Annotated in this window: 47 protein-coding genes (2 of these 47 cut by a window edge); 36 read left to right on the top strand and 11 right to left on the bottom strand. The window is 38.3% G+C overall.

What is annotated here, in order from left to right:
• The 4 genes from N0B48_RS10575 to N0B48_RS10560 form a co-directional block, all read left to right on the top strand.
• Window positions 1-574, top strand: the final stretch of a protein-coding gene (locus N0B48_RS10575; RefSeq protein WP_259838772.1) for a T9SS type A sorting domain-containing protein. It extends 977 nt beyond the left edge of the window; only the last 574 of its 1,551 coding nucleotides appear in the window; its start codon lies off the left edge, out of view; the stop codon is at window positions 572-574.
• A gap of 196 nt (window positions 575-770) precedes the next feature.
• Window positions 771-1,289 (top strand): biopolymer transporter ExbD, encoded by a 519-nt coding sequence (locus tag N0B48_RS10570; protein WP_259838771.1) that lies wholly within the window; start codon window positions 771-773, stop codon window positions 1,287-1,289.
• A gap of 112 nt (window positions 1,290-1,401) precedes the next feature.
• Complete coding sequence (locus N0B48_RS10565; RefSeq protein ID WP_259838770.1) at window positions 1,402-2,184, top strand: alpha/beta fold hydrolase; 783 nt, start codon at window positions 1,402-1,404, stop codon at window positions 2,182-2,184.
• A gap of 74 nt (window positions 2,185-2,258) precedes the next feature.
• Complete coding sequence (locus N0B48_RS10560; RefSeq protein WP_259838769.1) at window positions 2,259-3,071, top strand: patatin-like phospholipase family protein; 813 nt, start codon at window positions 2,259-2,261, stop codon at window positions 3,069-3,071.
• A 20-nt stretch (window positions 3,072-3,091) separates the two neighbouring features.
• Here the strand turns inward: N0B48_RS10560 and N0B48_RS10555 are convergent, their stop codons facing one another.
• Both N0B48_RS10555 and N0B48_RS10550 read right to left on the bottom strand, forming a co-directional pair.
• Entirely contained in the window at window positions 3,092-4,639 is a 1,548-nt protein-coding gene (locus N0B48_RS10555; protein WP_371830618.1) for a choice-of-anchor J domain-containing protein, read from the bottom strand.
• A gap of 132 nt (window positions 4,640-4,771) precedes the next feature.
• On the bottom strand, window positions 4,772-5,770 hold the full coding sequence (locus tag N0B48_RS10550; RefSeq protein ID WP_259838767.1) for a DHH family phosphoesterase: 999 nt from the start codon (window positions 5,768-5,770) through the stop codon (window positions 4,772-4,774).
• Between the two features lie 235 nt (window positions 5,771-6,005).
• Between N0B48_RS10550 and rpmH the strand changes: the two genes are divergently transcribed.
• Complete coding sequence (gene rpmH, locus N0B48_RS10545; RefSeq protein ID WP_034701860.1) at window positions 6,006-6,164, top strand: 50S ribosomal protein L34; 159 nt, start codon at window positions 6,006-6,008, stop codon at window positions 6,162-6,164.
• A 154-nt stretch (window positions 6,165-6,318) separates the two neighbouring features.
• The gene (locus N0B48_RS10540) at window positions 6,319-7,029 is read left to right on the top strand and encodes a cell division ATP-binding protein FtsE (protein ID WP_259838766.1); all 711 of its coding nucleotides are present in this window, start codon (window positions 6,319-6,321) and stop codon (window positions 7,027-7,029) included.
• 88 nt (window positions 7,030-7,117) lie between these two features.
• On the opposite strand, the gene N0B48_RS10535 is transcribed toward N0B48_RS10540, so the two are convergent.
• The 3 genes from N0B48_RS10535 to N0B48_RS10525 are packed head-to-tail and all read right to left on the bottom strand — an operon-like array spanning window position 7,118 to window position 9,853.
• Window positions 7,118-7,813 (bottom strand): tRNA1(Val) (adenine(37)-N6)-methyltransferase, encoded by a 696-nt coding sequence (locus tag N0B48_RS10535; protein ID WP_259838765.1) that lies wholly within the window; start codon window positions 7,811-7,813, stop codon window positions 7,118-7,120.
• Complete coding sequence (locus N0B48_RS10530; RefSeq protein ID WP_259838764.1) at window positions 7,813-9,267, bottom strand: sensor histidine kinase; 1,455 nt, start codon at window positions 9,265-9,267, stop codon at window positions 7,813-7,815. Before N0B48_RS10530 ends, N0B48_RS10535 begins: the two co-directional genes overlap by 1 nt.
• Before the next feature lies 1 nt (window position 9,268).
• Window positions 9,269-9,853 carry a riboflavin synthase gene (locus N0B48_RS10525; protein ID WP_034723238.1) on the bottom strand — a complete coding sequence of 195 codons (585 nt, stop codon included), beginning with the start codon at window positions 9,851-9,853 and terminating at the stop codon, window positions 9,269-9,271.
• Window positions 9,854-9,901: 48 nt separating this feature from the next.
• On the opposite strand from N0B48_RS10525, the gene pdxA reads away from it, so the two are divergent.
• From pdxA to N0B48_RS10470, 11 genes are all read left to right on the top strand, one after another.
• Window positions 9,902-10,993 carry a 4-hydroxythreonine-4-phosphate dehydrogenase PdxA gene (gene pdxA / locus N0B48_RS10520; protein WP_259838763.1) on the top strand — a complete coding sequence of 364 codons (1,092 nt, stop codon included), beginning with the start codon at window positions 9,902-9,904 and terminating at the stop codon, window positions 10,991-10,993.
• 84 nt (window positions 10,994-11,077) lie between these two features.
• Window positions 11,078-11,608, top strand: coding sequence for a YceD family protein (locus N0B48_RS10515; protein ID WP_259838762.1), 531 nt, complete (start codon window positions 11,078-11,080; stop codon window positions 11,606-11,608).
• A 68-nt stretch (window positions 11,609-11,676) separates the two neighbouring features.
• Window positions 11,677-11,880 (top strand): 50S ribosomal protein L32, encoded by a 204-nt coding sequence (gene rpmF / locus N0B48_RS10510; protein ID WP_007843326.1) that lies wholly within the window; start codon window positions 11,677-11,679, stop codon window positions 11,878-11,880.
• Window positions 11,881-12,007: 127 nt separating this feature from the next.
• Window positions 12,008-12,487: an acetyl-CoA carboxylase biotin carboxyl carrier protein gene (gene accB, locus N0B48_RS10505; protein WP_259838761.1), complete on the top strand. Its 480-nt coding sequence runs from the start codon at window positions 12,008-12,010 to the stop codon at window positions 12,485-12,487.
• Between the two features lie 99 nt (window positions 12,488-12,586).
• Window positions 12,587-13,942, top strand: a complete 1,356-nt coding sequence (gene accC / locus N0B48_RS10500; RefSeq protein ID WP_259838760.1) for an acetyl-CoA carboxylase biotin carboxylase subunit — start codon at window positions 12,587-12,589, stop codon at window positions 13,940-13,942.
• A gap of 333 nt (window positions 13,943-14,275) precedes the next feature.
• The gene (gene tssD, locus N0B48_RS10495) at window positions 14,276-14,683 is read left to right on the top strand and encodes a type VI secretion system tube protein TssD (RefSeq protein WP_259838759.1); all 408 of its coding nucleotides are present in this window, start codon (window positions 14,276-14,278) and stop codon (window positions 14,681-14,683) included.
• Window positions 14,684-14,953: 270 nt separating this feature from the next.
• Window positions 14,954-15,520 carry a YdcF family protein gene (locus tag N0B48_RS10490; RefSeq protein WP_259838758.1) on the top strand — a complete coding sequence of 189 codons (567 nt, stop codon included), beginning with the start codon at window positions 14,954-14,956 and terminating at the stop codon, window positions 15,518-15,520.
• A gap of 183 nt (window positions 15,521-15,703) precedes the next feature.
• Window positions 15,704-16,495, top strand: coding sequence for a hypothetical protein (locus N0B48_RS10485; RefSeq protein ID WP_259838757.1), 792 nt, complete (start codon window positions 15,704-15,706; stop codon window positions 16,493-16,495).
• Between the two features lie 268 nt (window positions 16,496-16,763).
• Window positions 16,764-18,011 (top strand): ornithine--oxo-acid transaminase, encoded by a 1,248-nt coding sequence (gene rocD / locus N0B48_RS10480; RefSeq protein ID WP_259838756.1) that lies wholly within the window; start codon window positions 16,764-16,766, stop codon window positions 18,009-18,011.
• Window positions 18,011-18,766, top strand: coding sequence for a glycosyltransferase family 2 protein (locus N0B48_RS10475; RefSeq protein ID WP_259838755.1), 756 nt, complete (start codon window positions 18,011-18,013; stop codon window positions 18,764-18,766). Before rocD ends, N0B48_RS10475 begins: the two co-directional genes overlap by 1 nt.
• 402 nt (window positions 18,767-19,168) lie before the next feature.
• Complete coding sequence (locus N0B48_RS10470) at window positions 19,169-19,912, top strand: polysaccharide deacetylase family protein (protein WP_259838754.1); 744 nt, start codon at window positions 19,169-19,171, stop codon at window positions 19,910-19,912.
• Here N0B48_RS10470 and N0B48_RS10465 read toward each other — a convergent pair.
• On the bottom strand, window positions 19,909-20,988 hold the full coding sequence (locus N0B48_RS10465; protein WP_259838753.1) for a glycosyltransferase family 4 protein: 1,080 nt from the start codon (window positions 20,986-20,988) through the stop codon (window positions 19,909-19,911). The two genes, N0B48_RS10470 and N0B48_RS10465, sit on opposite strands and share 4 nt — an antisense overlap.
• Before the next feature lie 59 nt (window positions 20,989-21,047).
• On the opposite strand from N0B48_RS10465, the gene N0B48_RS10460 reads away from it, so the two are divergent.
• The 6 genes from N0B48_RS10460 to N0B48_RS10435 all read left to right on the top strand — a co-directional run bounded on the left by N0B48_RS10460 (window position 21,048) and on the right by N0B48_RS10435 (window position 29,660).
• On the top strand, window positions 21,048-22,025 hold the full coding sequence (locus N0B48_RS10460; RefSeq protein WP_259838752.1) for a WaaS/CpsH family glycosyltransferase: 978 nt from the start codon (window positions 21,048-21,050) through the stop codon (window positions 22,023-22,025).
• On the top strand, window positions 22,022-23,209 hold the full coding sequence (locus tag N0B48_RS10455) for a glycosyltransferase family 4 protein (protein WP_259838751.1): 1,188 nt from the start codon (window positions 22,022-22,024) through the stop codon (window positions 23,207-23,209). Before N0B48_RS10460 ends, N0B48_RS10455 begins: the two co-directional genes overlap by 4 nt.
• Window positions 23,210-23,275: 66 nt before the next feature.
• A complete protein-coding gene (locus tag N0B48_RS10450; protein ID WP_259838750.1) occupies window positions 23,276-24,496 on the top strand; it encodes a glycosyltransferase family 61 protein in 1,221 nt (406 codons plus the stop codon).
• A gap of 1,514 nt (window positions 24,497-26,010) precedes the next feature.
• Window positions 26,011-26,919 carry a glycosyltransferase family 2 protein gene (locus N0B48_RS10445; protein ID WP_259838749.1) on the top strand — a complete coding sequence of 303 codons (909 nt, stop codon included), beginning with the start codon at window positions 26,011-26,013 and terminating at the stop codon, window positions 26,917-26,919.
• A 227-nt stretch (window positions 26,920-27,146) separates the two neighbouring features.
• Window positions 27,147-28,655, top strand: a complete 1,509-nt coding sequence (gene gltX / locus N0B48_RS10440; RefSeq protein ID WP_259838748.1) for a glutamate--tRNA ligase — start codon at window positions 27,147-27,149, stop codon at window positions 28,653-28,655.
• A gap of 48 nt (window positions 28,656-28,703) precedes the next feature.
• Window positions 28,704-29,660 carry an acetyl-CoA carboxylase carboxyltransferase subunit alpha gene (locus tag N0B48_RS10435; RefSeq protein WP_259838747.1) on the top strand — a complete coding sequence of 319 codons (957 nt, stop codon included), beginning with the start codon at window positions 28,704-28,706 and terminating at the stop codon, window positions 29,658-29,660.
• A 64-nt stretch (window positions 29,661-29,724) separates the two neighbouring features.
• On the opposite strand, the gene N0B48_RS10430 is transcribed toward N0B48_RS10435, so the two are convergent.
• Window positions 29,725-30,456 (bottom strand): DUF6759 domain-containing protein, encoded by a 732-nt coding sequence (locus N0B48_RS10430; RefSeq protein WP_259838746.1) that lies wholly within the window; start codon window positions 30,454-30,456, stop codon window positions 29,725-29,727.
• 144 nt (window positions 30,457-30,600) lie between these two features.
• On the opposite strand from N0B48_RS10430, the gene tsf reads away from it, so the two are divergent.
• The 11 genes from tsf to N0B48_RS10375 all read left to right on the top strand — a co-directional run bounded on the left by tsf (window position 30,601) and on the right by N0B48_RS10375 (window position 51,075).
• The gene (gene tsf, locus N0B48_RS10425; protein WP_259838745.1) at window positions 30,601-31,428 is read left to right on the top strand and encodes a translation elongation factor Ts; all 828 of its coding nucleotides are present in this window, start codon (window positions 30,601-30,603) and stop codon (window positions 31,426-31,428) included.
• A gap of 193 nt (window positions 31,429-31,621) precedes the next feature.
• Window positions 31,622-34,972: an FIDD domain-containing protein gene (locus N0B48_RS10420; RefSeq protein ID WP_259838744.1), complete on the top strand. Its 3,351-nt coding sequence runs from the start codon at window positions 31,622-31,624 to the stop codon at window positions 34,970-34,972.
• A gap of 77 nt (window positions 34,973-35,049) precedes the next feature.
• On the top strand, window positions 35,050-37,911 hold the full coding sequence (locus N0B48_RS10415) for a T9SS type B sorting domain-containing protein (RefSeq protein ID WP_259838743.1): 2,862 nt from the start codon (window positions 35,050-35,052) through the stop codon (window positions 37,909-37,911).
• Window positions 37,912-38,049: 138 nt separating this feature from the next.
• Entirely contained in the window at window positions 38,050-40,890 is a 2,841-nt protein-coding gene (locus N0B48_RS10410) for a T9SS type B sorting domain-containing protein (protein WP_259838742.1), read from the top strand.
• 113 nt (window positions 40,891-41,003) lie between these two features.
• Window positions 41,004-44,402: an FIDD domain-containing protein gene (locus N0B48_RS10405; protein WP_259838741.1), complete on the top strand. Its 3,399-nt coding sequence runs from the start codon at window positions 41,004-41,006 to the stop codon at window positions 44,400-44,402.
• A 333-nt stretch (window positions 44,403-44,735) separates the two neighbouring features.
• Window positions 44,736-45,524 carry a hypothetical protein gene (locus tag N0B48_RS10400; protein ID WP_259838740.1) on the top strand — a complete coding sequence of 263 codons (789 nt, stop codon included), beginning with the start codon at window positions 44,736-44,738 and terminating at the stop codon, window positions 45,522-45,524.
• Between the two features lie 202 nt (window positions 45,525-45,726).
• Window positions 45,727-46,500: a DUF6759 domain-containing protein gene (locus N0B48_RS10395; protein ID WP_259838739.1), complete on the top strand. Its 774-nt coding sequence runs from the start codon at window positions 45,727-45,729 to the stop codon at window positions 46,498-46,500.
• A gap of 98 nt (window positions 46,501-46,598) precedes the next feature.
• Window positions 46,599-47,276: a tRNA (guanosine(46)-N7)-methyltransferase TrmB gene (gene trmB, locus N0B48_RS10390; protein WP_259838738.1), complete on the top strand. Its 678-nt coding sequence runs from the start codon at window positions 46,599-46,601 to the stop codon at window positions 47,274-47,276.
• Between the two features lie 35 nt (window positions 47,277-47,311).
• Complete coding sequence (locus tag N0B48_RS10385) at window positions 47,312-47,989, top strand: DUF6759 domain-containing protein (protein ID WP_259838737.1); 678 nt, start codon at window positions 47,312-47,314, stop codon at window positions 47,987-47,989.
• Between the two features lie 4 nt (window positions 47,990-47,993).
• Window positions 47,994-48,428 carry a DUF6759 domain-containing protein gene (locus N0B48_RS10380; protein WP_259838736.1) on the top strand — a complete coding sequence of 145 codons (435 nt, stop codon included), beginning with the start codon at window positions 47,994-47,996 and terminating at the stop codon, window positions 48,426-48,428.
• 385 nt (window positions 48,429-48,813) lie between these two features.
• Window positions 48,814-51,075 carry a C39 family peptidase gene (locus N0B48_RS10375; protein ID WP_259838735.1) on the top strand — a complete coding sequence of 754 codons (2,262 nt, stop codon included), beginning with the start codon at window positions 48,814-48,816 and terminating at the stop codon, window positions 51,073-51,075.
• Between the two features lie 78 nt (window positions 51,076-51,153).
• Here the strand turns inward: N0B48_RS10375 and rpsB are convergent, their stop codons facing one another.
• The 3 genes from rpsB to rplM all read right to left on the bottom strand — a co-directional run bounded on the left by rpsB (window position 51,154) and on the right by rplM (window position 52,971).
• Window positions 51,154-51,915, bottom strand: coding sequence for a 30S ribosomal protein S2 (rpsB, locus tag N0B48_RS10370; RefSeq protein WP_034723189.1), 762 nt, complete (start codon window positions 51,913-51,915; stop codon window positions 51,154-51,156).
• A gap of 207 nt (window positions 51,916-52,122) precedes the next feature.
• Entirely contained in the window at window positions 52,123-52,509 is a 387-nt protein-coding gene (rpsI, locus tag N0B48_RS10365; protein WP_034706090.1) for a 30S ribosomal protein S9, read from the bottom strand.
• Between the two features lie 6 nt (window positions 52,510-52,515).
• Window positions 52,516-52,971 carry a 50S ribosomal protein L13 gene (gene rplM, locus N0B48_RS10360; protein WP_034706094.1) on the bottom strand — a complete coding sequence of 152 codons (456 nt, stop codon included), beginning with the start codon at window positions 52,969-52,971 and terminating at the stop codon, window positions 52,516-52,518.
• A 355-nt stretch (window positions 52,972-53,326) separates the two neighbouring features.
• On the opposite strand from rplM, the gene N0B48_RS10355 reads away from it, so the two are divergent.
• A complete protein-coding gene (locus N0B48_RS10355; protein ID WP_259838734.1) occupies window positions 53,327-54,433 on the top strand; it encodes a DUF3667 domain-containing protein in 1,107 nt (368 codons plus the stop codon).
• Window positions 54,434-54,474: 41 nt separating this feature from the next.
• On the opposite strand, the gene N0B48_RS10350 is transcribed toward N0B48_RS10355, so the two are convergent.
• Window positions 54,475-54,807 (bottom strand): hypothetical protein, encoded by a 333-nt coding sequence (locus tag N0B48_RS10350; RefSeq protein ID WP_259838733.1) that lies wholly within the window; start codon window positions 54,805-54,807, stop codon window positions 54,475-54,477.
• Between the two features lie 185 nt (window positions 54,808-54,992).
• On the opposite strand from N0B48_RS10350, the gene N0B48_RS10345 reads away from it, so the two are divergent.
• Window positions 54,993-57,671, top strand: partial view of a methylmalonyl-CoA mutase family protein gene (locus N0B48_RS10345; protein ID WP_259838732.1) — the 5' portion only. Its footprint extends 669 nt past the window's final position; the window shows 2,679 of its 3,348 coding nt (coding positions 1-2,679); its start codon is at window positions 54,993-54,995; its stop codon lies beyond the right edge, outside the window.

The following is a 57,671-nucleotide window of genomic DNA, read 5'->3' as shown; positions in this document are numbered from 1 at the left end:
TGAAGATCACCCCCTTTCTACCCAACAAACTTCTGACGGAGGATATATCGTCGCCGGGAGAACTGGTTCTGTAGACGGAGATGTTACAGGAAATCATGGAAATTTCGATTGCTGGATCGTAAAATTAGATACCTCAGGATTCATACAATGGCAGAAACCATTGGGAGGGAGTTCTTTTGATGAAACAAATTCTATTCAGCAGACAGCTGATGGGGGATATATCCTCGCAGGTATGGTTTTTTCTTCAGACGGAAACATTACAGGGTACCATGGAGAAAGTGACGCCTGGATCGTCAAGTTAAGCGCCAACCAATTAAACACGGCAGAAATTCAACTTATTAATAAGCCTCTTATGTATCCTAATCCGGCAAAAGATATGATTTATCTGGATCATCTTCCCGGAGAAACAGTTGTACATATTACCGATATGTCCGGAAGAAATTTATTGAGTCAAAAATACAATGAGAAAAAGGTCAGCATCCCTGCTTCCCAACTCACCAATGGCGTGTATCTTATTCAGGTTCAGTCTCAAGGAAAAATTATTTTATCAGACAAACTGATGATAAAGAAATAATACACAAACCCTTAAACTATCACAAAACATTATGAATTTAAACAACCATTAATAATTTTAATGTTAAATTATAATTGATTTTTAATTTTTTATATCATTTAATTAATTTAGGTACAAACTTTGCATCGATTCCTCCGAATCACGATGAATTCTAGACGCTTCATCAAGTACCGTTTAACATTTAAAATTATGAATTATGGCTGAAGTAATTGCACAAGAAAAGCAGGGCGGCAAGCAAAAGAAAAAATTAATCCGGGTGGATATGACCCCAATGGTAGATCTGGGATTCCTGCTGATCACCTTCTTTATGTTCACTACCAATTTTACAAAACCCAATGTAATGGATTTGGGACTTCCTGCAAAAGGAACCCCTCCAAGTGGACCTGTTGTTATGAATCAAAAAAACCAGGTTACTTTTATTTTAGGAAAAGACAACAGGGTATTTTATCACCAGAGTAATGCGACCGATTTAAATTCCAATAACTTAAAAGAGACGGATTTCAGCGGCGTAAAAATCTCTAAAATCATTTCCGAAGCTTACAAAAATGCTCCCACACCGGAAAATTTCACAGTGATTGTAAAGCCAACGGATGAAGCCAACTATAAAAATTTCGTAGATATTCTCGACAATATTGCGATCTCTAAAAAAGAAAGATATGGCATCACCGACATAAAACCTTGGGAAAAGAAAGTTTATACTGAATTAACGCAATAAGACAGAAGAGCATTTTTTAAATGCTCTTTTTTTATTTACATTTGAAGAAACAACTAATTTCAGACTGATATTATCTGCTGAAATCTTTTTAACTGTTATAAAATTGAAGATCATGCTGAATTTTGAAAGAAAAGGAAACGGGAAAGAAACTCTGGTGCTGCTTCACGGCTTTATGGAAAACCTTTCTATCTGGAGTGATATGGAACCTCATCTTTCCGATCAATTTTCACTGTTGAAAATAGACCTTCCCGGCCACGGCCAATCTGATATTCTGGCCGAAGTTCACACCATGGAACTGATGGCTGATGAAGTGAAAAAAGTTTTGGATTATGAAAAGCTAAGCAAAGTACATTTGTTGGGACATTCCATGGGCGGCTATACCTCACTGGCTTTTGCAGAGAAATATCCTCAGATTCTTAAAAGCCTTACCCTATTCTTCTCGACGTATTTCGCCGATGATGAGGAGAAAAAACAGCAGCGGATCAAAAGCTACAGAATCATCAAAGACGCTTTTACCCATTATGCCAAGGCCGGCATTCCCAACCTTTTCAATCCCAATGAAAAAGATATTCTGGAAGGGAAAATTGAAATTGCTCTGGCTATGGCCCTTTCTACAAACAACATGGGCGCTCTTGCCTGTGTCAAAGGTATGGTGGAAAGAACAGACAAAAAGCAGGTCATGGAAAATCTTGAAGCGAAAATTCTGGTTTTGGCCGGAAAACACGACAATGCTGTAAAAACAGATATGATGATCAAACATCTTCCTGACAGAACCAATGTAAAGTCCTACATTCTGGACTGCGGACACAACGGACATTGGGAAAAACCGGGCATCTGCGCAGAAATTATTAACACGGAACTTCTTCACAATCTTCCCAAAAAGCTGGTGCTGTAGAAAACCCTTCAAATACAGGTCTTAAGCCCTGCATATCAAATTTTCTTGTATCTTAGTAAGGATTAATTATTTCAATGGGTTTATTCTCGTTCAAAAAAAAGAAACCGCCGGTCATCGGCCTTACGCTTTCCGGAGGAGGAATGCGAGGAATTGCTCATATTGCGGTACTGAAAGCACTGGAAGAATACAATCTGAAACCTCAAATCATTTCAGGAACCAGCGCCGGCTCTATTGTCGGAGCTTTTTACTCCTTTGGAAAATCACCGGACGAGATGATGGAGATCGTAAGAAATACCACTTTCTTCTCGAGATCCTATCTGAAGCTTTCTAAAAACGGTATTTTCAGCTCAAATTTCATTTTAAAACTGTTCAATGATCATTTTCCCGAGAATGACTTTAAGATTTTAAAAATCCCTGTTTACGTTACGGCTACCGAGATGACTCATGGTATTGTAGACTTTTTTTCTGAAGGAGAACTTTTTGGCCCTTTGCTGGCTTCGTCCAGTGTTCCATTTATTTTGCCACCCGTAAGAATAGGTGAAAAAATATATGTGGATGGCGGTGTTCTAGACAACCTTCCTATCGAACCGATTATTGACAAATGTGATTTTTTAATTGCTTCCCATGTCAATTCCATAAGCTATGACGAACTGAAAAAGATGAGCCTGATGAAGGAGTTTGACAGAATTCTCCATTTAGCCATCGCCAAATCGGTGTACTCCAAAGTCAAGTCCTGTGATATTTTTTTAGATCCTCCCAAAATGACAAAATTCAGCCTGTTCAGCAAGAAAAATCTGGACATTATGTTTCAGGAAGTTTATGAATATACCTGCAAGGAGCTGGAAGAAAAAGGATATAAAAAAGGCTCCCAAATTGAGAGCCTCTAATTATCTGATTATTAAAAAAGTTATTCTTTGATTACTTTAAAGGTCTGCTCAGAATCTGCTGTTTTCACTTTTACAACATACACCCCTGAATTCAGATCATTCGTCTGAATGACAGAAACATTGTCCTTCACAGATTTTACCAGTCTTCCTTCAGCAGAATAGAAATTCACTTCCGTTACTTTTCTGTCCACCGCTGAAATATTTAAGACATCTTTCATTGGATTAGGATATACTGATAATTTTGCTTTAGCATTCGTTTCGTTTACTTCTAACGATCCGGCAGGAACGATCGTGATACTGTAATCTTCAGCCTGTCCGTAAGCCGCTGTTCCCGTAGTGGCAGCAAGCGTTGTACCGGAAGAATAACATGGGCTTAAATAAGCTGTGGCACCATAGGTCTTTTTCACTCTCATTCTTGTTTTCCCTAAGGTAGCTGTTGCCGGAACCACAATATTTCCGGTTGCCGTTTTCGTATCAATACCTGTAGAATTTACTAGTGATACTATCGTTGCCGCTGTTCCGAAAAATGCTTCTCCCGTATCTACGAAATCACCATCCTGATTCCAGTCTATATAGACAATAAATCTGTTAGAATTATTTCCATCCGTATTCCCTTTGAAAGTTATAGGATAGGTTCCACCCTGTTCCACTGATACATTTTTATTGATAAAATTTTCATGGGTTGGGCTGGTTAATATTTCTGAAGAAGTATTCGTCATATTTCTTAACTGAACAGACGTAATAGGCTCTACGCCATCGGTAAACAGAAGGTTTCCGAAGCAATAAGGCGCAAATGAATCTCCGGTTGTGAAACTGGAAGTCTGGCATCCTACCGCCACACCTGCTGCGTTTTTAGCAACCACTTTCCAATAATAGGTAGCATTTCCTTGCAATGTTGTAAAATCAGCAAATAAATAATTGCTTGCCACCAGCGTTGTAGGATTCGGATTGGTATCCAGATACAAATCATAACTATCAACTTTGGCTCCTGCAGCTGGTGCAGTCCATGTTAATGTTACAGCATTTGGATTTACTCCTGTTGCACCATTACTTGGCGCCGTTAAAGCAGTAACACAACTAGGAGCTACTGTAGGTGCAGTATCATTACCTATACTATCAAACAACAATCTAAACATATCCGGAGAAGTAGCCTGAAAACCTACATACACGGTTTGTCCCACATAAGCGGAAAGGTCTACAGAAAAGAAGGTCCATTTATTAGGAGCCGGTGCTACAGGGGTAAGTACCGTTGTAAAGGCAGCGGCAGTAGCTGTTGTTGTAGATAATTTAACCGCATAACTTTCTACGTAATTAGGATCCTGATTCTTCACAAAATAGGTAATCCTGTCATTAACACCAGCTACTACGGTTATAGCAGGTGTTACTAAATAATCATCATGTGCTGCAGTACTGTAGTTAATCTGCGCTGCATTCGGTAGTGAGTACACACTTCGCGGAGCACCGGGGCCAAAAATAAACCCATTGGCGTCTCCTCCGTTAATTACACTCCATCCCGCAGGAGTGGTAGTACCTGCATCAAAGTTTTGAGAAAATTGCGCACTGGCCAGAACAGGCAATGCAAACAAAAACGTAAGTAATTTTGTTTTCATAAAATAATTTGGTTTTTCATTAATTCACTGCCTAAAGTACAATAAATACATAAATAAAACAAACTATTCTACAGAACTTTATGAAATTAATTACGGTTTTTCAATAAAACGTTTAAAATCTTCAATCGTACTTACCAAAGATCCGGAAGATTTTCCACCTGCTGCATTGATATGTCCACCTCCGTTAAAGTACTTTCTGGAAAACTGATTTACGTCTACATCATCTTTACTTCTGAAAGAAATTTTGATAAAATCATCATAAAGATCTTCCATAAAGAAAGCGGCCATTTTCACGCCGGCAATGCTCAGTCCGTAATTCACGAAACCTTCTGTATCTCCTTTCTGGAAACCGTATTCCTTAAGTTCGTTTCTGGTTAGAGACAATACAGCAACCTTACCGTCATTCACCACTTCTATTCTTCCCAGTACGAGAGCAAGAAGATGAAGACGGGAAACGGTATTCGTATCCCAGGTATTTGAAGTGATCACAGAAGGATCAGCTCCTTTTTCAATTAAATTAGCAATAATCCTGTGGGTAGTCGCACTTGTAGAACGGAAACGGAAACCGCCGGTATCGGTCATAATCCCAGTATAAAGACATTCTGCCATATCCTGATCAACCAATGTTTCATCTCCCATGGCTTCAATAAAATGATAAATCATCTGGGAAGTCGCAGGAATTACGGTGTCAGAATAAACAAAATCAAACTCCTCAGGTTGCTGATGGTGGTCGATAAGAATTTTCTTAGCTTTTGCTTTCGTCAGCCATTCTCCTAAAATACCGATTCTTGAAGGGGCATTGAAATCAAGACAGAAGATGACATCCGCACCGCTGATCAGCTCAAATGCATATTTCCTTTTATATTCTCCGATGATTACCTTTTTGGATTCCGGCATCCATTTCAGAAATTTTGGAAAATCATTCGGTACAATCACTTCCGCAGGAATTCCTTTTGCTCTTAAATAATGCTTCAGTCCCAAACTGGAACCTATAGCATCTCCGTCCGGATTGTAATGAGTAAGGATAACTATCTTGCTTTCAGGCGTAAGTAATGCGTTGATATCTAAAAGTTCTGTTGGTGTAAACATCGTGTGCTTATTTTTCTTTAAATTTGAGTTTTCAAAGATAGAGCTTTTAAATAAATCATCTCAATGTAATTTCTATAGCCGGATTTCTTTTCTATCTCGGGGTTTATGAATAAAGGGATCAAAAACATTTCAAATAATTTCCAAAAAAAGATAAGGAAAATTTGTAACTTTTAAAAATTTCTATATCTTTGCAACCTGAAAATTAATAGATTAATTACGATTTAAATATATAGTAATGAGTAAAAGAACATTCCAGCCATCAGAAAGAAAGAAAAGAAACAAACACGGTTTCAGAGAAAGAATGTCTACGCCAAACGGTAGAAGAGTTTTGGCAGCAAGAAGAGCTAAAGGCAGAAAGAGTTTAACTGTTAGTGCTGCGCGCGCTAAGAGATAATATCTCGAATATCATATACAGATCATGCTTGAAAAGAAGTTTTTCAGGCATTTTTTGTTGTTAAAATTTCCTAAAGTTTAGGTTTTTTAAGCTTCTTTTTTCTATTTTTAAGATCTGAAAAAATATTTTAGAAATAGCACCATAAAATTGAATTATGCCGCATACAAATATCTCCGGAGATAATATTATAAGCTTACAGAACGCAAAGATTGCGCAAAAAAACTTTACCGTCCTTTCTGATGTTAATCTTAACATTAAAAAAGGAAGATTCTGCTACCTTATCGGAAAGACAGGTTCCGGAAAAAGCTCATTGCTAAAGACGCTTTACGGACACATTCCGTTGGCATCCGGGCATGGCGCTGTGGTAGGTTTTGAGCTTGCCAAACTGAAGCCTTCAGACATTCCAAACTTAAGAAGAAAACTAGGAATCGTATTCCAGGATTTCCAGCTGCTTTCGGACAGAACCGTTGAAAAAAACTTAAAATTCGTTCTTGAAGCTACAGGATGGAATGATAAGATAAAAATGGAAGACCGTATCAACGAAGTTTTAGGAAGCGTTAATATGAAAAGCAAAAAGCACAAAATGCCGCATGAACTTTCAGGTGGTGAGCAACAGCGTGTAGCGATTGCCAGAGCTTTACTGAATCATCCTGACCTTATCCTTGCCGATGAACCTACAGGAAACCTTGACCCGGAAACATCCAACGAAATCATGACTCTTCTGAAGCAGGTAGCTCTTGAAAACGGAGCCGCTGTAGTAATGGCTACCCATGACTACCATATGATCCAAAACTTCCCTGGAGAAGCGATCAGATGTGAGGACGGAAAAGTTTCTGTACTGGATACGGCTGAGTTATTTGAATAAGATTAAAGAATGAAGAGATTGAAAAATGAAGGCATTTAGATAAGACCAAACTGCCACCATCTAACTTCTAATCTCTAGCTTCTAACCTCTATTTTTTAAAGACATGAAACTCCTTTGTGAGTTCAATATATGAGTCCGAGTATTGTCTCGGACTTTTTTCTATCACAAAATCAGACTTTTCCACAGGAAATTCTGTCAAGGAAAATTCAAGAACTAATCTTTTCGTTTTAGAATTTTCTATTCCTTTGATATTGACTTTGCGCTTTAGAAACAAACGATTTTCAGAAGCCGTTTCTATAAAACCATCACCAGCTTCAGCAGGAATAATAACCGATAAGATCCCATGATCAGCCAGAAGTTTTACAGAAGCCATAATGAGCTGCTGGAAATTTAATTCTATCGTCTGCCGGGCAATTTTATCTTTATCAGATCCGGATTCTTCAAAATAGGGTGGATTTGAAACAATCAGATCAAATTTATTTTCTGTTTCAAAAGTCTTAAGATCCTGATGAATATTTTTCAGTCTTGCTTGAAAAGGAGAATGTTCAAAATTCGTTCTGGTAAGTGAAACTGCCTCTTCATTAATATCCAGACCAAGAAAAGATGCATGAGTATTTCTTTGCGCAAGCATTAATGAAATCAGACCGGTTCCGGTTCCTATTTCCAAAACCTCCGATGCATTTTCAACATCGGCCAAAGCACCCAACAATACGCCGTCTGTTCCTACACGGAAGACGTTTTTTGACTGTTGAATTTCGAAATGTTTAAATGTAAAAGGTTTCACTATAAATTCGTAGGCAGTGTAATGGTAAATGTAGATCCCTTCCCTACTTCAGACTTCACCGCGATCTCTCCTTTATAATCCTCGATCATCTTTCTGACCATCGAGAGACCAAGTCCCATCCCGCTGTTTTTAGACGTAAAATTAGGTTCAAATATCCTTTCGTACATATTATCAGGAATTCCTACCCCATTATCCTGCACAGAGATCATTACCCTTCTCTGATGCTGTTCCACATCCACATTGATGATGAGCTTACGTTCATCACTCTGAGCCTGCTTAGCGTTGGTTACAAGATTAGTAATGATCCTTGAAAGGTAGATCCTATCCATATTGATCATGATATTTCCTTTATTGGAATGCATAAAGATACTGTCATCATTGAAAACGCGCAGAATATCTTCCACTTCCGTATTTAGATTAATGACTTCATTATTTTTTTCAGGAAGCTTGGCAAATTCTGAGAAAGCTGAAGCCACAGTAGCAATCAGGTCGATCTGATCTACCATTGTTTTGCTCATTTGTTTTACCCTTTCTCTGATATTCGGATCTTCCGGATCAAATTTTCTTTCAAAGTTCTGGATGGTAAGTTTCATCGGCGTAAGAGGATTTTTCACTTCATGAGCCACTTGTTTTGCCATTTCTCTCCAGGCTTCTTCAGATGCTTTGAAACGCAGCCTTTCTTTCTGGTCCTGAATCTGCAGAATCATCCTGTTATAAGCTCTTGCAAGGGCATTAAGCTCATCATTTTTATAATATCTGATAGGACGCATCTCATTTTCAAATAATGTAATACGTGTGATCATATCAGAAAATTTCGTAATATTTTTCGCTAAGCTGTTTGAGGTTACCCAGCTTATCCAGATACTGAAAAGGATAAGGAAAATATCTACCAATAAAATGTATTTGATATACTGGTGAAGAACATCCAGATAGGCAGATTCATTATGATACAAAGGAATATATATAATTCCTATTGGCTCCAGTTCATTGTTTTTTAAGAGGAGATATGACGAAGTTCGTCCGGCATCTTTTTTCTTATCATACCCTTTGATATCCACTCTGGAATCGGTAGAGAGAATTTTATTGACGATATTGATAGGAATCGTTTTCTGATCAATAAGGCTTTCGTCTTTATTGGACAGAAGGTAATTCCCTTTCAGATCATAGATCACAATATCATGCTGGTTGATGTCCGCTATCTCAAAAATTTTATTTCCCAATACCATCGGCAGGTCTTCCGTCTCTACAAGAGTCCGGCTTACTGCATAATCAAGGTATCTCATCACGGCGTTAGTCTTTTCCTGCATATCAATATTGCTTTGCTGCAGAGAATTATTCCTTAAGACAAAATAGGGAACGAGCGATGTAGCGACAACACTTAAAAAACAAACGAGCAGGAATCCGAAAAACACCCGGTTCCTTAAACTGTATCCTTTGTATTTATTTATCGGCATCCTACTTTTTAATTAACCTAGCAATATACTTACCAATGATGTCAAATTCTAAATTAACCTGATCTCCGATTTTAAGATGCTGCATATTGGTAAACTCCCAGGTGTAAGGAATGATAGCCACAGAAAACTGAGTATCTTCACTTTTTGCAACGGTCAGACTGATTCCGTTTACTGTAATAGAACCTTGTGGAACCGTTACAAAACTACCGTTATCTTCATATTTAATGGTAATAAAATAGCTTCCGTCCTTATTTTCGATTCCTGCTACTTCTCCGGTTTTATCCACGTGGCCCTGTACAATATGTCCATCCAGTCTTCCATCCATCTTCATGCATCGCTCAAGATTCACAACTGTACCTACATCCCATTTTCCAAGATTGGTTTTTTCTAATGTTTCATTGATCGCTGTTACGACGTATTGATCATCTTTAATCTCAACAACCGTCAGGCAGCACCCGTTATGAGCAAGGCTCTGGTCTATTTTCAATTCGCTGGTAAAAGGACATGTTAGGGTGAAATCTATGTTGCTTCCTTTTTCTTCAATCTTTTCAATAACGCCAACTGCTTCAATAATTCCTGTGAACATATTATTTTTTGCTAAATTTGTAAATTATAATCTTCAAAGATAATCAAAATGAGCCCAAAAAACCATAAAGTACGAGTAGGAATTTCAATAGGTGATTTTAACGGCATCGGTCCGGAGATCATCATGAAGTCCCTGACAGACAAAACCATTACGGATTTTTTCACTCCGGTGATTTTTGGCTCGGGAAAGTTATTTACCTTCCAGAAAAACATTTTCAAGCTGAATATCAATTTCAACTACGTGAATGAAGCATCACAGGCCCAGCCAGGGAAACTCAACATGGTCAACCTGACCAAGGATAATGTGAATGTAGAATTGGGTGTTCCGACGGAAGAATCCACCAAAATGGCTATCGAATCTTTAGAACTAGCGACTGAAGCTTTAATGAAAGGAGACATCGATGTACTGGTGACAGCGCCTATCAACAAAGATGAAATGGTGAAAATGGGCTTTAAACATGCTGGACACACTGGCTATTTTGAAGAGAAGTTCAGTAAAAAAGGACTGATGTTCTTAGTTACAGAAGATCTGAAAGTAGCAGTTTCTACCCACCATATTCCGATTGCCAACGTAGCAGAAAATATTTCCAAAGAAAAAATAAAAAAACAGATCAGAGCCCTGAATCAGACATTGATCGAGGATTTCTGTGTACAGAAACCAAAAATTGCAGTATTAGGATTGAATCCTCATGCAGGAGACGGTGGTGTGATCGGAAAAGAAGAGATCGAAATTATAGAACCGGCTATCAAAGAACTTTCTGATAACGGAATACTGGCTTTCGGACCTTATCCCGCAGACAGCTTTTTCCAGCCGAATAAGTACAGAAATTTCGATGCAGTTTTGGCGATGTACCACGATCAGGGACTGGCACCGTTCAAAACTTTAGCCTACGAAGAAGGCGTGAATTACACAGCGGGACTTCCTTTTATCAGGACCTCTCCGGACCATGGAGTGGCGTATGATATCGCAGGAAAAAACATCGCTGATGAACAGAGTTTTACAGAAGCGATTTTCACTGCTATTAAAATATTTAAGAACAGAAGCGAATATAACGATCTGATGGCCAATCGTATGCAACCAAGAAAAATGGTTGTAGACAATGGAGTGGATGAAGATCTTCCTGATGAAAATGAAGGATAATTCGTAAAAACAAATTTTAAATTAATTTGTTATGGATTTTATTTGTTATTATAAAAAAATTGCATATTTTTGCACACTCATTTTATGGACAAGTTAAGAAACTATGACGTAAGCTTTTCCGGACTCAAAAACGGGAAGCACGTGTTCAAATTTGAGATAGATAAATCGTTCTTTCAATTATTTGACACTGAACAGGAATTTACAAATCCTAAAATCGCAGCTGATGTTTTCTTTGAGAAGCACACTACATTTTTAGAATTTGAGATCAAAGTACACGGGACAGTAGAACTCATTTGTGATCTCACGAATGATGATTTCGACTATCCTATTGAAAACGAGGTCAGAATTTTAGTGAATTTTGGTGAAGAATATGACGACAGCAATGAAGACGTCATTACCATCCCTACTTCAGATCACGCATTCAATGTAGCACAGCTGGTCTATGAAAGTGTAACGCTTTCTATACCGATGAAAAAAGTTTCACCGAATATAAGCGATGAAGATCTGGAAATTCTGAATAGGTTCAGTCCGAAAGATATTGAGGAACCCGAAGAGGAAGAACATGAGAGCGACCCGAGATGGGAAGCACTGAGAAAGTTAAAAGACAATAATTAAATAAAAAATAATTTAAATATGATGAGATGATGAATCTCATCGCTCATCAATTAAAAAAGTTATTCAAAATGGCACATCCTAAGAGAAGACAGTCGTCCACAAGAAGAGATAAAAGAAGAACTCACTATAAAGCAGTAGTTCCTCAATTAGCTAAAGATGCAACAACTGGTGAACTTCACCTTTACCACAGAGCTCACTGGCATGAAGGAAAACTTTACTACAGAGGTAAAGTAGTATTGGAAAAAGAAGTAGCAACTACAGAAGAAAACTAAGAGTCGCTTTTCATTGAAAAAGCCTCATTTTAATACAAAAACCGCCCGATTTTGATAAAATCGGGCGGTTTTTTGTTGTTTTTTATGTTTTTTTGGTATCTTTGAACCAAAATCAAATATCAAATTTATGGACATTAAAGACATACAGAATCTTATCAAGTTTGTATCTAAGGCTGAAGTTTCAGAAGTGAAGTACAAAACTAAAGATTTCGAGATCACTATTAAAACTCCATTAGCCGGTAGCGACGCGGTTTATGCACAGCCAGCAGTATACCACACCGCTCCTCAGGCGGCAGCTCCTGTTCATGCAGCAGCTCCTGCAGCAGCACCAGCTGAAAAAGCTGAAGCAGCATCTGATGACAGTAAATATGTCGTTATCAAATCTCCAATGATTGGTACTTTCTACAGAAAGCCATCTCCGGATAAAGATGTATTTGTAAATGTAGGTGACGAAGTTTCCGTAGGAAAAGTAGTTTGTGTAATCGAAGCAATGAAGTTATTCAACCAGATCGATTCTGAGATCAGCGGAAAAATCGTGAAAATTTTGGTAGATGATGCTACTCCGGTAGAATACGATCAGCCTTTATTCTTAGTAGATCCATCTTAATTAAGAAGTTAGATGTTAGACATTAGATGTTAGACTCAATTCTGCATTCAAAATAACATTATCTAATTTTCAAATTATCTAATTTTCAAATTGAAGAAGATGTTCAAAAAAATATTAATAGCCAATCGTGGCGAAATTGCAATGCGTATTCTACGTACGTGCAAAGAAATGGGGATCAAAACCGTTGCGGTATACTCTACAGCAGACAAAGACAGTCTTCACGTAAGATTTGCTGACGAAGCCGTATGTATCGGTCCTCCTATGAGCAAAGACTCATACCTTAAAATCCCTAATATTATTGCAGCAGCAGAGATTACGAATGCTGACGCTATCCACCCGGGTTACGGATTCCTTTCTGAAAATGCTAATTTCTCAGGAATATGCCAGAAAAACAACATCAAGTTCATTGGTGCTTCTCCTGAGCAGATCGAAAAAATGGGGGATAAAGCCAATGCTAAGGCGACGATGAAAGCTGCCGGAGTACCATGTGTACCTGGTTCTGACGGACTGATTGACTCTTACGAGCACGCTATAAAAGTAGCTGAAGAAACAGGATATCCAGTAATGATCAAAGCTACCGCCGGTGGTGGTGGAAAAGGGATGAGAGCTGTATGGAAAGCTGAAGACCTTAAAGATCATTGGGAATCTGCTATTCAGGAAGCTGTGGCTGCCTTCGGAAACGGAGGAATGTACATGGAAAAACTGATTGAAGAGCCAAGACACATTGAGATTCAGGTGGCTGGTGACCAATATGGAAAAGCATGTCACCTTTCTGAAAGAGACTGTTCTGTACAGAGAAGAAATCAAAAACTGACTGAAGAAACACCATCTCCTTTCATGACTGACGAGCTTCGTGAGAAAATGGGGGCTGCTGCTGTAAAAGCTGCTGAATTCATTGGGTATGAAGGGGTAGGTACTATCGAATTCCTTGTAGACAAGCACAGAAATTTCTATTTCATGGAAATGAATACAAGAATCCAGGTAGAGCATCCTATTACTGAGCAGGTGATTGATTATGACCTGATCAGAGAGCAGATCCTTCTTGCTGCGGGAACGCCTATTTCAGGAATCAATTATTACCCGAAACTGCACTCTATCGAATGTAGAATCAATGCTGAGGATCCTTACGCAGACTTCAGACCATCTCCCGGTAAAATCACAGGATTAAACATTCCTGGTGGACACGGAATCAGAGTAGATACTCACGTTTACTCAGGATATACTATTCCTTCCAACTATGACTCGATGATTGCTAAGCTTATCACTACGGCTCAAACCCGTGAGGAAGCTATTGCTAAAATGCGACGTGCACTGGAAGAATTCTATATTGAAGGTGTGAAAACTACCATTCCTTTCCACAGACAACTGATGGATAATGAAGATTATCTTGCAGGAAACTATACTACAAAATTCATGGAAGATTTTGTAATGGATAGAAAATATGATAATCACTAAGATTATTTTATATATAAATTTTAAACTGCCTCAAATTGAGGCAGTTTTTTTATTATCCGATCTTTGGAAATTTTAATTCTCATCCAATATTTACACCTTTTCATTTTCGAACTCACCCAATCCCCCTGTCCATCGGAAGTTCACAAATGCTTAATATTAAAATCCATAAACAACTGATTTCCAATAAACAATTCACCTAACACTTGTTAGTCGCAGAATTACGACACTTTTTAAAATTTCTTCAAAAACTTTTTTGTGATAATATAATTACTTCTATTTTTGGTGACATAAGATAACAAACCACACAATATTAACAATTAAAATTTACTTATCATGGCAGAAAGAAATTCAAGAGGAATTTTAAAATTCAACGGCGGTGAAGGACAAAAGTTATTAAAACTTAACTACAGTGTATCCCGTTCTACAGATGTATCAGGAAGAGTAGCATCAGATCCTTCCAATGCATTGATCAAAATCACAGTAGAAGCTACTGAAAAATCAGACGTTCTGGAAAGTCTTCTTAACGGAAAGTACAAGCCTACAACTGGAGAAGTAACATTCAACAAATCTCACGAAGAAGGAACATTGACTACTTTGAAGTGGGAGAACGGATATGTGATCCAGCACGAAGTAGATTTCGATGCGGTAGATGAAAACAGCATGTACATCAGCTTTGTAATCAGCGCAGAACAAATCGATCTTGGAACTTCTTCTTACAAAGGAGAGTGGCCTTCATCTTAAGCATGTAATTTCCTACATCAAAAGAAACAACAGACAGAATGGTAGACCCGGCGAAAGGGATGCTATTCTGTCTTTTTTGACTGTACTTATTCCTTTTACAGCTAAAGATGATTTGGGATTTACATTTTAAAGCTTTAAACTTACAACAAAGTGCGAAATCATTCCTTCGAACTTATTCTTCCCCATGACTTTTGGGTGTCACACAGAATAATAATCTCGAAGAAGCTCGCACTTAGAAATGTAAATAATACAGGTAAAAATGCAATAAGGATGTCTACAGTTCATATGGTTAAAAATATTTTCAGATATCTTTTTATTTTGGGAGCTGCATGGTTTCTCATTCATTCTGTTTACATCATTACAGACGGATTAACGGACAACAGGAAAAACGCTGATTTAGCAGTTGTATTTGGTAATACAGTGAATAAAGATGGAACCTTATCCCCAAGATTAAAAGCCAGACTGGACAAAGCAATTGAATTGTATCGGGATCATCGGGTAAAAGAAGTTTTAGTAAGTGGAGGTTTTGGTAAAGAAGGATATTGGGAAGGAAGCGAAATGAAAAAATATTTGGTGGAAAATAAAATTCCTTCTGAAAACATTATCACAGACAATTACGGAGATAATACTGAAAAAACGGTCATTAATTCCATAAAAACAGCTGACAGTTTACATTATAAAAGCATTGTCTCAGTTTCTCAGTATTATCACCAAACACGTATTAAAAAATTATTTAAAAAACATTATTTTAATAACGTATCAAGCTCCAGTCCTAAGTATTTTGAAGCCAGAGATGTATACTCAGTTTTTAGAGAATTTTTCGCATATTATTTATAAAACGAAGCCAAAATAAAAGAAAAAGATAAAAAGTATTTTTATATAGTAGTTCAGTACAACAGCCTCCGATAACTCAGGTTTTAAAAATCTCAGATGGGCCATTCAATGATGAGAGTTCGTATCAAATGCTCCTCAGGTAACCGAAGAAGAAATTTTCATCAATAGCTGTAAAAAATAAAAAGCATGGAAGAAAACCGGGTAAAACCTTTTCAGAAATATTCAGGGACACATGTTTATCATGTGGAAAACTCACTTGAAGTACAGTTTGGAGAAAAAAAAGGCTGCCGCTCTTCCTGCAAACTCAATATAGAGGAAACGGAAAATGAAGACCACACCAAAAACTGGCGGATAGAAAAAATAGAAGACGCTCCCCTTCCGTCTGAAAACAGCTTTATGGAAATCCTCCATGAGCTGGAACAGAGCTCTTATCCTGTTGAAATAAAAGTGGATGAAAAGGGCCAGTTTCTCAATGCCTCAGACCATCCGAAAATGGTGGAAAACTGGAAACAGAAAACAGCAGGGATTCAGGAGAAATACCAGAATGCAGATGTCTTCAGAAATCAATATCTGAATGCTTTAGAAGATGAACCTCTTTTTTACAAAAACAAGCTTAAAGAACCGTTTTGGAACCTTATCTTCTATGCCCCATCTTATGTAGATAACGGTGAAAAAACACACGAAAACTTCATGTGGAATATAAAAGGAATCGGAGTTGTAGAATGTGCAGGAACCATCTTAGCTAACCAGAGAGATTATGGTTTTGATGCTTTTTTCACTTCAGAAATCAGCCTTCCTGATGATATAAAAGAGGAAATTGACAAAAAATACCAACACAGAGCAGAGCAGTATAAAGCAACGCTTACCATTCAAATGGAATACAACTCCCCAAAAAGACAGTATTCAAAAAAGAAAGCTGACTTCATCCTTTCGGACGGAGAAAAGATATTATACCGGGAAATAAGCAGTATCATATAACTATATGAAAACCAGCAAAAACAGCATCCCAAAAAGTAACACAAAAGCATAACCCAAAACGGTTATGCTTTTTTCTGAAATCTCCCAAGAAAAAAAAATACCATAGCATAAAGATATAAAACCTGCATTGTCTGATTTGTGAAATAAATATTTTCTAAAACAGCTGCATCCAGCCTTAAAATTCACTTTAAATACTGGCGTGTACCGTATTACGTTTTTGTTTATGCATCTCATTAATAATGCTTAAATTTGCCGAAAACCAAAACATATGTCAACAGCAGCAACAGCAAAAAACTCACAGTATTTTATTGACCTTGAAGACAAACATGGAGCGCATAACTATCACCCTCTTCCAGTGGTTCTTGACCGCGGAGAAGGAGTTTATGTATGGGATGTAGAAGGTAATAGATATTATGATTTTCTTTCAGCATATTCTGCTGTGAACCAAGGACATTCTCACCCGAAAATTGTAGCGGCTCTGGTGGCACAGGCTCAGAAACTGGCCCTGACTTCAAGAGCATTTTACAATTCAAATTTAGGTGAGTACGAGCAGAAGATCACTTCCCTTTTCGGATTCGATAAGGTTCTTCCTATGAATTCCGGAGCTGAAGCCGTAGAAACTGCCGTAAAATTAGCCAGAAAATGGAGCTACGAAGTAAAAGGAATTGCAGAAAACGCAGCCAAGATCATCGTTTGTGAAAATAATTTCCACGGAAGAACCACTACTATTGTTTCTTTCTCCAATGATCCGGATGCCAACCAAAACTATGGTCCTTTTACACCCGGATTTATTAAGATTCCTTATAATGATATTGCAGCATTAGAAGAAGTGCTAAACAAAGAAGCAGGAAATATCGCCGCATTTTTAGTAGAGCCTATTCAGGGTGAAGCCGGTGTTTATGTTCCGGACGAAGGTTTCCTGAAAAATGCTTCTGAGCTATGTAAAAAACATAATGTACTGTTCATCGCTGACGAAGTTCAGACCGGTATCGCAAGAACAGGACAACTGATCGCGTGCCACCACGAAAATGTACAGCCGGATATTCTGATCTTAGGAAAAGCTCTTTCCGGAGGAATGTACCCTGTATCGGCAGTATTGGCGAATGATACCATCATGAATGTAATCAAGCCGGGACAACACGGTTCTACATTCGGAGGAAACCCTATCGCTTGTGCCGTAGCAGTAGCCGCTTTAGATGTGGTTGCCGACGAAAAACTGTCAGAAAGAGCAGAGCAGCTGGGTCAGCTTTTCAGATCTGAGATCGAAAAGATCATTGAAAAACACAGCCTGATTACCAAAGTAAGAGGAAAAGGTCTTTTAAATGCGATTCTGATCAACGATACTCCGGACAGCTCTACAGCATGGAACCTATGCTTACAGTTAAAAGAAAATGGTCTTCTGGCAAAACCTACCCACGGAAATATCATCAGATTGGCACCACCTTTGGTGATTACAGAAGAGCAGCTTTTAGACTGCGTCAAAATTATTGAAAAAACTATCACAGAATTTCGTTAATGAAGTTATCCGTCTGTTATATTGTTTTAAATGGAGATAGAATCATTGAAAAAAGTATCAGTAGCATCTACGAGATAGCTGATGAGATCATTGTCGTTGATTCTTTTTCCACAGACAAGACCGAAGAGATCTGTACCGGGTTTCCGAAAGTAAAATTTATCAGAAAAAAATTTCTCGGCTTCGGCTGTCAGAAAAACTATACCCTGTCTGAAGCTTCGGGAGAATGGATCCTGTTTCTGGATTCCGACGAAGTTCCGGACGAAACAGCTGTTAATGCGATTAAGGAAATTTTAAAAAGTTCCAACCCTCCCTATAAAGTTTATGAGATCCACTTCAACAATATTCTGCTGAAGAAAACCATTAAATATGGCGGTTGGGGTAACGTTTGGAGAGAAAGATTTTTCAAAAAAGGTCACGGAAAATATACGGATGATCTGGTCCATGAGTGTTTTATCACTCAGGATAAAAAAGGAAAACTGCCCGGAAATATCAACCATTATACCTATAAAAGTATTGCCCATCATATTGAGAAAATTAATAATTACACTCAGCTGATGGCAGAGAAAAAAGTCTTGAACGGAAAATCAGTATCTCTTTTTAAGATCATCTTTTCTCCCCTTTTTGATTTTACGAAAACCTATTTTTTAAAATTCGGTTTTCTGGATGGTGTGGCCGGATTTTACATCTCAATTACCGGGGCATTTTACACGTTCCTGAAATACATAAAGATCAACGAGATCTACAAGTTCAAATAATATCTTTTGAATTAAAAATATAAACAGCCGGATTGCATTACAACGAATTGCAGCTGGCTGTTTTTTTATTCCACTGGATTCTGGGCATTTTTAAAAACGCAACCGGTTATACATAGTCGGATGCCCTCTGTTTATCTTTTACTGCCTGTATTCAGTCTTGCTTTTTTTAGCTTTGTGCTCAACCAGTCAGTATTTTAAAATTAATTTTAATGTATTTTTAAGCTCATGCATCTAATAATTAATTAAATTTGAATATTGTAACAGATGTCTGTTTATGTAGACTCATTACTATTCAAGGAATAAATTAGTCAGTAAATAAAAACAACAGAATTATATAGATCGTAGGTAATTTTTATAGGTATAAATTCCATAAAGCATGCGATTTTCAAAATTCATATAACCATGCTCAGATTTGTTAAAAGAACACTTGGATTTTCAAAAGAAGAAAGTGTCCGCATCCTTATGTATCATAAAGTTCTTCCGGAAAAAGAAATTTCCGGAAAAGATGGTCTGACCGTATCGGCAGAAAATCTGGAAGAACAGTTTAAATACATTAAAAATCACTACAATACAGTATTCTTTAATGACCTCAACACCGGCAACCAGCTGAAACACAAGCTCATCCTCACTTTTGATGACGGCTACCTCAACAACCTGCAATATCTGGTTCCTTTATTGGAAAAGTACAGGTTGAAAGCTACCATTTTTATTCCTACAGGACTTATTCATAAAGATCTCACGGACAAAAAGCGTGAAATGATGACGTTTGATGAGATCAGGTCACTCAATCCTGAATACGTAGAGATTGCACTGCATAGTCATACCCACAGAAATTATTCACAAATATCTCTGCAGGAAACAGCTGATGATCTTAACGAGAATATCCGCACTCTGGAGGAGAAAAAAATTCCTTTTACCAAAGTACTCGCCTATCCTTATGGTAAATTTCCTAAAAAGGGTGAGCAAAAAAAGGCATTCTTTTCCATGCTTGAAAATGCCGGTATTACCTCAGCAGTCCGAATTGGAAACAATATTGCCTATTATCCATGGAAGAATAAATTTGAGATCAAAAGGATTGATATCAAAGGGGGTGATAGCTTCGAAATTTTCAAATGGAAATTGAGACTGGGGAAAATCAAGCTTTAATTCAACAGTTCGCTGTAAAGTTTTTCGTAGGCACCGGCCATCTCAAGATATCCGAATTTCAGGGCTCTTTCTTTTAATTGTGAAGCATATTGGTCTGTTTTAGCCCCATAAGTCTGCATTCCGGACGCATAGACATGCTGCATATGTTCCGCTGAAAATTCATCAAAATAAAAAGCCAGATCGCCACCTATTTCAGGAAGACTCGTCAGTTTGCTTAAAAATACCGGTTTCCCAAAATACATGGCTTCTACAGGTGGAATACCAAAGCCTTCCGCTAAAGACGGATGACAGTATGACTCACAATGCTGCAGAAGAAAATATTTATCGTTGTTATCTACATTTTCGAGGATGTGAACTCTGTTTTCTAATCCCAGTATTTTTATTTTTTCTAAAAACTTCTCTTTATAGGCAGATTTTGCTGAAGAAGTAACTAATACAAGTTCCCGGTCATTTTTTGAAATAAGATCCAGGAGAACTTCCTGATTTTTTTTAGGAAAAAGTACCCCGATGTTTAAAATATATTTTTTTCCGATAAAGCCGTACTTATTTTCAGAAGTGAACGCTGTAGTTTCAGGGAAAATCAGTCCGTTGTAGATCACTTCTACTTTTACATTATTTTTTAGTGCAAAAAGCTTTTTGTTTTTAAGAAAGTCTTCTTTTACAAATTCTGAGATACAGACCAAAGCATCTGCATTTCCAATGTTTTTCTGAACAAGTCTCGTACTTTTCGCTATTTTTTGTTCAGAACTGTTGTCGTGCAGAAAATTAAGATCATGGAGGGTCACTACTTTTTTCTGACCGCTTTTTATGGTATGAAAATAGTCAGAAAGCTGGTGAGTTGTATGAATAAGTGAAAAAGATCCCGTGCTGAAAGAAATTTTCTTTTGCCAGAACTTCCAGTCAATAATTTTAAAGTTTTTTTTTGTCTGTGGAATATTTTTTTTCGGGCCATAAAAAGTATACTCAAAATCTGAGGTTTTCTCGTCCAGACCCTTTATTAATGAAACACATACGTTAGCAATTCCCGACTTCGGATACTTCAATCTTTCAGCATCAATTAAAATTTTATGTGTCATTATAGCTAAGCTTTGCATCAAAAATATAAATTTAAATATGAAATTTTTATTTTTGCAGTATGAAAATTTGTTTAATCAGCTTCGATTTCTGGCATTATGACGAACACATAGTGGAAAAACTGAGTGATAGAGGCATTCAGGCGTGCCATATCAACATCGGAGCCTTTACCCATAAAAATACTGGCGAGCGTATAAAAAACACTTTCAGCAAGATTTTTCTGGGCAAAAACCCGAAATATTACAAAAGACAAAGTTTCATACTTGAATCTCTGGAAAAAATTGGAAAACAGGATCAGATTTTGGTCATCAATCCTGAAGCTATTGACGAAAGCATCCACCAAAAGATCAGAGAATATGCAGACCGTAACATTGCCTACCTTTACGACAGTATGGCCAGAAACCCTGCTACACACCTTCTGCACTATTTCGACACTATATTTTCTTTTGATGATAATGATGTGAAAAATTTCGGATTCGAAAAAATCACCAATTATAATTATCTCGATCATGTTCCGGCATCTAAACAACGCCCAAAACTGGACCTGTTTTACATCACATCCTACGATCAGAAAAGACTTTCTGCATTAAATATGCTAATCAACAGGCTTTGCCCGATGAAAGTTAAATTTGAAGTGTATATCGCAGGTAAGAAAGGATGGAAAAATAAGCTGAACCAGATCATTGACAAAAAAAATATTGAAATTTTAAAATTCGGAAGAAAAAAAATACCGCATCATGCTCTTCCGACTTATTATAAAAACACCAAGGTTATTCTTGATCTGATGCGTGCCGACCAGACCGGCCTCAGTTTCAGGATATTTGAAGCTATGGCTCTTGAGAAAAAAGTCATCACCGATAATCCAACCATTAAAACGTATGATTTTTATAATCCTAATAATATTCTGGTGCTGGATAAGAATTTCCGTAATGTAAAAAAAGATTTTTTCAATACGCCATACGAAAAACTGCCTGAAGAAGTTTATTATAAGTATACGCTTGACCATTGGGTAAACACTGTATTTAAACTGAATTCATGAAAGAAATAAAAAATGTACTTATTGTAACCCGGGAATACCAATCTTCCCGCACCCCAAAAGTAGGCGGTACAGGCGTTTTTTATAAAAATTTATGTGCAGAGCTGGTCAAGAGAGGAATCTCGGTACATGTTTTCCTGATTTCAAAGTATGCATTTGATATGGAGGAAGAAGGTGTAAAGATTCATTCTGTCAAAGATATTTTCAAAGCTAATCCTCTTCTTGAGCTGGTAAGGTCTTTTACCGGAAAAATAAAGGCTCTTGAACAGATTCATTTTAAAACTTATTTATCTGAGAAAAAAATAATAGCTGACAAAATAGGTACCTGGATCAAAAAAAACAATCTTCATTTCGATATTGCAGAAACGCATGACTTTGACGGTCTGGCGCTTTCTATTCCTGAAGAACTTCCGTATGTAATCAGATGTCACGGCTCGTGGTCTGTCCTTGAAAAGTATTTCGGGTATAAAAAAGTTCATAAAGGAAGAATTTTCTGTGAAAAAGCAGCTTTTAAAAAATCAAAAAACATAATTACGATCTCAAAATACAATGAGACGATCAATAAAAGCCTGTTCGATATCAAGAATCCAAAGCTGATCTACAACGGTATTGATGAAAAATTCTATAAGCCAGAGGAAAATGCGGACATTATTCCTAAATCTGTTTTCTATTTAGGAAACGTATCTTTTGAAAAAGGAGCAGAAACGCTGATCACTGCTTTCGTTGAACTAAAAAAGAATTACCCGCAAGCATCGCTTCATTTTATAGGGAATCCGAATCATTATCCTGTCTATATCACTGAGAATATCCACGATCCGGAGATCCAAAAATCAGTTCATTTTTATGGTAACAAACCGGCGGCGGAAATTGTACAGCTCATCAGCAACGCAGAGGTGGTCTGCTTCCCCTCCAAAGGTGAAAATTTTAGCTTATCTTTGCTGGAAGTAATGGCGATGCAGAAACCTGTTGTATGTTCTTCTATAGATTCGTTTAAAGAGATTATACAGGAGCCTGTAAACGGCCTTATTGCTGAGGAAGGAACCTTCCATGAAAAGATAAGTCTCATTTTTGAAGACGATGATCTGAGAAACAGGATATCACTGAATGCCCGGAAATTAATAGAATCTAAATTCGGCATCGATACAATGGTTGATGAAACCATACGTTATTACCACGAAATCATATAGAAAATAAGTTCTCTATATCTCCGGAAATAACAACCGAACTTCTTAGGTCATCCCAAGTTTAAGAGTATGAACGCACAGGAACAAATTGAAAATTTAGAAAAACAGCTTAAAGCACTTAGAAAAAAATATTATATCAAGTCTTTTTTCAGAAGAGCAAAAAGACTTGTAACCGATTTTTTGACGCTGGATTCTCTACCCCCCGAGTATTGTGTAGAAAAAATCAGGGTTAGCGAAAAACAAGAGGCAGAACTTTTTCTTCCTAAAACTTTTGATGCTCCCCAGGTTTCTGTAAAAACGCCTAAAAATGCCATAGAGATTCTGGCCCTTCAGGATGTGCTCTGTATTCCTAATTCCACGTATTTTTTAAACCTGAAAAAAGATAAAATCTTTTACGAAAGATGGCATGACGATGACAGGATTACGTACGTTTACAATACCAACAATCTATTGCAGCATTCAATGACGCTTGCGAAGGTAAGAAATCATAAGAATGTATATTATGATGAGGAAGCCATTTTCCTGGGTGGAACCTTTACATTCAACTATTATCATTTTCTGGTAGATATTTTGTCTAAAGTTGAGTTTTTCCAATATATTCCTGATGCTAAGAATAAGCTGATCGTTATAGATCAAGACGTACAGAAGGTTGAAAATCTGAAAGATCTTCTGATGTTTTTTCTCAAGGATTATAAGATTGTATTCCTTAGCCACGAAAAGAATTATTACCAATTTAAAAAGCTGTGGCATATCACCAGCACCAATTATGCGGTCCCGAATATTATGCCGGGCGTAAAATATGAGGCCGGATTTGCTAAGTTATCGAAATCTTCGCTGCAGTATCTCAGAAAAACAGCCTTTGATAATTTAGACCTGAGCAAGGTTAACATCAAACCTGTTAAAAAAATATTTATTTCAAGAAGATCCCAGTATAGAAAATATAATGATGAGGAGATCTTTGAAACGGCAAAAAAATATGGGTTTGAAGAAGTTTTCTTTGAAGATCTCAACATCCATGAACAAATCTACATGGTCAATAACGCTGATTATATCATAGGACCAAGCGGAGCGGCCTGGACAAACGTTTTGTTCGCAAAATCCGGAGCCAAAGGCCTCAGCTGGTTCAGTTCGGTATGGGGAGATTTTGCAATTTTCTCTACACTAGCCAAAGAAGTGGATTTCGATCTTAATTTTTATATTTATCCGCAGGATTACGAAGGTTTCCATGAAGATTACAGACTGGATCCTGAGATTTTTAACAAATATCTTGTGCAGCTACTAAAGATCTGATCAACAATAAATAGAACAGGTCTGTTTGTTGTATAAAGAAGTTAAATTCATCAATTTAAAACACTGAATGTTAGTGATTTAAAATTAAAAAATAATATTTCTTAAAGTTATCCAGTAATAGTAGTAGCGGAACATGTAAATATATTATGCACTGAAAATCTGTTTGTTTATCTTAGGAGAACTTTTTAAGTCAATTGCAGGCACCATAGCTAAATAGAAAAATACAAAGAAAAACAGCAATATTAAAAGTCAAGATGATGAATAAAGATAAGATAGTTCCATATATTAACATCTCTATAATATTTTTTATAATTATCTATATTACATATGGATTCTTTAATCAAAAACAGATAAAAAAAGAAAATGGATTTGGATGGGACGGAGTTTATTACAATGCAGCCTACCAAATATTCTCCCATAAAGAAAATCAATTATATAAAAGTAATGAGTACAATAGTACTTATCAAGACCTCTATCATAAAGCGGATCCATTCAATAAAAGGATAGGAGTTCCAAAGCTGGCGTCACAATTACCTTTTGATTCTGTTTTTAGTTTTAGATTAATCAATCTTACAGCATTCTTCTTAGGACTTGCTCTTTTATACCTTAAGTGGGGTAAAAAAAATATAACCCTTGCATTGATTTTTATTTTTTCAATGTTGGTGACACCGCAAATGCCATTTAGACTCACTCTTTTCTACCCATTCTCTGTGGACGGTGTTCAGTTCTTATTTATATCACTCATGATTTTCTTTTATGAAAAGCCATTGTATGTGATATTGGCAAGCATATTCTTTCTGCCCTTTAAAGAAAGTACTGTTCCGATGTGCTGTATTTTTTTAGGGACAAGATTTTTAATGACCCGAAAGCTTAAATATCTGCTTTACACTATTCCTGTTCTTCTGTTTTTTTGGATCTATCTGAAACTCGGATCAAAGATTTATGGTTTTGATAGCCATAGCAACGGATTTGAAGTAATTAAATATTTCTTTAATCAGTTTTATGGTAATTTTAAAAATATGGTTAAACTTATCGCCTGTTTTTTTATTGTTTTTTCTTCATTCCTGTTTATAAAAAGAAAATTTTCAGAGCAAACACTATTCTTTATTTTTCTTGTTGCACTGCTATCAGTTTCCGGATCTGACCTTACCAGAATATTCTGTGTAGCCCTGCCTTTCCTTTTTGATGAACTCATCAACAATGACAAGGTAAAGAACATTTTTCTCTATTTAATCATATTGGTCATTTCTCTTCCTTATAAATTTATCTTCACCATTCTGGAGTTTAATGATAAAAATAAGATTGGAGAAGGCTTTTTTGTGACAAATTTAGAATATCAGGAGGTTGATAAGAGTATCTTTTTTTTAATTTATTTTGTGGTCTGTAATCTCATCCTCTTCTTTTATCTAAAGTACTCAAAACGATTAAAATTGATATAATCACTGTTTCATATTCCCAACAATTTCTTATTTAAAAGTAATATAAAATGCCTTCCACAGCAGAATTATTATAGCATGAATACCCCTCCACTTGTAAGCCTCATCATCATCACCATGAACCATGAAAAGTTCATCGAGCAGGCATGCATGTCCGCCATATCACAGACTTATCCCAATTATGAAATCATTCTGCTGGATAATGCTTCGAAGGATAAGACTTTTGAAAATGCAGAAGGTCTGCTTTCCCAATTTGGTCAGCGTTATCAAATGATCAGGAATACCGAAAGTTTTGGTGTGGCTAAAAATATTAATATCGCCGTTTCTAAGGCTTCAGGAGAATTTATTTCCCTGCTTTCCGGAGATGACTGGTATACGGAAGACAGCCTGGCGGAAAAGGTAGCGTACATTCAGGAAAATCCGGTAGACTTTATTCTTTCAGATGGCTATAAATATTATCAGGCTGAAGATAAAACCACTGATGCTTATACCCCAAAAGAGAAAAAACAGGTCATAGACAGCCTTTCCAATTTTTTCCATGAAAATGTCTCTGAAAACAGAACGTCCAATGTAGGAACGTTTGTAAAAACAGAACTGCTCGTCAAATACCCATTTGATGAAAGCATCAATACGGAAGACTGGGACATGAATCTGAGACTTACATCCAAAGAATACAAAATCGGATTCATAGACAAAAAACTGTTCTACTACAGAATTCTTTCCACCAGTCTTTCAAGAAACTGGAAATTGATGAAAGATTCTTATGAGAAAGTGACCCATAAATACATAGACTATATAAAAGCTGATCAGGAACTTTATAAAAAATACAGGCTTAAACTTATCCATTTCAAGTACGAAATCCTCCTTTCAGAAACTGATTCAGAAGCTGAAAAAGAAAAACTCCGAATAGAATGGAAAAAAGAAAAGTACAGGGTAAAATATAAAAACCCGGTCCTGTTCTTCAAACTGCTGATGCTTAAAAAATAGATTGAAAGATGGAAGTATGAAGCAGGAAGATGGAAGTTATTCAATCCCAAATCAGAATTTTATTTATTCCTTTAAAGCGGTATCATCAAATTTAAAGTAATTGTTAAAAATTAATGCCCGATAGCGGCTTTCTGCCTTCCGCTTCAAGATTCCTGCCCTATTATCCTAATTTTCATAACCCGAACTCAGGTAATTTTGAGTAAATTTGCACCAAAATTTTAATTGAAATGGAGAAAGTAAGAGTTCGTTTTGCTCCAAGTCCTACCGGACCTTTGCATTTGGGAGGCGTAAGAACCGCATTATATGATTATCTTTTTGCTAAAAACCAAGGTGGTGAATTTGTCCTTCGTATTGAAGATACAGATACGGCAAGATATGTAGAAGGAGCTGAAGAATACATCGAGGAAGCTTTAGAATGGTGCGGCATCATTCCTGATGAAAGTCCTAAGAAAGGAGGAAAATTTGCACCTTACAGACAGTCTGAAAGAAGAGATATCTACGACAGATATACGGAGCAGATCCTTAAAACAGACTATGCCTACATCGCTTTTGATACCCCTGAAGAATTGGATGCCATCCGTGCAGAGTTCGAAGCGAAAGGAGATGTTTTCTCTTACGACAACAAAACCAGAAACCGACTGAGAAACAGTCTTGCTCTTTCTGAAGAAGAAGTGCAGAAATTACTGGATGAGAAAACCCCTTATGTGGTACGATTCAAAATGCCGGTGGACAGAATCCTGAACCTTGAAGATATCATCCGTGGAAAAACTGCGGTAAATACCAATACATTAGACGATAAAGTTCTTGTAAAGAACGATGGAATGCCTACTTATCATTTCGCCAACATCATCGATGACCACGAAATGGAAATCTCCCACGTCATCCGTGGTGAAGAATGGCTGCCCTCTTTAGGACTTCACATTTTATTATACGAAGCTATGAACTGGGAAGCACCTCAGTTTGCCCACCTTTCGCTTATTTTAAAACCAGAAGGAAAAGGAAAACTAAGCAAGAGAGACGGTGACAAATTCGGATTCCCTGTGTTCCCCCTGGATTTCAAAGATCCGGCTACCGGAATTGTTTCCAAAGGATACAGAGAAAACGGTTATCTTCCCGATGCATTCATCAATATGGTTGCCCTTTTAGGATGGTCTCCTGCAGATGATAAAGAAATCCTGACCCTGGAAGACATGTGCAAAGAATTTGATCTTCATAAAGTACATAAAGCCGGTGCCAGATTCAGCAAAGAAAAGTCTGAATGGTTCAATCATCAGTATATTCAGCTGAAATCGGATGAGGAGCTTCTTCAGATTTTAAAGAATACAGATCTTGACCTTTCTGCTGTTTCTGATGAAAAATTAGTAAAGATCATCGGTTTGATGAAAGAAAGAGCTACCTTCCCGAAAGACATCTACGAAAACGGAAAGTTTTTCTTCGAAGCTCCTGCTTCTTATGACGAGAAAGCATCTAAAAAAGCATGGAACGACGAGACTTCTGCTGTTTTGGGAGAGTTTGCAGAAAACCTTACGAATACTGAATTCACTTCAGAAAGCATCAAGCAGGCGATCCACGATTACGCGGAGAACAAAGGCCTGGGGATGGGAAAAGTGATGATGCCCCTGCGTTTAGCCTTAGTTGGAGAGCTGAAAGGCCCGGACGTTCCGGATATCATGGAACTTATTGGAAAAGAGGAAAGTATCTCCCGAATAAACAATGCTATCAATAATTTTAAATAGTTTTTCATAATTTTTCATAAATTTGAAAGATTTAATTTACTTCAAGAAATGGAATATTTAAGTTTCGAACTTCCTATAAAAGATCTAATGGATCAACTTCAGACTTGTTCTTTAGTAGGAGAAGAAAGTGGTGTTGATGTAAAATTAGCATGCAGCCAGATTGAGGATAAGATTTTGGAAAAGAAAAAAGAAATCTACCACAACCTCACTCCTTGGCAGAGAGTACAACTATCCCGCCATCCGGATCGTCCTTATACAATCGACTATATCAACGGAATGGTAGATAAAGGAAGTTTTCTGGAACTTCACGGAGACAGAAATTTCGCAGATGACCCTGCCATGATCGGTGGTTTAGCTACATTGGATGGTCAGAGAGTAATGATCATCGGAACCCAGAAAGGGAGAACGACCAAAGAAAGACAGTACAGAAGATTCGGAATGCCGAATCCTGAAGGATACAGAAAAGCTTTGCGACTGATGAAGCTTGCTGAGAAATTCAACATTCCTGTAGTAACTTTAGTAGACACACCGGGAGCTTATCCTGGACTGGAAGCTGAAGAAAGAGGACAGGGTGAAGCTATCGCCAGAAACATTTTTGAAATGGTTCAGCTTAAAACTCCTATTTTCACCTATATCATTGGTGAAGGAGCAAGTGGTGGAGCTTTAGGAATAGGTGTAGGAAACAAAGTATACATGCTTGAAAACACATGGTACACCGTAATTGCCCCTGAAAGCTGTTCTTCTATCTTATGGAGAAACTGGGACCACAAGGAAGATGCAGCCAATGCATTGAACCTTACCCCGAAAGATGCTTTAAGAGAAAAATTCATAGACGGTATTATTGAAGAACCTCTTGGAGGCGCTCAATACGATCCGGAAATAGCGTATCTGAATCTGAAAAATTCAATTTTACAGAATATCAAAGCTTTTTCAAAATTCTCAGGACAGGAACTTGAAACCCAAAGGCAGGAGAAATTCATTGCGATGGGACAGTTTAAAGGATAAAAAATAAAAACGGTTAAGAAATATTTCTTAACCGTTTTTGCTTATAGTTTTCTTCTTATGGGTATCATTCAGATACATTGAGTGCGATCTCAATATCTTTATCAATCTTTTTCAGAGAAGAATATTTAGCATCACACACCATGGTCGTCAGCACATATTCTCCTTTATCGATCAGGATGAAATTCTCTCCTTTGGCAGGAACCGTTAGATTATAATATTTTTTTCCGCTTATTTTCACAATCAGATTGCAGCTTGATCTATTTTTGATATTGATGTAAGCATCATTTTTATTAATATCATTATTAAAAAGATGGGTAAGCATGGCAGCCGTTCTTTTGTGCTCCTCACTGGGTTCCGCTTTGCTGCTTGTTTTTCCGGCACTTTTCGCAGATCCTACAGAAGCATAATTGACCGTTCTTTCCGGCTTTGTGGCCGTAGTTGTAGGGGCAGCTGTATTGGTTGCTATCGTTTTTCCGCTGTTCAGTTCGTTATTCTTAACTATTTTTTCAATTTTCTCTTTGCTGATTGGTTTAATGGTAGGTTTAGCTTCAGGAGAATTATCTGCCATGATCATATCGATCAGTTTTCTTTTAAAGTAATCTGATTTGGCATGTCCCGGGTTTTGTTTCAGGAAACCTGCGATCACTCTCGCCTCTTTTGAAGCCTCCGCATCCTGCTCTGTATAGATGATCACTGTTTCTTTTTCTACAACAGCTTTGGATTTCGATTTTTTCTTTTTTTGGGAAAAACCTAATGCAAAAATGCAGAGAAATAGGAGTAGAAAGATTTTTTTCATTAATCAAGTCTTTAAAATAGTATTAAATATATCAATAACGTGAAAAGTCATTTTTTAGTTTATCATTAAAATCATTATCTTTGCCCTGCTCTAAAATTAAGCTAAAAATTAATACTAATCTTAAATAAAAAAATAATAGATATTATGTCTTATACACCAGTTGCTGCAGACGTAGCGAAATTAAGAAACCAAACAGGTGCAGGTATGATGGACTGCAAGAAAGCTCTAGTTGAAGCAGAAGGAGACTTCGAAAAAGCAGTAGATATCCTTAGAAAAAAAGGACAGAAAGTAGCTGCAAACAGAGCTGACAGAGAATCTTCTGAAGGTGCGGTAATCGCTAGAGTAAACGAGGATAACACTTTAGGTGTTGTAATCTCTCTAAACTGCGAAACTGACTTCGTTGCAAAAAACGAAGCTTTCATCGTGCTTGCTTACGAATTAGCTGAAATGGCTATTTTCGCGGCTACTAAAGAAGAGCTTTTAGCTACAGATTTCCACGGAATGACTGTTGCTGAAAAACTAATCGAGCAAACAGGAGTTATCGGTGAGAAAATCGAGATCGGTGCATTCGAAAGAATCGAAGGACCATTCCTTGGAGCTTACATCCACGCTGGAAACAAAATCGCTGCGATCACTTCACTTTCTGCTAAAGTAGATGGAGCTGACGAAGCTGCTAAATCTGTTTCTATGCAGGTTGCTGCAATGAATCCTATCGCTTTGGACGAAACCAGAGTTTCTCAGGAAACCATCGATAAAGAATTAGAGATCGAAAGAGAACTTCTTATCAAAGAAGGTAAGCCTGAAAACATTATTGAAAACATCCTTAAAGGTAAAATGCAGAAGTTCTACAAAGACAACACATTGGTACACCAGTCTTTCATTAAAGACGGAAGTGTTTCTGTAGCTGACTATGTAAAATCTGTAAACGGAGACCTTAAAGTAACAGGATTTGTAAGAATTAGCCTGGCTTAATCTCTTTCAAAGAAAAATACGGATCCCGGTGAATATTTCACCGGGATTTTTTATGGAATCATGCGCCGCTGTTAACCTAATATGAAGCTAATCTTAAATCTTCAACAACTTAACCGTAAGTGCCTATTTGTGAAATATTTTAAGCTAGAAATAAATTATTAATGTTTAAATTTGCTGCCCCTTATAATAAAGCATGAAAAAATTTCTACTAGCTATTTGTACTTTTCTTTGTTTAATCCTTAATGCACAGTTGGATACCGAGCACTGGTTTGCTCCCATGTCTGCAAGCTCTCTTCAGGGAGCACCTCAATGTTATTTATACCTGTCAACCAATGAAACGGTCCCGTTCTCCGTGCAGGTTTCCAATAATAATGTTGTATTCTCTACCGTACAGGTAAGTAAAGGAAACCCCGTACAGTTGGCTGTTCCCAGCAACTATATGATTGCTTCCACTCCCAACAATCTGTTTACCCAGAATTCCATGGGGCTGCATGCAAAGGGAAGTAAGAAGTTCTTTGCCAACTTCAGGTTTTCGGTTCCCAGCCAGGCTGAAATCATTACGTCTAAAGGATTGGCAGGTATCGGGAAAACTTTTTTCATAGGAACAGCACCTACTACCACTCCCAAAGATTATGTAAACTCCACTCTGGGAGTAACCGCTACAGAAGATAATACCACAGTAACCTTATCCGGTTATAATTCTGATGTTGTTTTCTCTGACGGCAGCGTAATGCCCACCAGAACATTTACGATCAACAAAGGAAAATCCTATATCATTGACGTCATCAGCGATATGGGCGGAGCGAGTAACAGAAAAGGATTATTAGGGGCAAAACTTGTTGCCAACAAACCTGTATCGGTAACAAACGGAAACTTCAATGGTCTTTATACCACTCAGAACAACAGCAACGTAGACATTCTGATGGATCAGGCAGTTCCTGTGGATCGATTAGGGAAAGATTTTGTAATGGTCAAAGGAAACGGACCTGCTAGCGTAGGGATGGAAAAAGCCTTAATCATTGCTACAGAAAATAACACTACTCTTATCGTCAACGGAAATCCTGTGCCCGGTGTCAACCTTAATGCCGGAGCATATTATATGATTGAAGGGACCAGTTATCTCAATCAGGGTAACGGACATTATAATATGAATATTTCCGCGAGCAAAAATGTTTACGTCTATCAGCTTCTGGCCGGAGCTTCCGGAAGTACGGTGTATCAGACCGGAGGTATGAATTTCATTCCGCCGTTAAGCTGCTTCTTACCTAAAGAGATCAATGAAATAGGCTTTATCAATAGAATTGGGGGAACTTATTACGATACAAAACTTAATATCATCACGCAGGCAGGTGCAGCTGTAACGCTGAACGGAAATCCTGTTGCCGCAGCTACAGGCCCATATCCGGTTACTGGAAATCCGGGATGGGTTACTTATTCTATCATGAATGTTTCAGGAAATGTCACCATCAACTCTACAAAACCTGTCACTGCAGGAATTGCGGCAGGGAGCGGCGCTGTGGGGTACGGAGGATATTTCGCGGGATTCTCCTCAGTTCCTGCGATTACAAAAACAGGAGATTGCTATGCAGGGATCCGCCTTGAGGTGGATAACAGTTATGATGCGTACCAATGGTATTTCAATGGTATTTTAATTCCCGGAGCAACTTCTTATTTTATCAATCCTGAATTGTACGGAGCGGGAGCTTATACTTGTTTTATCACCAAAAACAACTGTGAATCGAGGCTTACTTCTGAGTACGAATATACATTATGCCCACCGATATCCACAACAACTTATAATATCGGATCCTGTAATACCAAAGTGATTACACCGGTTTTCACCACTTCTACACAGGCCATCGTTCCTTCACATACAAGCATTATTTCTCCGCCAACCAATGGTACGGCCACGGTAAATGCTACGACAGGACAGATCACTTATACACCCAATGCAGGACTTACAGCAGATGCTACAGATTCTTTCATTTATTATATTGACGGAAACGGAAACCCAGCAGATTTTGAATATTTTAAAATCGTGATGAATATTGATGTGCTCCAGACTCAGAATGCGGCTTTGTCTTCCTGCGCCAATAACAATGGAAACGGAACTTTTGATCTTACAACAGCTGTTTTAAGTCCGGATACAGGTACAACGGCCACATATTATACCAACGCTAATTTAACGGGACAAATTACCAGTCTTGCCACGTATTCAGGACCTGCGGGAACCATTTATGCTAATGTGACTTCCTCATTCGGATGTTCTAAACCTGCGCAAATCACCTTATCCCTGAATGCTTCACCCAACGTGAATACCAGCAATTTTAATGCAAGCTTCTGTGATGATAATTTCGACGGAATTATAAGCGTAAATTTTGCTACGGTAACCCCACAAATCGTTACCAATTCTGCTACTTTCACTGTTCAGTACTATCTTGTTCAGGCAGATGCTACGGCAGGAAATAACAATACGCTTCCGGCCAACTGGACTTATACCGCCAATACAACGGTTTACGTAAGGGTTTCAGCCAACACAGGCGACTGTCCTCCGGTTTTTGGACAGATCAATTTTAAGATCGGAGCTAAAATCACTCTGATTACGAATTCAGTTTCAGCGGATGTCTGCGATAATGACCTCGGTGGTTCCGAATCGGCCAATCTTAACGATTATAAAAATTTATTTACCACGGATCCTACGGTAATTCTTTCATTCCATACTTCACTGGCTGATGCTCAGGCGGGAATCAATGCTATTTCACCAACTCAGAATATAACTTCGGTTCATACGTATTATGTAAGATTCCAGAGCAGTACAGGATGTCCCAATACAGGAATTCTGAAACTGACTTTAAAAACGCCTAAAAAATCAACAAGACTTCAAAACCAGGTAGTCTGTTCAGATGAAAAAGTCGTATTGGATGCAGGACCGGGATTCTCTTCCTATTTGTGGAGCAACGGAGCAACAACGCAGAGTATTACAGTGGGTGTAGGAAACTATTATGTAGATTTAGGCTTCAACGGATGTGTATACCGTCAGAGTGTAAGTGTAACAACCGCACAGGCACCTACAATTACGAGAGTAGATGTTTCCGGTTCCAATGCCACGGTTTATTTAACAGGCGGAACTCCTCCTTATCAATATTCCCTGGATGGAATGAATTATCAGACTTCCAATGTTTTTATGGGCCTTTCAAGAGGAATACACAAAGTATTTGTTCTGGGCTCAGACGGATGTCTTCCTGTGACTAAAGAATTCCTGGTATTGAATCTTGTGAATGCCATCACACCGAACGGCGACGGGCTTAATGATGTTCTTAATTATTCAGATTTAAGGATCAAGCAGAATGTAAGTATTGAAGTGGCTGACCGCTATGGAGCACCGGTTTACAAATCATCCGACAAGAATTATATATGGGATGGAAAGGTCAACGGAAGAAATCTCCCTACAGGAACCTACTGGTATGTGATCACTTGGACAGAGCCTGATACAAAATTGCCAGTTTCGTATTCCGGATGGCTTTTAATTAAAAATCGTGATTAATTTTTAACTTTTGTTATATTTATTTAATACTATTTCAAATATTATTTTAAATTTGTAGAAATCCTAATTCCACACACATGAAAAGATTTCTACTCAGCTTAGTATTACTTCTTTTATCAGTTAACACTCTCTTTGCACAAAGGGATACGGAACACTGGTTTGCTCCTATGGCAGCAAAACCGGCTGCTCTATTAAGTCCCAAACAGGCTTTATATTTTTCTACAGATTCAGTGACACCGTTTCCTGTAGAGATATACAGCAATGGCGTACTGCTTGGAACAGTAACGATCATGAAGGGAGATCCTAAAACGTACGACATTACAACAGCTACGATGATCACAATGACTCCAGCTGACATGTTTACACCTATTGGTAAAGGAATTTACACTAAAGGAACAAAACCGTACTACGTTAACTTCAGATTTAGTGTTAGCAGTCACGGGGAAATATTAACCTCAAAAGGGAAAGCAGGAATTGGAAAAAAATTCTATGCCGCTTCTACCCCAATGACCGGTCAGTCTATCACCTATACGAATTTTACAGCCGGAGTTTTAGCTACTGAAGACAATACAACGGTTACCGTTTCAGGATATAGCCCGGGACTGCAGTTTACAAACGGGAGTACAGGAACTACTAATCCAACTATGACATTTACCCTTAATAAAGGGCAAGCTTATATCATTGAGGGCAGGGACAATACCGGAACCAATGCCACAGGTTTTATTGGCGCAAAAATAGAAGCCAATAAACCGATATCTGTTACAAACGGTAACTTTAACGGACAGTTTGCCCTTCCTCCTGCTGCAGGATCTTCGGGGTCTGATATTGTAATGGACCAGTCTGTTCCTACAGACAGATTAGGAAATGAATTCGTTCTTGTAAAAGGAAACGGAGACAACAATGACGGAGACGAAGATGCATTGATTATCGCAACTGAAAATAATACGGAAGTTTATCTTAACGGATCTACCGCTCCTATCCAAACCCTGAATGAAGGGCAATGGATGAGAGTAGGTGAAGGACCAAACAGTACTTACGTATTCCCATATATTGATCAGGGAAACTCTCACTTCAATATGCATATCAAAACTTCTAAAAATGCATACGTGTATCAGCTTCTGGCTGGTCTTCCCAACAGTACGGCGACAGAAGGATTCAACTATATCCCGCCTTTGAACTGTTTCCTGCCAAGAAAAATCGACGAAATAGGATTGATCAGTGAGCTTCCTGAAAGTTTTTCCAGTGGTCCAAAAACCATCAAATTAAATATTCTTACTGAAACCGGAGCCGTGGTGAACGTTACCGTAAATGGAGCGCCGCCAGCAACGGTACAAGGACCTTTCCCTGTACAAGGAACTACAGCATGGGTATCTTATACTGTTCCCAATGTGACAGGAAATGTTACGGTTGTTTCCTCAAAAGCTGTTACTGCAGGTATTTCTGCAGGAAGTGGAGCTGTAGGATACGGTGGATATTTTGCAGGTTTCTCTTCCATTCCGGTCATTGCAAAGAAAACGGGTGAATGTGCGCCAGGTATCGTACTGGAAGTGGATGACGGTTATGAAACCTATCAGTGGTTTGTAAACGGAACTGCTATTGCAGGAGCGACTGCCAATACATTTTCACCAACAACTTCAGGAAACTATACGGTAAAAGTAACTATGGGTACATGTCCACCGGTTACGACGCCAATTTATAAAGTATTTACTTGTCTGAAACTTACCACTCAGACACTCAATGCATGTTCTACTAAAGTGATTACGGCTACATTTACGTCTTCAACGCAGACCGTAGTACCGGGAACACTGGTAATCATCACTCCACCATCACACGGTACAGCGGTAGTTAATCCAAACGGAACGATTACTTATACGCCTACAACCAACTACCTTGGGGCAGATCAGATTGTTTATAAATTCTGTGGTAATGCTGCTGAGTTTATCGATTGTGAGCAAATCACATTAAATCTTACTGTAGTCCCTTTCGTAGTAAGAGACGCTTCTATCAAGGCGTGTCAGTATGATGTAGATCCATATGCTTATTTTGATCTTACTAAAGCTAGCGTTACAGATTATAATTTAGTGATAAAAAAATACTATCCTACACTGGCTGATCTTAATGCAGGAACCAATGAAATCACTACTCCGGAAAATTATCCGTCTGCAGGAGGGTTCGTCTATGTAAAAGTAACGACAGCCGAAGGATGTACAGCGAATGCAAAAATTGAACTGATTGCTCTGCCAATTAAAAAATCACCAATTCTTGTGGATCAGTTTATCTGTGTAGACAGCAAAACAAATCTTAATGCAGGACCTGGATATGATTCTTATCTATGGAGCACGGGAGCCACTACAGCTTCTATCCTGAATGTAGGTATTGGAGAATATTCTGTAATCCTTGGTAAAAACGGATGTTTACTGAAGCAAGTAGTAAGAGTAAGAAAAGCTGAAGATCCGGTAATCACTAAGATTGAAATTTCAAATACAACAGCAACAGTTATTGTAAACGGAGGAAAAGCCCCTTACAAATATGCTGTGGATACTCCGGCAAACTGGCAGGATTCTAACGTATTTACAGGACTTACAAGAGGTCAGCATATATTCTTTGTAAAAGACACGTACAATTGTGATCCTACAACAGTGGAAGTAACTATTCCTAACCTGATCAATGCAATTACTCCTAACGGCGATAATAAAAATGACTTTATCGACTACAGCGAGCTGGCTTATAAAGAAAACCTGACTTTTGTAATTTATGACCGATACGGGAACATGATATTCACCGGAAACAAATTCAATAATTATAAATGGGACGGAAAACATTATGACAAAAAACTTTTAACAGGAACCTATTGGTATCATATCAACTGGAATGAATCAAACAAAGACAAAACCCCGATTCATTACACAGGATGGATTTTAGTTAAAAACATTGAATAAGTCTTCCATTTTAGTAAAATATATAACCGCGATTTAGTATCGCGGTTTTTTTTTGACCCAAAATCAATATTTTTTAAACATTTTACAATTCCACATTAAATATTCCACTATTTTTGCGAGAATCCTAATTTCAAATAAATGAAAATATTTTTACTCATTTTTATTTTGCTTTTTACAGCAATCAATCCGCTTTATGGCCAAAGAGATACCGAACATTGGTTTGCTCCTATGGCCGCACGAAGTGCCCAGATTTCGTCACCACAACAGGCATTGTATTTCTCAACAGATTCTACCACTCCTTTTCCTGTGGAAATCTACAGTAACAATACCCTGCTTGGAACAGTGACGATCGCAAAAGGAGCTCCACAGACCTTCCTGATTCCTTTGGGATCCATCATTACCAGCAATACATCTGAAATGTTTGTTCCGGTAAACAAAGGACTTTACACCAAAGGAACTAAACCTTATTTCGCTACCTTCAGGTTTTCCGTAGCCAGCCACGGTGAGATCCTGACTTCAAAAGGTAAAGCGGGAATCGGTAAAAAGTTTTATGCTGTAGTTTCGCCACTGGAAAACCCTCTTGTTTCGCTGAATTTTACAGCCGGAATTATGGCTACGGAAGACAATACGGTGGTGACGGTTTCAAATTATTCTACCAATGTCATATTTACCAACGGCTGGACCGCTGTAACCAATCCTACTCTCACCTTTACCCTTAATAAGGGACAATCTTACATCATTGAGGGAACAGGTGATATAGCTGGAAACAAAGAAGGTTTCATTGGAGCCAAAATAGAGGCTGATAAACCGATTTCCGTAACCAACGGAAATTTCAACGGTCAGTTTGCCATCATTCCTCCGGGTTCCATCCACGACGGGTCTGATATCGTAATGGATCAATCTGTACCTACAGACCGATTGGGAAATGAATTCGTTCTAGTAAAAGGAAACGGAGATATCAGCGAAAGAATGGAAGATGCCCTGATCGTAGCCACCGAAGGCGGTACTCAGGTGTACATTAATAATGCTACAACTCCCGCAGTGACCTTAAATGAAGGAGACAGCTACAGAGTCAACAAATTGAGCAATACGAATTACATCAATCAAGGGAACAACCATTATAATATGTACATTAAAACTACCAAAAATGTTTATGTGTACCAGCTAATGGCAGGGGTAGCAACAAGTAATGCGACGATTGGATTTAATTACATTCCGCCGTTGAACTGTTATCTTCCAAGAAAAATTGACGAAATAGGAAATATTAATATTCTCCCTCCTACGATCAACAGTGTAAAATTAAATATCCTAACAGAAACAGGAGCGGGAGTTACCGTAAACGGGGCAACTCCTCCTGCAACGCAGGGACCTTTTCCGGTTTCAGGAACCACATCCTGGGTATCTTATTCTGTCCCGAATGTGACAGGAAACGTTACCATCACATCCACAAAAGCTGTAACTGCGGGAATTTCCGGAGGAAGTGGTGTGGTAGGCTATGGCGGATATTTCGCTGGATTCTCCTCTATTCCGGTCATTGCCAAGCAGACCGGAGACTGTATTCCGGGACTTGTCCTTGAATTGGATGACAGTTTTGATTCTTATCAATGGTATAGAGACGGCAACCCTATTCCGGGTGCTGTAAGCAATTCTTTTACCCCTACGCAATCCGGTGAATATACCGTGAGGATCACCGTTGGGTCTTGTCCTCCAATCATCACTCCTGTTTACAAGGTTTTCACATGTCTTGCAGAAACTACATCAAACCAAACAGTGTGTGACGGGGTAAAACTGATCGTTCCTACATTTACCAATTCAACGCAGTCTGTTGTACCTGGTTCTGTGACTATCATTACTCCTCCTACAAATGGTAACGCGGTGATTGACCCTACTACAGGTGTCATCAGCTATGCGCCTGCCTTTAGTTACGTAGGACCAGATTCTTTTGTGTATAAATTCTGCGGAAACAATCCGAACTTTACAGACTGTGAGCAGGTAACCTTAAACTTAACGGTTTCAGAAAGTCCTACCGTTAACAATGCTGCTTTAAGAGCATGTTTCCTGGAAGACAATCCTGCTACAGGGTTATTTAATCTTACTAGTGCTCCTGTTACCATACAGCCGGGAGTTACTAAAAAATATTACCCATCTCCTACGGATGCTGACAACAGTACCAACGAGATCCTGAATCCTACCAATTACATTGCTCCTACCGGAGTTGCTTATGTAAAAGTAATCAACGCGAATGGCTGCTATAGAATTGCCCAGGTAACACTTACTGTTCTTCCTCCTGTGAAATCTACTGTCCTTGTTGACAAGATCATTTGTGTTGAAGATAAAACAACACTGGATGCCGGTCCTGGGTTCTCAGGCTACGCATGGAGCACGGGTGCCACTACACAGGCCATCACGAATGTTGGAGTGGGGACTTATTGGGTAAAACTGAAAACAGGAGACTGTGTGACCCTTCAGAATGTAAAAGTATATGCTTCGGAACAGCCGGTTGTTTCCAATGTTGAAATTTCCAACACTACGGTTACCGTATTTGCAATAGGCGGAAACCCACCTTATCAATATTCAATTGACAACATCCAGTGGCAGGATTCCAATATATTCGCAGATGTGGCAAGAGGTATATCGACAGTATATGTGAAGGACAGCTACAACTGTGATCCTATCAAAGTGGAAATTACAATCCCTAATCTGATCAATGCTATTACCCCTAACGGTGACGGTGTAAATGATGTTCTTGATTATTCATTGTTAGCAGGTAAAAAGAACCTTGAGTTTAGTATTTTCGACCGATACGGAAGCAAAATATTCCAGGGTGATAAAACCAACAGCTATAAATGGGACGGCACTATAGGCGGCAAGAGAGTTTCTACCGGAAATTATTGGTTTGAGATTCATTGGAATGAGCCTGCAGGCAAGCAAACTCCAGTAAAATATACAGGCTGGATCCTGGTGAAAAGCAGAGAATAATCTCCGAAAAATATAAGTTTCAAAACCGCGATATTACAATCGCGGTTTTTTTATTACTTTTTCAGTCGATGAATACATTTTATTATTAAATTTGTGTTAAACTCCCGCACTGAATGAAGAAAACTTTATCTTTTTTATTTATATTTTGTTTTTTCACCTTTACCTTTGCCCAATTGGACAGGGAACATTGGTTTGCTCCCATGATGGACAGGAGCGGAAGTCCGAATCCGTATCAGAAATTATACCTATCTACCAACAGAACAACATCTTTCCCGGTAAATATTTATAACAACAATGTGCTTATAGGCACTGTTAATATCAGTAAAAACAATCCCCAGAAATTTGATGTACTCAGAAATTATATCATCACTACCAATCAGGCGGATTTGTTTACACCTACTTCGAAAGGATTATATCTAAAGGCCGAATTTCCTTTTTACGCCAATTTGAGATTCTCTGTCTATAATCACGCTGAAATCATTACTTCGAAAGGAATACCTTCCACAGGAAAAAACTTTTATGCTGCGAACGCCCCCATTACGGTCAGTAATTCTATCTTAAGTTTTATGGCCAGCGTTCTTGCTACAGAAGACAATACAACAGTTACTGTAAGTGGATATAAACCTACTGCAGAATTTTCAAACGGAACTACAGGAGCCACGAATCCTACCATGACCTTTACCCTCAATAAAGGTCAGTCTTATATTATAGACGGAATAGGTTCAGCTCCCGGAAACACCGATCCGTTTATCGGGGCTAAGATCACAGCCAATAAACCGGTAAACGTGACCAACGGAAACTTCAATGGTCAGTACGCGGGAAACAATCCTACAAGCTCAGACATTTTAATGGATCAGGCCGTTCCGGTGGAAAGGCTGGGAACCGAGTTTGCCCTTGTGAAAGGAAACGGAAGCATAGGTACCAATATGGAGGGTGCCATCATTATTGCGACCGAAGACAATACTCAGATCTTTGTCAATGATGAAATTCCTCCTCTGACTACCATAAATGCGGGTCAGTATTTTATCATTCCTGATTCAAAATATATGAACCAGGGAGGAAACCACTATAATCTTTACTTAAGAACCTCTAAAAATGCATACGTCTACCAGGTTCTCGCAGGAGATTCCGCTTCGGGAAGTGAGGTAGCAACCGGCGGCTTCAATTTTATTCCGGCCCTGAACTGCTATCTTCCGAAACAGATCAATGAACTAGGCTTTATTAACGAGAATTTTGTTCACTCCAATGCTAACCCATCCGGAATTCTTAATATTCCGACAAAGCTGAACCTCATTACCCAACGGGGGGCCAATGTTTCTGTAAACGGAGCCACTCCGCTAGCATCAACCGGTCCGTTCAATATGACAGGAACCACTAACTGGGTAACTTACGGCATTCCCAATGTAACAGGAACCATCACGGTAGTTTCAGATAAAGCGATCACAGCAGGAATCAATGCGGGAAGTGATGCTGTAGGATACGGCGGTTTTTTTGCGGGATTTCCTACTCAGCCTGTTATCTTAAGATCAGGAGGAACCTGTGTGCCGGGAATCGTCCTAACCGTAGATCCAATCATTTATGACACGTATCAGTGGTATGTGAACGGAACCCTTATTCCGGGAGCTACAGGAGCGTCTATTACTCCTACACAGTCCGGATTTTATACCTGTTCAGTAACGATGGGAAGCTGCGCACCGCTGGTCACAGAACAGTTTAAGGTTCTGAACTGTACAAAGCTAAGTACTTCAACATATAATGTCTGTAGTACACAGACTATAACACCTACATTCACGAGCTCCCCACAAACCCCTGTACCTTCCACAGTGGCTATTGTCACTGCTCCTACTTTGGGTACAGCAGCTATAGATCCTGTCACCGGCATCATTACTTATACCGTTACTACACCGGGAACTACAGGGACAGATACTTTTACTTATACATTTTGCGGAAATGATCCGATTTTCACCGATTGTGAAACGGTGACCGTCACCGTCAATATACTTGCTCTTACAGTCATGAATGTTACTTTGCATGCCTGTAACATTAACGGACAGGGAACCTTTAATCTTACCACCGCAAATGTCACGAATAATTCACCGGTAACCATTACCTATTACCCTACCCTTCTGGATGCCCAGACAGAAAACGCGGCAGCGCTTATCACGACAGCCAATGCTTATACGGCTCCTGACGGTACCATTGTCTATGCCGTGGTAAAAAACAGTATGGGCTGTAAAAGTATTGCCCAGATCACTCTCTCATTATACAATCTTGCGATCATACTGAATAATTACAATGGTATTTTCTGTGATGATAATCTGGATGGAACCGTGACCGTCATATTACCTAATGTCACAGGTATTGTTCTGAATAATCCGGCCTATTTTACCAATGTAAGATATTATGCTGCATTGGCTGATGCCAATGCCGGAAATGCCAATACACTTCCTAACAGCTGGAGCTACACGGCCACGACAACTATTTACATCAGAGTGGAATCTCCGGATGGCTGCGCTACAGTGGTAAAACCTTTACAATTCAGTATTGGGGCAAGAATTACTCTAATAACAACATCAACGGCTACCAATATCTGTGACGATGATCTGGATGGAATAAAAGCGGTCAATCTTGCCCAGTTTATCCCTCAATTTACCCTGGACCCGAATGTCACGTATACCTTCCATACAACTTTAGCTGATGCTCAGAATGACACCAGTCCGATACCAGGTGCCGTGAATATTACAGGTACCCAAACGTATTATATCCGATTCGAGAAAAACGGAGTATGTCCTGAGGTTGGATCCATCAGAATCACAGTTAAAACACCGAAGAAGTCTGATATTTTAACAGACAAGGTCATTTGCCCGAAAGCTACGACTACATTAGATGCCGGTCCGGGATTTGAAAAATATTTGTGGAGCACCGGAGCCACTTCCCCTTCAATTTCGAATGTAGCTGCGGGAACCTACTGGGTAGAACTTACCTTTAACGGCTGTGTTTACAGGCAAACCGTTATAGTGAGTGAATCCCCTTCACCAATGATCACTTCTCTTGAGATCAATGGAACGACCGTAACAGTTGGAGCAAGCGGCGGTACTCCTCCTTACGAATATTCCCTTGACGGAGTAAGCTGGCAGAGTTCAAATGTTTTCAATAATGTACCGAGAGGTCCCCACAAAGTCTTTGTACGCGACTCTAAACTATGCGAGGAAGTTACAAGACCATTTGCTATCATCAATCTGATCAATACCATCACTCCAAACGGCGACGGGCATAATGAACAGATAGACTATTCTGCCCTGATGAGCCAGACGAATCTGGAATTCAGAATATTCGACCGCTATGGAGCTGAAATCTTCAGAGGAACCCCGGACAACAGGTTTACATGGGACGGAAGAATGGGCGGAAGACCTGTTCCTACCGCTACCTACTGGTATTTCATCAGCTGGAGTGAGTTTGGAACTTCTACTACGGTAAAATATTCAAGCTGGCTGCTGGTGAAGCATAAATAGGAGGCTAAGGTTGAGACTAAGGCTGAGGTTAAGGGATGGAAGCAGGATGATGGAAGTTTATGGTAGGATTATCATTGTTCTTTCAGTCCAAAATAATTTTTTATTTCGTCTTTAAAGGTCCTTGATATGTTGGGAAAATGGAGATATTTCATTCAGAATTCAAGGGAAATAATTTCGCGATATTGGTTAAAATCTCATCCTATCCTTTTTATTTACACCACTTTATAACATTCATTAACAGTTTAGTCTTAAAGTTTAATATAACTTTAACCTGAGATCACTATCTTAATAGGTATAAATTGCTGTATTTCTACGTAATTTTGCCCTAATTATATGAAGAAGCTAATTACCCTTTTGATGCTGGTTTTTCTAGCAAAATTCAGTGCACAGATGTATTCCGGAGAGGTATTTTTAAGAGACAATTCGATCTTATATCTTAACCAGGTTTATGTCACCAATCTGAACACTCAGAAAACCGTACTTACCGATTATAACGGAACTTATAACTTACCCGCTGCTCCTGGCGATGTGGTTCGTTTTACATCTATCGTTACCGAACGTAAAGATGTGAAGCTTACTCCCCAGATGATGCAGCAGAAAAATTTAATCGAATTAAAAATCGCCTATTATGAAATCCAGGAAATTGTGCTGACCCGTTTCAAGCCTACCGGAAACCTTAGGTATGATGTGAATTCGATCCGTAAAGTGGATAAAGGCCTGGCTCTTAAAAAAGTAATCGGCCTGCCTGAACCGAAAGGGGATGGTACTTCTCCTGAACTTCCTGTAGCCGGATTAAGGGACGGAGGGCTTACTTTCAGCTTAGAGAGTATTTATGACATCCTCTCGGGGGACAGAAAGAAAAAACAGCGTTATATGGCCTATGAAAGAATGAATAATTCTGTCTCTCAGATCAAAAATTATCTTGGGAAAGATTATTTTGCAAGATTCAAGATTCCGGAAAACCTTGTGGATAACTTTCTTCAGTTCGTTTATACCTCAGAAAATATAGAAGCCTATGTACTGGCCGGTAATTTTGAGGCGATCAAAATCCCGATTGAAAAATATCTGCCGATCTATCAGAAAAGGCTTAAAACCTCGAATCTTCAGGAAGTCATTAAATAGCTTTTTGATATCAATAATAAAAAAGGAATGTGTACTATTCAAAATTTATGGTATACATTCCTTTTTTGTTTAAAATTATGCTTAATTTCATATCACAATTAAGTGTTTAAAATAAAAACAACAGAACATCGTTATTATTGAGAAAACTAATTGACCAAATCAAATTAAGAGAGCACACCAAACTTTCACTTAATATTTGTCAATGAAAAAATTACTTTTACTTTTTGTTTCTGTTCTATGCTTTAGTGTGTCTGCCCAGAAAAAGGGAAAAGATTACAGCAATGTTATAAAAAGCAAGAACATCTACGAGATTAATGCTTTCCTGAGAGATGCACATCCCGATGATCCGCGAAGGTCTGTACTGAAGCCCCGTGTCATGGAACTGATGACGGCTTATATTAAAGACGCCCACCCCGCTGATCAGAAAGTAAAAGATATGCAGGAAATGCTTGCATTGCTGAAGAGAAGGCCTTCTACAAAGATCAGCTTCGATGAGATGAATGCCATTATCAAACAGAAACAGATCGCAAAATATAAAGCAGAGCTTGCCGCTAAAAAATCTAACGTAGTGTATACCCCAAGCACTGTCCAGAATACATTTGTCGTTAATGCCGCCGCCAATACAGCCATTCCGAATGCGGAAGCTGAAGAATTCAACATGCTGATGGCCGTCAATCCTGTAGAACATCAAAACAAAACGGTAAAAATACTAAACTCGTTATTCGACAACGATCCGAACAGTAAGGAAAGTATTATTCTTATCCAGAATAAATCCGACTGTAATATCATCGTAAGAATGGAAGGCGTAGGAACCACCAAATACAGGCTCGCGGTTCCGGCTCATGACGAGAGCTCAATTGTCATAGATAAAGGCCAGTATCTCTTTACCAGCCTTGTCTGCGGTGCACAATACGCTTCCCAAAAAACAATTCAGAAAGCGATCATGGTGGCATTGGGTAGTTCGGCGGCCCCTTAAACCCACTATAAATATACTCAGGACATGTTTTTTATATTTAAAAGACAAGGTAATCTATTCAAAATTTGCTATTTTTGCGGGATTTTATAAATGACTCGATGGGCAAAAATAAACTAGCAAGATTCGCAGAAAACAAGATATTACCGAACGTTATCCAACCAACCAGAGAAGATGCGCTGAAAGGTTCTCCACTTAAAGGAACATGGAGAAAAGAATTCTTCAAGAACGACAATCCTATTGTCCTGGAGCTGGGCTGCGGAAAAGGAGAATATTCTGTAGGACTTGCAAAAACATTTCCTGAAAAAAACTTCATCGGGATCGATATCAAAGGGGCTAGATTCTGGTTCGGAGCTAAAGAAGCTGTGGAAAGCGGTATGAATAATGTAGCGTTTCTGAGAACACAGATCGAGCTGGTAGATCATTTTTTTGCTGAAAATGAAGTTGACGAAATCTGGATCACGTTCCCGGATCCTCAGATCAAATACAGACGTACAAAGCACAGACTTACCCATCCTGACTTTCTAGAACGATACAAAAAATTTCTGAAACCGGGTGGAATCGTTCACTTAAAAACAGATTCGGAGTTTCTGCACGGCTATACTTTAGGATATCTTCAAGGGGCAGGACATGAAATCATCAGTGCTCACCATGACATCTATGGTGCTGCTGAATATGATCCGGGTACCGAACATTTAAGAGATATAAAAACCTATTATGAAGAACTTTTCTCAGCAAAAGGAAAAACGATAACGTATATTAAATTCCGGATAAGCTGATGAATTAACCAAACACATTGATGAAAAAAAACTTAATGACCCTCCTACTCATTTTCCTGGCCACGGGTTTTGTTTCTGCGCAGAAAAACAGCAAAGACATCCTTAAAAGCACAAATATCCGGGACATTGAAGAGTACTTAAAAAACGCACATCCCGAAGATCCTAAACGGAGTGTGCTGAAACCGAAACTTATTGCTCTGAAGAACGCTGAATGGACGAAAGGTGCAGCGAAGGCCAAACCTATGGAAGCCAGACCTGTAATGACGGACATTCCCAACAGATTCATGAGAAATTCCAATTCTGAAGATGCGGAAGAATTTAAAAAACTGATTACAGAAACCTCTGACCAGCATAAAGAAAAAACCGTACAACTTCTGAACGCCATGTTCGATGAAGATATTACCCGTAAAGAGGCTGTACTTCTGTTCAGAAATAATTCGGATTGCAATATCATACTGAGAATTGAAGGAAAAACGTTCTACAATCTCGCTGTTCCTGCACACGGAGAAAATTTCATTGTTCTTAATAAAGGTTCTTATACCCTGAACAGCAATGTTTGTGATATCAGGTACACCTCTGCAAAAGATATAAAAAAAAGTATATTTTTAGTGATTGAAAATCCCGGCGCCCTGAAATCTGAACCCGCTAAAAATCTGGCAGAAGATGAGAAAAAAGTGAAACGGGAAAAATCCATAAAAAAGAAAAGATCATAACTGTATGAAAAAGCTGTTTGTTTTCTCCGGCATTTCACTTATCCTTATCAGCTGTAGTGCAAACTACGGAAGCTATCCTACGAGAACTACCTATCCTACGGGTTCAGGAAGCAGTACAGCCAGTACAGAAAGGGAATATTCGGAACTTATTAAAACGTACAAACCTGAAACGGCAGATGTTTTAAATGATCTTCTCAACGCTGATTCTCCTTCTAATCCCAAAACGTCGATTTCTGTAGAAAATCAGTCACGATGCAATATGGTTCTTACTGTAAGCAGCAACGGTTTTTTCAAAAAGATTCCGATCGCCTCCGGTAAAGTGGGTTATACGATGGTTCCTAAAAACCAGAATTACAGACTGTCCGGTATGCTTTGTAATTCTTCTTACCAGTCCACGAAATTCATTTCAACTTCTTATTCTGTGAAATTATCAAACTAGCAATTTCATCATTGAATTGCAAAAAATAAAAAATATCCAAAGAAAAAACGCCGTGCTTAAGTACGGCGTTTTTTTTGTCCTTAACATCAACTCTTTACTGAACAATATAAAAAAATAAAGCATTTATTTTTTTTTTTCATTATTCCAGGAAAACACCTTTTAGCTTCACCATCTGAAATTCTATCGTTAAAAAAACACACAACACACTCATATTCAATTTGAAATAATTAAATATTACTATAAATTATATCATTATATAGAGAAATATCTATAATTTTAATAATCTCAAAATGAAAATAATAAATCATTTTCAGTGAAAAATATTTAAAAAAACTAATACCAATAATCATCAAAAAACTAAATTAATCAAAAAACTAAATTAATCATGAAACAAATTGAAAAAAAACAAGACCGGAGAAAAGCGGAAAAAATGGTGTTAAAACCATTACCCGAAACAGATTCTAACAAGTTAATTATCAAAACGAATGAAGAATTATCTGTAACAGACAGTTCAAGTTCTCCTGAGCAATATTTATGGAACAAGTCTCTCCCTGGATGCGGAAACGATGTTGTTTCTGTATTGATCGGCAATGGCTATATCTATGCAGGCTCTAATGGATACGTCTATCAAATGGATATGAATGGGAACATCCTGAACACCAACAATCTACCGGGAAGAGGTCAGGGAGAAATCAGAATGGACATTACAGACAATTATCTTGTAGTGGGAACCAACGGATACGTGGTACTCATCTCACTTTCAGATTTTGCCAACACGAGCTCCAATATCAATGTTTCACTTCCCGGATGTGGCTACAATATAGTTTCCGTGATAGTGAGCGGCAGCTATATTTTTGCAGGCTCAAATGGATACGCCTACCAATTGAACACCACAGGAGAACTCCTTGCCACCAATACCCTTCCTGGAAAAGGCAACAATGAAGTGCGACTGGCCACCACTGATACCTATCTTGTAGCAGGAATAAACGGATACATTGTATTGGTATTAATTACAGATTTTGACAATACGGATTACAATATTAATATTTCCCTTACCGGAAGCGGATATAGTAAAGTTTCTGTACTGTCCGATCCCAATTACATTTACGCAGGTTCAAACGGATATGTTTATCAATTTAATTTGAGCGGTAATCTTATCGCCAGCAATAATCTTCCGGGAATGGGTAATAATGAAATCCGTCTGGCGCTCAATAATACTTATCTGATTGCAGGAACCAACGGTTTTGTTGTATTGGTTACGCTGAATAGTTTTGGAAACACAGCTTTCAATCTCAATACTTCTCTTCCGAATTGTGCTTTTAATATCGTCTCTGTACAATCTGAAGGAGATGTAATTTTCGCCGGTTCCAATGGATATGCCTATCAGTTATCCGGTAACAGCGGCAATATTATGATTGTCTATGGTCTACCCGGATTAGGCAATCACGAAGTAAGAATTGCCAGTAACAACTATCAGCTTTATCTTGGCACCAATGGATTTCTTGCCGCAACAGATCAAACCGTTGTACTGGATGTCAATATCATAGGGCAACAAACTAACAATTGGTGTTGGGCAGCCAGCGGCCAGATGGTCATGGAGTATCTGGGCTCAAATATCAGCCAATGTGAGCAGGCCAATTACCGCTTTGGTCTGAGTAATTGCTGCATCACCCCTACTCCAGCTAACTGTATTCAGGGTGGCTGGCCAGATTTTGAAAACTGGGGATTTAGCAGTATAACGACCTTATGGGGAGATGCCCTCTATTTTGATGAGCTTCAAAATCAGTTCGATTCAAATATGCCGGTTGCTTTCTCTTGGGGATGGACCGGTGGTGGTGGGCACATGCAGGTAGCCACAGGATATTCACTACTTTCCGAAATGGTTTCCATTAATGATCCATGGCCGCCAAACATTGGTACTTTTAAATGGCTATCTTACAATGCTTATGTTCAGGGGTCTAATTATACGCATTGGCGAGATTATTATAATATTTCTAAAAATACAACCGTTAAAAGTTATAAGTCTATGAATGATAAGAATCCAAATATCAAATCGCATACTTTCAGCAGCCCTATTGAAGCTGTCAACGATGGATTGAACAGGTTTTTTCATCTCGTCAATGACAAAAATTACAGAAAAATGGGGTTAGAAAAAATGGCAAGTCATTCTGATGCTATTCAAGCAGACTCAAATTATTTAAAAGTCTATTTCATCAGACATGACAGCTTATTGGCTTTTAATAAAAATGATTCCCCTTTCAGCATTCTGATTGATCTTAACGAAAGAATGTATCCGGTGATTCATGAGAATGAGGTAGTATCTGCCATTACTATTCAACAGAATAAAAATGAAGAATGGGAAGTGAAGAGTATCGGAGACTCTATATTAATTAAAGAAGCCGTTTCCCTAATGAAACAGTCAGAAGATGTAAACGCCAGATTCTTTATAGTAACCATTCCAAGTTTATATCATATGTTCCTTGGATACCTGGAGCATGACAATGTTTTAAAACTTATAGAAATCAGTGCTGGAGATGGCGATACTTCATCCCTGAATAATCAGCAAGATGCATCTGAAATACTCTCTGCAATCAGAGAAAAAGCCATGAATAATCCATTTCCTTTAACAGGGGAAGAGGAAAAATAGATCCTGCCATTATTCCTAAAATTAAACGCCGTAAAGTAAAAACTTCACGGCGTTTATTATATTAAAGAAAATCTTTAATTATTCAGCATCGAAATCAGCATCTGTTTCAGCAGATACTTTTTCTCCTTCTTCTTTAGATTTTTCTTTATCAGCTTTTCTTTGAGACTGACCTTCTTTGATAGAATCAGAAACAATGTTTAAGATCATATCAATAGACTTAGAAGCATCATCGTTTCCTGGGATAACGAAATCTACTTTTCTTGGATCAGAGTTTGTATCAACAATACCGAAAACTGGAATACCTAATTTCTTAGCTTCAGTTACAGCGATGTGTTCTCTCATAATATCTACAACGAAGATTGCAGAAGGAAGACGAACCATGTCAGAGATAGAACCTAAGTTTTTCTCTAAGTTAGCTCTTTGTCTGTCTACCTGTAATCTTTCTTTTTTAGATAAAGTTTCGAACGTACCGTCTTTTTTCATTTTGTCGATATGGTTCATTTTCTTTACAGCCTTTCTGATTGTAACGAAGTTCGTTAACATACCTCCAGGCCATCTTTCTGTAATATAAGGCATATTAAGTTCAGCAGCATGTTTTGCAACTACCTCTTTCGCTTGCTTTTTAGTAGCTACGAAAAGAACTTTTTTACCTGCAGAAGTTAATTTTTCTAAAGCACTACAAGCTTCATCTAATTTAACTGCTGTTTTATGTAAGTCTACAATGTGAATACCGTTTTTCTCCATAAAAATGTATGGAGCCATATTTGGATTCCACTTTCTGGTCATGTGACCGAAGTGTACGCCAGCCTCTAAAAGGTCTTTTACATTTGCTTTTGCCATGTTTTCTGTTTTTGTTAGTTTACTTTCCGTTTCTTAAACAATCAACAACTTCTTTAGATGGGAGAAGTGTTTGGATGCTAAACGTAACGGGCAATTGGCGGTTTGCTGTTTGCTTGTGGCAATTGGCTTTTCGCCGAGATTAAGTTTAAAAAAAATTTAATACATTTCTGTAGCCAACAGCCATAAGCCATTCGCCCACAAGAAATCTTAACGTTTTGAGAATTGGAATCTCTTTCTTGCTTTTTTCTGACCTGGCTTCTTTCTTTCCACCATTCTTGCGTCTCTTGTAAGTAAACCAGCAGGCTTCAATGCTAATCTGAACTCAGCGTTGATCTCGCATAAAGCTCTTGAAATACCTAATCTGATAGCCTCTGCCTGACCTGTATTACCACCACCGAAAACATTTACGGTAACGTCATACTGACCAACAGTCTCAGAAAGGATGAACGGTTGGTTTAATTTATAAACCATCACGTCTGTAGAGAAATAAGTTGCAGCATCTTTACCGTTTACTGTAATCACACCAGAACCTGGTTTTACATAAACTCTAGCTACAGAAGTTTTTCTTCTTCCGATTTTGTGAACTATAGACATAATTAATTATTTAAATTCGTTAACATTAATTGTTTTCGGCTGTTGAGCTTCATGTTTGTGCTCAGTTCCTTCATATAGATAAAGGTTCTTCAATAAAGCAGATCCTAATCTGTTTTTAGGTAACATACCTTTTACAGACTTCTCTAATACTTTTAAAGAATCTTTCTTCTGAAGTTCAGCCGCTGTCATAGACTTCTGTCCACCAGGGTAACCTGTATGCCAGATGTAAGTCTTATCAGCCCACTTATTTCCGGAAAGCGTAATTTTCCCAGCATTCAAAACGATAACGTTATCACCACAATCTACGTGAGGTGTAAAGTTCGTTTTGTGCTTACCTCTCAAAATCTTTGCAACCGTAGAAGCTAGTCTTCCTAACGGCTGTCCTTCAGCGTCTACCACAACCCATTCTTTATTAGCAGTAGCTTTGTTCGCTGAAACAGTTTTGTAACTTAATGTATTCACACGTTTTAGTTAAAGATTAAACATAATTTTCCCCTAAAAGGGTGTGCAAAGGTACAAATAATTTTCGTAACCCGAAAACATATTTTATTTAATCTATATCACCTCTGGATTTTAAGGTTGCTTTAATAGATTTTAACAACTATTTTCTTTTTGGCACAGAACTTGTAAAATGAATGACCGTTGAAAAAAAATATTTCGAAGATTCTAAAAACACACCTGATAAAGTAAAGAGTTTTGTCCCTCGGCTCTTTCTTTATTAATTTTACTTTAAACATTTCCGCAAAAGCTTACTAATGTGATTATTTTATATCGCGAATTATTTATATTTGCGACCAAACCATATTCTTAATCATCCATGAGCCACGGAAAAATCAGAGAAGATAAAACATGCCTGAACTGCGGGCACCAGGTCGAAGAAAGATTCTGCCCAAACTGCGGACAGGAGAACATTGAAAGCCGCCATCCCTTTTACTTCCTGTTCACACACTTTATTGAAGACTTCACGCATTATGACGGACAGTTTTGGGGTACCTTAAAAAATCTGCTGATTAAACCGGGAGCACTGACCTGTATTTATCTGGAAGGCAAAAGGCAAAAATATGTACCTCCGGTAAAACTATATATTTTCGTCAGTTTTATTACCTTTTTCTCATTTGCTCTTTTCCCTATGGCAAACGTCAATCTTGATGATGAAAAAGACGACAAAAGTCCATCGGAAACACATTTTTTTGATAAGATGAAATCTTCTGAGGTAAAAAAAATAATCGACAGCATCAAAACCAAACCCATTCTGACAAGAGAAGACTCCGTGTCTATCAATGCCCTGAGTGCACTTTCGGATTCATCTAAAACAGGCGGTCTCAAGAAAGCTTTGAAAATGGATAAGAAAATAGATACTGATATTACTTATAATGGGTATAAAACAAGAAAATCTTATGATTCGGCGGTGGCTAAAAACCCATCATTTTTAGATTTCATCCAAATACCAGTGGCCCATAAATTTTATGAACTCAAGGAAAGTGGGGTAACAAAAGCAGAGATTTTGAAAAATCTACTTGAAAAGTCTTTCCATAATTTACCGAAGGCTCTTTTCATTTATCTGCCCTTATTTGCCTTCTTTTTATGGATTTTTCACAATAAGAAAAAATGGTGGTATTTCGATCACGGAATTTTTACCCTGCATTATTTCTCCTTCCTTTTGCTCAATATTCTTTTTGTTTTCTTATTAGTGAATTTAACGAATATTGTCAATGTTGGGGCTATTAATACGCTTCTATATTTAATAATAACATTTCTGATTCTATACAGTATAGCCTATTTCTTCATCGCTCACCGCCGGGTTTATCATGCACACGGAGTGGTAAGCTTTATAATTGGGGTACTATTATTTACCATCAATTTCTTTGCATTTACATTTTTGATTGTAGGTCTTGCTCTGGTAAGCTTCATGATGATTCACTAAATATACAATGAGGCTGTTCTTTTTAGATAGCCTCATTTTTTTTATTTTCTTAATGACTTGCTTGCTCTGAAGCTTGCTATCATATAATAGGCTACAAACACCGTTGAAAATTTAAGTATGGAAGGAACTGCCAGCTCCAGACTGAATAAACCGGCTCCTACCAGCACCAAAACTCCCATGACCGCAAAAGAAATACCTAACTTCTGGGGCAACGTGAAACTAGGTGTATCCAGATAATAAGCAATTCCCCATGCAATCCCAAAGGCTAACGCATAATAGATATCAAGACCTATATTTTCAGAACTGTAAAAAAAATAATTGATCAGGAAACTAAGAACCGTTCCCAACGCAAAATACATCAAAGCCTTTTTCATATTCTATAGATAATGATGCAAAAATAAAGAATTTACTGACCACTTTTAAACGAATGATTGGTAAGCAGGTAAAAAAGCAATCTCACATCAACAATCAACGATCTTAAAATCAAACCATTAAACAAAACCAAAAGGTTCTTATTTTATTATTATATTTGAAAATTCAGAAATTTTCTAGTTTTTATATGGAAACCCAAAAATATACTCCAACCAATAAAGTGAGAATCGTAACTGCGGCGTCATTATTTGACGGACACGATGCTGCGATTAATATCATGCGACGCGTGATCCAGGGAACAGGATGTGAAGTGATCCACCTTGGCCACGATAAATCAGCAGAGGAAGTGGTGAACACAGCGATCCAGGAAGATGCCAACGCTATTGCCCTGACCTCATACCAGGGAGGTCACAACGAATATTTTAAATATATCTACGACCTTTTAAGAGAGAAAAACTCCCCACAAATCAAGATCTTCGGAGGCGGAGGCGGTGTTATTCTGCCTGAAGAAATTGAAGACATCATGGCATACGGAATCGACAGAATTTATTCTCCGGATGACGGCCGTGAGCTTGGTTTACAGGGAATGATCGATGATCTGGTAAAAAGATCGGATTTCGCAACAGGAAAAGATATCACAGCCGCTGATTTGGATTTAATAGATTTTGAAAATTCCACAAGCATTGCTAAAATTATTTCAGCCGTAGAAAACTTTTCAGATGAAAAACCTGAACTGGTAAAGGCTATTGACGAAAAATCAAAAGACTTAAATATTCCTATTATCGGGATCACAGGTACAGGTGGAGCCGGAAAATCCTCTCTTACTGACGAATTGGTAAGACGTTTTATCCGTTCAAATCCTGATAAAAAAATTGCTATTATTTCTATTGACCCTTCCAAAAAGAAAACGGGAGGTGCCCTTTTAGGAGACAGAATCCGTATGAACGCGATCAATGATCCGAGAGTTTATATGCGTTCTATGGCAACAAGAGAAAATAACGTTTCCGTTTCGCCTTTCATCCATTCTGCATTGAATGTACTAAAGCTGGCTACTCCTGACGTTATTATTCTTGAAACATCCGGTATCGGGCAATCCGGTTCGGAAGTTTCAGATTTCGCTGATGTTTCAATGTATGTAATGACGCCTGAATATGGTGCTTCTACACAGCTTGAAAAGATCGACATGCTAGATTATGCAGATCTTGTGGCCTTAAATAAATCTGATAAACGAGGTGCTCTTGATGCGCTTCAGGCCGTAAGAAAACAGTTCCAGAGAAACCACTTACTGTGGGAAAGTCCATTGGATGATATGCCGGTGTATGCTACAAAGGCATCACAGTTTAATGATCACGGGACGACTGAACTTTACAACAGACTTGTTGAAAAAGTAAATGAAAAATTCTCAGATTTAAATCTTCAGGGTTTCGTGGAGCAGGAAATTACGGACGAAGTAACGATCATTCCTCCAAAAAGAGTCCGTTATCTGTCTGAAATTGTTGAAAACAACAGAATTTACGATGCTAACGTTGAAAAGCAGGCTGAGCTTGCCAGAAAAATGTATCATATAGAAGGCGTAAAAAGTTTCTTATCCAATGAAACACTGGACGCCGAATACCAAAAAGCAGAAAAAGACCTTCAGCAGGAAAACATTGACTTCCTAAGAACCTGGGACGATACGAAAAAAGCGTTCCACGAAGAGTTTTATTCTTATTTTGTACGTGGAAAAGAAATCAAGGTAGAAACTTCTACCGAATCTTTATCCCACTTAAGAATTCCAAAAATTTCATTACCAAAATATACAGATTGGGGTGATCTGATCAAATGGAAAGGCCAGGAAAATTTACCTGGAGGATTCCCCTACACGGCCGGAATTTATCCGTTTAAAAGAACCGGTGAAGATCCGACAAGGATGTTTGCAGGGGAAGGAGGTCCGGAAAGAACCAACAGAAGATTCCACTATGTTTCTGCAGAAATGGATGCCAAGCGTTTGTCAACAGCATTTGACTCTGTAACTTTATATGGTCAGGATCCAGCATTACCACCGGATATTTACGGTAAGATTGGAAATGCGGGAGTTTCTATTGCAACGCTGGATGATGCTAAAAAACTATACTCAGGATTTGATCTGGTTAATGCGATGACTTCGGTTTCCATGACGATCAATGGTCCTGCTCCAATGTTACTGGCTTTCTTTATGAATGCTGCGATTGATCAGAATGTTGAAAAATATATCGCTGAACATAAACTTGAAGCTAAGGTTGAAGCTGTTTTAAAAGCTAAATTTGACAACAGAGGTTTGGAAAGACCGAAATACAACGGTGAACTTCCTCCTTCCAATAATGGTTTAGGTTTAAAACTATTGGGAATCACAGGAGATGAAGTGATCCCGGCTGAGGCTTACGCTGAAATTAAAGCTAAAACCATTGCAACGGTTCGTGGTACGGTTCAGGCCGATATTTTAAAAGAAGATCAGGCTCAGAATACCTGTATTTTCTCTACTGAATTTGCTTTAAGATTAATGGGTGACGTTCAGGAGTTCTTCATTACTGAAAAAGTAAGAAACTTCTATTCCGTATCCATTTCAGGATATCACATTGCTGAAGCGGGTGCGAATCCTGTTTCCCAGCTAGCCTTTACACTGGCGAACGGTTTCACGTATGTGGAATATTACTTAAGCCGTGGCATGGACATCAATGATTTTGCACCAAACTTATCTTTCTTCTTCTCCAACGGTATCGACCCTGAATATTCAGTGATCGGGCGTGTAGCAAGAAGAATCTGGGCTAAGGCTATGAAAATAAAATACGGAGCAGACGAAAGAAGCCAGATGCTGAAATACCACATCCAGACTTCAGGACGTTCTCTT

Source organism: Chryseobacterium herbae (assembly GCF_025154075.1).
Classification (GTDB): Bacteria; Bacteroidota; Bacteroidia; order Flavobacteriales; family Weeksellaceae; genus Chryseobacterium; species Chryseobacterium herbae.
This window is presented reverse-complemented; position numbering and strand designations above follow the sequence as displayed.

Coding starts and splice junctions, on each gene's coding strand:
- N0B48_RS10560 (WP_259838769.1), top strand. CDS start 2,259: ATGGGTTTATTCTCGTTCAAAAAAAAGAAACCGCCGGTCATCGGCCTT.
- N0B48_RS10350 (WP_259838733.1), bottom strand. CDS start 54,807: ATGAAAAAGGCTTTGATGTATTTTGCGTTGGGAACGGTTCTTAGTTTC.
- tssD (WP_259838759.1), top strand. CDS start 14,276: ATGGCAGAAAGAAATTCAAGAGGAATTTTAAAATTCAACGGCGGTGAA.
- N0B48_RS10410 (WP_259838742.1), top strand. CDS start 38,050: ATGAAAATATTTTTACTCATTTTTATTTTGCTTTTTACAGCAATCAAT.
- N0B48_RS10485 (WP_259838757.1), top strand. CDS start 15,704: ATGGAAGAAAACCGGGTAAAACCTTTTCAGAAATATTCAGGGACACAT.
- N0B48_RS10395 (WP_259838739.1), top strand. CDS start 45,727: ATGAAAAAATTACTTTTACTTTTTGTTTCTGTTCTATGCTTTAGTGTG.
- N0B48_RS10420 (WP_259838744.1), top strand. CDS start 31,622: ATGAAAAAATTTCTACTAGCTATTTGTACTTTTCTTTGTTTAATCCTT.
- N0B48_RS10515 (WP_259838762.1), top strand. CDS start 11,078: ATGGACAAGTTAAGAAACTATGACGTAAGCTTTTCCGGACTCAAAAAC.
- N0B48_RS10435 (WP_259838747.1), top strand. CDS start 28,704: ATGGAATATTTAAGTTTCGAACTTCCTATAAAAGATCTAATGGATCAA.
- N0B48_RS10465 (WP_259838753.1), bottom strand. CDS start 20,988: ATGACACATAAAATTTTAATTGATGCTGAAAGATTGAAGTATCCGAAG.
- N0B48_RS10475 (WP_259838755.1), top strand. CDS start 18,011: ATGAAGTTATCCGTCTGTTATATTGTTTTAAATGGAGATAGAATCATT.
- N0B48_RS10450 (WP_259838750.1), top strand. CDS start 23,276: ATGAACGCACAGGAACAAATTGAAAATTTAGAAAAACAGCTTAAAGCA.
- rocD (WP_259838756.1), top strand. CDS start 16,764: ATGTCAACAGCAGCAACAGCAAAAAACTCACAGTATTTTATTGACCTT.
- N0B48_RS10470 (WP_259838754.1), top strand. CDS start 19,169: ATGCTCAGATTTGTTAAAAGAACACTTGGATTTTCAAAAGAAGAAAGT.
- N0B48_RS10400 (WP_259838740.1), top strand. CDS start 44,736: ATGAAGAAGCTAATTACCCTTTTGATGCTGGTTTTTCTAGCAAAATTC.
- N0B48_RS10565 (WP_259838770.1), top strand. CDS start 1,402: ATGCTGAATTTTGAAAGAAAAGGAAACGGGAAAGAAACTCTGGTGCTG.
- gltX (WP_259838748.1), top strand. CDS start 27,147: ATGGAGAAAGTAAGAGTTCGTTTTGCTCCAAGTCCTACCGGACCTTTG.
- tsf (WP_259838745.1), top strand. CDS start 30,601: ATGTCTTATACACCAGTTGCTGCAGACGTAGCGAAATTAAGAAACCAA.
- N0B48_RS10430 (WP_259838746.1), bottom strand. CDS start 30,456: ATGAAAAAAATCTTTCTACTCCTATTTCTCTGCATTTTTGCATTAGGT.
- accB (WP_259838761.1), top strand. CDS start 12,008: ATGGACATTAAAGACATACAGAATCTTATCAAGTTTGTATCTAAGGCT.
- rpsI (WP_034706090.1), bottom strand. CDS start 52,509: ATGTCTATAGTTCACAAAATCGGAAGAAGAAAAACTTCTGTAGCTAGA.
- N0B48_RS10375 (WP_259838735.1), top strand. CDS start 48,814: ATGAAACAAATTGAAAAAAAACAAGACCGGAGAAAAGCGGAAAAAATG.
- N0B48_RS10415 (WP_259838743.1), top strand. CDS start 35,050: ATGAAAAGATTTCTACTCAGCTTAGTATTACTTCTTTTATCAGTTAAC.
- trmB (WP_259838738.1), top strand. CDS start 46,599: ATGGGCAAAAATAAACTAGCAAGATTCGCAGAAAACAAGATATTACCG.
- N0B48_RS10550 (WP_259838767.1), bottom strand. CDS start 5,770: ATGTTTACACCAACAGAACTTTTAGATATCAACGCATTACTTACGCCT.
- rpmF (WP_007843326.1), top strand. CDS start 11,677: ATGGCACATCCTAAGAGAAGACAGTCGTCCACAAGAAGAGATAAAAGA.
- N0B48_RS10380 (WP_259838736.1), top strand. CDS start 47,994: ATGAAAAAGCTGTTTGTTTTCTCCGGCATTTCACTTATCCTTATCAGC.
- N0B48_RS10540 (WP_259838766.1), top strand. CDS start 6,319: ATGCCGCATACAAATATCTCCGGAGATAATATTATAAGCTTACAGAAC.
- N0B48_RS10530 (WP_259838764.1), bottom strand. CDS start 9,267: ATGCCGATAAATAAATACAAAGGATACAGTTTAAGGAACCGGGTGTTT.
- accC (WP_259838760.1), top strand. CDS start 12,587: ATGTTCAAAAAAATATTAATAGCCAATCGTGGCGAAATTGCAATGCGT.
- N0B48_RS10355 (WP_259838734.1), top strand. CDS start 53,327: ATGAGCCACGGAAAAATCAGAGAAGATAAAACATGCCTGAACTGCGGG.
- N0B48_RS10525 (WP_034723238.1), bottom strand. CDS start 9,853: ATGTTCACAGGAATTATTGAAGCAGTTGGCGTTATTGAAAAGATTGAA.
- N0B48_RS10445 (WP_259838749.1), top strand. CDS start 26,011: ATGAATACCCCTCCACTTGTAAGCCTCATCATCATCACCATGAACCAT.
- N0B48_RS10455 (WP_259838751.1), top strand. CDS start 22,022: ATGAAAGAAATAAAAAATGTACTTATTGTAACCCGGGAATACCAATCT.
- rpsB (WP_034723189.1), bottom strand. CDS start 51,915: ATGGCAAAAGCAAATGTAAAAGACCTTTTAGAGGCTGGCGTACACTTC.
- pdxA (WP_259838763.1), top strand. CDS start 9,902: ATGAGCCCAAAAAACCATAAAGTACGAGTAGGAATTTCAATAGGTGAT.
- N0B48_RS10490 (WP_259838758.1), top strand. CDS start 14,954: ATGTCTACAGTTCATATGGTTAAAAATATTTTCAGATATCTTTTTATT.
- N0B48_RS10385 (WP_259838737.1), top strand. CDS start 47,312: ATGACCCTCCTACTCATTTTCCTGGCCACGGGTTTTGTTTCTGCGCAG.
- N0B48_RS10405 (WP_259838741.1), top strand. CDS start 41,004: ATGAAGAAAACTTTATCTTTTTTATTTATATTTTGTTTTTTCACCTTT.
- rpmH (WP_034701860.1), top strand. CDS start 6,006: ATGAGTAAAAGAACATTCCAGCCATCAGAAAGAAAGAAAAGAAACAAA.
- N0B48_RS10570 (WP_259838771.1), top strand. CDS start 771: ATGGCTGAAGTAATTGCACAAGAAAAGCAGGGCGGCAAGCAAAAGAAA.
- N0B48_RS10460 (WP_259838752.1), top strand. CDS start 21,048: ATGAAAATTTGTTTAATCAGCTTCGATTTCTGGCATTATGACGAACAC.